Here is a 42,208-nt window from a genome sequence, read left to right as displayed (position 1 = left end):
GGTGCAGGGAGAGAGGAACTATTGATTATTGACCAATACCCAATGCCCAATGCCCAATGCCCCATGCCCAATGCCCAATGCCTAATGCCCAATGCCAATCTACCTTTCCACAGGAATATTCGATGCCTCTAGCTTCAATTGTTGAGCAGGATAATCAGTAAGAGCAAGTGATATTTTCTTGACATCATCAAGTAAAGCTGTGGGAATGCTCACTGTACCTGAAAATGCTGGGCCATTGACAGGCAATTCTGTTGGTAAACCCTCTGTACTAGCGCTTAGGGTTCGTCCTTTATCATCAGTAACATCTAAAAAACTATACAGGAAGCGCACAGAATCCTTACCTTTGTTCTGCATTTTCACTTTCAGTAGCAAGTCACCACCAGAGTAGCGAGCAGATTGCACAGTCATAGTTACACCCTGACTTTGGGCAGTAACTGGAAAGCCTGGTAGGGGTTTTTCTTCAACCACTTCTGGGGGTTTTTCCTCTGGCTTCTGCTTGCTGCTATTGGTTTCTTCGTCATCTTCCTCTAGCTTTTCCGATTTAGCAGCCTTGGTCTTACCATCAATTCGTGCCTTGACAACTTTCAGAATCTCTTCCTCTTTTAATAAGACTAGCCCCCCCTGTTGAGAGGCATTTGCCTTATTGCTGGCAAATTTGGTTGTGGGACGACCATCGGGTGCGGTAACGCCTTTAAGTGCTGAACTCCCCAGTTCAAACCCCAAAAACGCACTCACAGAACCTGCTCCCATCATCAGGATTAACAAAATCAAAGTAAGAAGTACAGTAGAATTTATTTTCATTGCTGATAAGCTATCACATAAAAATGCTGGGCTATTTAAGAATATTGAAGCTTTTGACCTCAATCCTTAAAGGAACTTAATCAATATTAGTCTGTACTATTTCATGATTAAATTATGTAGTATAAAAATTTGGTAAACTAGTGTCCAGTATTCACACGTGGTAAATTTATGCTATAATTACGGAATTGGCTAAAGTCAGTGAACGAAGTATTTTCCTCACTCTAAAATTAGCAAATAAGGCTGACTTAAAGAGTCAAAATAATTGGCTCGTAGGAATCCGAACAAAACAAGCGCCTTTGGCCGATTGGGGAGGCAACGAACTCATAATTCGTCTTCAGGCTGGTTCGATTCCAGCAGGGCGCACTGAATCATCAAAAAGTAGTAATAGAGGGTATGGGGCATTGGGTATGAGCAGTTGTACTGAGCATTGCTGAAGTGTTGGTGAGTAATTATTGTCCTTTGCTCCCCACTCCCCAGTCCCCACTCGCTAATCTTACCGAGGTGGTAAAGTTTCGAACCTGAATTCAGTTCCTACTTTGAGTTTGTTGCTATTCAAACGAGGGGACATGATCAGCGATGTGTCATAAGGATTTGGTAAATCAGGAGTGCGAAGATAAGGATCGTTACCAACTTGCTGAGTCAAGACATCATGATATAAAGTGTTAACCAACTCAGCATCGCGGGCAATTTCATTTTCTGGGAAGGAACCACCGAAACTAGAACCAGATCCTAGAAGTGAGTCTACCTGACGCTTGAGGCTGCCATTTTCGTAGAAATTGCGATCGTGACTAAAAAAAGCTCGTTCAAATACATCACTCGTAGTTTCAGTTCTGGGGGTTTCGGTTTGGGCAAATGCAACTGAGGGAAAAGCAATACCAGCAGCAAGCAGCACCAATAAACCACCAAGGGTTTTAAATTTTATACGCACGTTTCTGACTCCTCAATTTTCGTTTTGGGCGAATCTTAATTTATGCTTAAGTTCAGAACTCTGATGAGTTCAACCTTTGGTGTAGCACAACTTTTAATGTTTTGTAATGACGTATCCTACTGAAACTCTTACCCACTCAGATATTTGGGCAACCACTCCTGATTTGACAACCTTGCGCCACAAGCTACTAGATTTATTTTCTCAACGGGCTTATCAAGAGGGTGATTTTGTTCTAGCTTCTGGGCTACGTAGTTCTTATTATGTCAATAAGATGCAGGTAACACTCCACCCCCAAGGAGCTTTAGCTGTTGGACGATTGTTGTTTCCTTTACTACCCGTAGATACTCAGGCTGTAGCAGGTTTAACGATGGGGGCTGACCCAATGGTGACAGCAGTGAGTATAGTTTCTGTTTATGAAAACCGACCCATACCAGCGCTGATTATTCGCAAGGAAGCCAAGGGTTATGGGACGAAAGCTTATATAGAAGGCCCCACTTTACCAGAGGGTGCAAAAGTAGTAGTTTTGGAAGATGTGGTGACAACTGGGCAATCTGCTCTGAAAGCGGTTGAGCGTCTTAAAGATGCGGGTTATACCGTTAATCAAATAATTTCTCTGGTAGACCGACAACAAGGTGGAGGTGAGTTGTATCAGTCAGCCGGGTTAAAGTTTGAAACTTTGTTTTCGATTCAAGAAGTTCAGGAACGCTATCGACAACTGGCGAAATCATAAGTGTCGCTTGCCAAATTATTTGACAATTTGACAGATTTATGTAATTGAAAATATTACTCTTAAAGCCCTAATAAGGGTTTTATTATTTTAGGCTCAAAATAGCCTTTACTGCACTGACGATCGCAGAAGATGCTTTTTCGATTTCTTCTTTGGTTGTAAATTTCCCAATACCAATTCTTAACGCTCCCTCAATTATATTTTCTCCAAGATTCATAGCTTGCAGAACGTGAGATGGCGCGACAATACCTGATGAACAAGCCGCACCTGTAGAAATAGCTAATTGATGGCGAACTCTAGCAATAATGGCACTATTAGGGATGTCAGGGATAGAAATATGTAAGTTACCTGATAAACGGTTGTTTAAGTCCCCATTCACCAGTAAATTAGGAATTTCAGCCTGAAGTAAGTTTTGTAGCTGATCTCGTAAAAGTGCGATCGCATTTTCATCTGCTTCCATTTCTAATCGTCTCAATCTGCAAGCTTCCCCCAAACTAGCGATTCCGGGGACATTGAGTGTACCGGATCTGAGTCCTTGTTCATGTCCGCCACCATAAATAAGTGGTTCAAGAGGATGACCTTTTTTGACTACCAATGCACCAACGCCTTTGGGTGCATAAAGTTTATGCCCAGAAATAGCTAGATAGGTAATACCCCAGTCTTGGAAGTTGATGGGAATTTTACCGACTGCTTGGGAAGCATCACATAAAAAAGGGATATGGTATTTTTGAGCGATCGCTCCAATTTTTTCTACTGGGTAAATTGTCCCTACTTCATTATTAGCAGCCATCACACAGATTAAGGAAGCACCGCCAGAGCAGACTTTTTCTAGATGTTCTAAATCAATTTGAGCTTGTTGATTAACATTTAACCAAATAATTTCAGCAAGCCCTTTTTTGGCTAATACTTTGCAGGTGTCTAAAACTGCCTTGTGTTCAACTGGGGAAACAATTATTTTAGCGGGAGTATTTTGTTGATTAATATGTCCTTGAATTGCTAAATTAATACTTTCTGTTGCACCCGATGTAAAAATAATTTCCTTGGGGGAAGCGTTGATTAATTCTGCTATTTGTTGACGGGCTTGTTTAACTGCTTTTGCTGCTTCATCTCCATAACCATGATCTACACTATTAGCATTACCAAAAGCATTAGTCATATAGTACATGACTTTTTCTGCTACTCTGGGGTCAACGGGAGTAGTTGAATGGTAATCAAGGTAAATTATATTTTTTTGTGTAATCATTTTATTTCATAACTCATTCTCTAAAAATCTTCTAGCAACTCTCCCCCAATCAATGCGATTATCTTGAGCATTTTCTTTGCGTTTACCTTCTAGTTCATCTTCATACCTTGCCCACGCCATTAGTAGTAGTTTCAACCCATCTAAAGAGTTAATCAACCGAGAACGTAAAGTATCTATATCGGCTTTATCTACATCTTCCTCTAAGATTTCTACTAAATTTTGATAAGCAGGATGATTGGTGTTTAATGTAACAATAATTGCTCCCCCTCTGGATTTGACAGAGAAGAAAGCAGCAGTATCAAGAGGAGATTGTGCAAAAGTATATTTTAAGCCATCATCTACTGTAGTTGCTGCTAATAATTCTGCTTGAGCTTCAGTAACTCCCTCTTCTTTTAAAGTTTCTTTAATAACTTGTTTGCGTTCTTCTTTTGGTAATTCTTCATCTGCATCACTTTTACCTGTGTAACCCTGTAATTTACGTTCTTGAGTCACAGTAGTAGCTACTTTTTCAGGTTTATAGGGGTCGTGTCCGTGCCGTTTTTCACTGGTACGAGTGCCTTTTGTTTGGGCTTTGATTAAGCGACGAATCAAGCTTAATTGACTACTAATTTTATGAGCAAGTTCTAAAAGAGGAAGTTTTGGATCTTCATCTTGAAGTAATTCTTCTTTGAGTTGAGCAACGGTTTTTCCTTCTTCTAATAACGATTCAATATCTAGTTGTAAAATTTCTCCGAAATTACGGGCTGATTGCTTGTTATTTGTGACTCCAAAAATATCATCAAGAGATGGGGGAAATTCTACTTCAATACCCCACCAGCGTTCTGTAGGGTCATAATTATTAACTAAGTTTTGGTCTAATTCTAATTCTCGTCCAGCACGCACAACAGAAACTCCCACGTTTTTAGCTGCGTGTTGTCCATGTGGTAAACTGCCAGGATTCTTTCCAGGTTCGGCTAGACGTGCTTCTTCTTTGGCGTAGGAAAAACGCACTTTTACATCATGTTCTTTATCTTTAAAATTAATTTTATAGGTGGCTTCATAAGATGTATCGCCTTCCCAAGGACGGAACATTGCCTGATTATCAAATGGTTGAGGACAGGAGGTTTTTTCGATTAGATAGCTAGGGTCGTTAGGTAGAGCATATTTGTCTATAATGATGTCATATAAAGCATCTAAATCAAATGCTAACATCCGAATTTTTACTTTATCTCTATTGATAAATTTGCGATACATTCTCCCAATCACAAATTCAGAATTATCAATAATCGCTTTTCCTGTTCGCCACATACAACGGTCGATTTTTGACCACACTACTAATGTGCCACTGTCACCAAATTTATGACCGATTTTTGTCCAAGTAATTGGAATTGGTCTAGCAGTAGGTTCTGGTACTTCGGTCAGCCGCCGATTTTTGATTTCATCTAAATCCAGGTAAGTATGCAGTGCATTTTCTATGCCATTTTGCCATGACCACACATCAACCCGTTGGCATTGAGAAATTGAGGATGAGGGTAAACCCATGCCAAAACGTCCGATTCCAGTATGTTTATCTTGGTCTAAATATGTACCATTACCAAATTGCAGGGCTAGACGTAAAACATTAGCATCCATACCTCGACCATTATCTAATACTGCTATTTGTTCAATACGCGATCGCTTTCTCCCCTCTACTTGTTGTTTTCGTTCACCACACAGTAACTCTACTTGGGATGCACCCGCTTGAATGGCATTATCCATTAATTCGGCCATAGCATAAGCGGCGTTTTTATAACCGTTATCGCGCATTGCTTGAACAGCCAGGTGAGTCGGCACGATATCATGGGCGTTAGTATTCATGGGTTTTTCCTCCAAACATCTTCCCAATTGTGAAAAGCTGATGCAACTGAACCAAAACCGGGGAGTTGGCTATCGACAACGGTGACAATTTCGGCGGTAGCATTACCCCCAGCTTTGAGTCCGCGAATGGCGCGTCCTACCATTTGGCTGTAGAGGAGAAGGGATTTGGTGGGACGGGCGATAACGGCGGCGCTGGTTTTGGGTGAATCGAATCCAGTGGTTAAAACGCCGTAGTTACATAAAATCTTGGTTTGGGGCTGTTCGTCTTTAAAACTTTGAATCAGCCTTTCTCTCTCTGATTTGGGGGTATCACCTGTAACAGCATCAGTATTAAATCCTCTGAAACGCAAAATTCCGGCGATGAGTCGCGCGTGTTCAACGGAGGTATTAAAAACGATAATCCGTTGATGGTGTTGGGCTAGTGCTTCTAGTTCTAGGATGATGCGGAGGTTGCGTTGTTCTTCTGCTGCTAACCGATTGAGGATATATTGGGGTATGTCTAATTCTGTATTAATCCGATTCAGGTCTTGGGGAGTTAGTTCAATACCCGTTTCATAAAATAAGGAACGATAGTTAACTTTAGCTAGGTATTGTTGATCGACGAGATAATCAATGGGGTTGTCATAACCTGGGATTTCTAAAGTAACTTTCTGTTGGGCGAAGAATTTTGCTAGTTGTGCATCGGTGTTAATATCAGCCCAAGTCCGTCCGGGTGTAGCGGTTAAACCTAATAAGGCGGTTTTTTCGTAGGGGATGACTAAAGCATCTAAGACGAGTTTATAGGTTTCGGCGACTGCTTGATGAGCTTCATCGATAATTACCAATGAACAACGCACACCCAGTTGATTAATAAAGCGAATACTTTTTTTGCGGTGTGATAGACTTTCGCTAATCCTGCTACTACTAAGCCATCTTGCGCTTGTGCTAAGTCTAACTCATGGTTGCCCCAGAAGCGGTAAGTGGTGGTGGTGCGATGGCGTAACCGCCCAGCGTAGCTGTTTGCCTAAACAGTCCCAGGCTTTTTGAAATTCTGTAACTGCTTGTTCACAAAGTTCTTCACTATATGCCAACCAAATTACTAAAGTGGGTTCATTGTTTCTTAGGCATAAACCCAATTAGGGCTAAAACCTTGCAAAGTTGCTAAAGAAATTAAAGGTTTTATAGTTTTTGTATAAGCATTAAAGAGGATTTCTAAATTTAATAATTCGTCTGGTTGATCAACTTTCAATTCTGCAACAAAAGTCTCAATATCATTTGACCATTTTATTTGAGAAACACTTTGCTTATAAGTCGTTAAGCCTAAATGTTGTAATGTTACAAAGTCAAGAAAATATTCTTCTGATGGTAAACTATTAGATTTAGAAGAATTAACAGATTTTGTTGTTGGAATCAAATTCCATAATTGATTATTTAATTTAACTTTTGAATAAATACATTCAATATCTCGATATTCTAAAATAGTTTTCCAATATTTATTTTGATTTGCCAAAGAATCTCTTTCTTGTGGCATAAATAATTTGTTAACTACATTAGGAGTGCTAGGGTTTCTCTGTTGCATATAATTCAACCATTCCCAAGAAGCCCACCCCCTAACTATTGTGTAGTTTTCCTCTAAATATTCAATCCAATCTGGATGTAAAATAATGGCGTTACAATTTTTTGGTTCTTCAGCGTTAAAATAATATAAAGGCTTTTTAGTATCAAATTGATTGTTAGCCAAACTAATAATAATAGGGTCAACATCGTAATCTTTTAATCCTCTCATCTCTTGAGAAAAGAAAGGACGAATTAAACGATAAGATACATAGCGATTAATAGAAATAACAATATTATCAAGATTTTGATTATTAATAGAGGTACGCAAAAGTTTTTTATCTGTATCTCTAAACTTTAAAATTGGTTCTGTAATTTCCAGATCAAGAGCATCTAATTTATTAGCAATTTGGTCTTGCTTACCAAAAGATAGTTTAAAATAATTGTGAGGGTACCAAGCATTAGCTAACATTTCAACAATTATTTCCCGAAAGCTAATAGGCGATAAAGTATCAAAATTTCTTCTTTTTATAATGTCTAATATTGATAAAAAATAAAGATGTTTATAAGAGTTAGTTATATTGTTAAATATTTGAGCTAAAACCGTAACATTAACTTTGTCTGATAGTGGTAAGTCTTGATTCGTAAGTTGATTTTTAAATAATGCCAACTCTCCTAAATATGCTTGAATAAAATCATTTGCGGCTAATTTATTAATCTTATTTAATGCCTTAACAATGTCTGCAACAGTTTCAGCAGTAGGGTCAATTTTTTCGTGATACCAACGAAAGACAATCGGACGTTCAACACCTAAACCTATTGCCAGTTGGCTTTGGCTAATGTTGTAAGACTCTAAAACCTGTCTTAGTGCTTGTCCTGCTTTTCCCATGATTTCCATTATCACAGGGCAGGGAGTATAATTTTGTTAACTTTTATGTTAATTTATATTTTGGTTTTGTTATCATATATGATAACAAAACTAGAGAAAACATTGAATATATAAGTTATGGCAGAAGAATTCGTGACATTAGAAGATAACAGCAGCAATCAAGTCTACGTAAGTAGAGAAAAGATAAAACACCTGCTAGTCGATAGTCCTAATGTAGTCAAGAGTACTATCTATCGCTTGCATACTACAGGTTATGCAGAAATAGGCTCTTGGTCTAAACCTGTAAGAGCAGGTACTTTAGGTGAATCAGGCGATGTAGTGAGCGTATTAATTAGATAGCAAGTCTAGCAAATAAAAGGTGTAGGGAATTGGTGCGATGGCTACGCCCGCCAAAGGCATCGCGCATTGCACTAACTCTTGATAATTTAAATAACTAGAGAACTAATTGAATGACACGTTTCATACATGACAAATTTGCTAAAGACTATCTTGAGGAATTGCTAAAAGATTACGGAGAAGTCAAGTCATCAGAAAAAGTCTCAGGAGAGATTAAAGAAATAGATGTTTTCTTCACTCCTGACAAACAGCAAAGCTCTAATTTACAAATACTGGGTTTACTAGGAAGATTTGCTGAAAATCCTGCACTCATAGAACCATTCCGCAATCCAGCTTCTACTGATGAAATATGCGACTGTCTTCTCAAATTATTAGAAGTAAAGGCTCTCTTACGACGAGAAGCTAAAGCAAATAAAACTAAACTTCAGGACTCAGAAATTCCCAAATTGTGGGTTCTTACTCCAACGGTATCTGAAACTAGATTGTCTAGCTTTGGAACTATGCAAAAAGAAGGTTGGTTATCAGGAGTACATTTTCTTCCAGATGCCTTGCGGACAGCAATTGTAGCGATACATCAATTACCACAGATACCAGAAACATTATGGTTGAGGCTTTTAGGTAGGGGAAGCGTACAGTCGCAAGCGATTATCGAGTTGCAAGCGTTACCATTAAACCATCCATACCAAAAAGCAACCCTGGAATTAGTTTACAACTTGCGCGAAAACTTGAGAGTAAATCAAGAATTAGAATCAGATGATAGGGAGTTAGTTATGCGACTAGAACCACTTTATCAAAGAGATAGGGAACAAGCCAAACAAGAGGGAAGACAGGAAGGAAAACAGGAAGGAGAACAACATTTAATTATACGTCTGCTCAATCGCCGTGTTGGAGAAATTAATGAATCATTAATCGAGCGAATTAAAGGTTTATCGATTGAACAATTAGAAAATCTAGGAGAAGCATTACTAGACTTTTCTAATATTGCTGATTTAGAAGCTTGGTTAAACCAACAACAAGGATAAAAAGTGTAAGGAGTTGGTGCGATCGCGCCAATTCTTTATCATTTAAATAGCACGCACAGAGACTTCATTAATATATGATCTGTATCTAACACCCAAAGGCTCATACTATATCTAACTCGTGCTCAGTACGCAGTTCCTGAGCCAGATCCGCAAACTCTTCATCTCCCGCAAACATCCCAATAAAATCTGTCCAGGGATTATTTGCCACTTCTAGGGTCAGCACCTAAATATTTGCCAGTCTAGCTTTAATTTGCTCCTGTACGGCTGCGATCGCATCTGAACGGGTTTCAGCTTCAGCTGTACAATTAGGTAACTCTGGGACTGATGCGATAAAAAGTCCCGACTGAGCCTGTTCAACCAGAACATGAAGAGACAGCCTATTAAAACTTGTGACGGCTAGAAGATTCATAAATACTGGTACTAGGTTCTCCTTCCGCATCATAATGCTTCTTTTAACCGAAGAAATTTTTCCCCTTGATATTTTCAGAAGGTCGCAATACCTAATGATATAAAAAGGCAAAAAATGCGTGATATTTAGTATAGGCTCCATCTACACAAAAGATTCACTATTTTAATTTGTTTCAGTGTATATGGATAAAGATTAGGTTAATTTTGCATAACTTGAAGATATTCTGAAGGATGCTCCTTCAATTTGTCCTTTCGTTTCCTTCCAAAAGTTTTAGGATGTGATGTACTCCAGTAGATCGCCAATTTGCTGAATTACTGTACACAATTAACAACTCAAGTCTTTATGTATACTTAAAGCCAGCAGCGGGATTTGAACTCGCGACCTTCCGATTACAAGTCGGATGCACTACCACTGTGCTATGCTGGCAATTTTTTGATTACTCTTAAGTAGCAACCACAATTTATCATTGTACCATAATCAATTTATTTGTCTAGCTGTAATTGCTAAAAAATTTCTACTTCTCCAGAAACAAGGCTAAGAGATCAGAGTTTTTAGCGATCTCGCGGCTTTTTTATACCTAGATGGTTGTGCAATTGTGATGAAATAGAAACAAATCTGCGATCGCAATCACGGATAAAGTTGATAAATTAATATCCATACCAAAAGCTAACTTAAATCCTGGGCTGAACGCAAAAATATCTCGTCAGTTCCAAAACTGCATTTTCTTAGCACAGCTGAATAAAGGGACAGAAATATATAATTATTTTTTACAGATTATAAGCATGGCAGCATTGCTCGGACGAGATTTACTAAGTCTAGCGGACATCAGTCCTACGGAAGTTCAAGAACTCCTGCAATTGGCAACTGAACTTAAATCACAACAGCTGAAGTTACAATGTAATAAAGTCTTGGGGTTGTTGTTCTCCAAAGCTTCAACTCGTACACGGGTAAGTTTTACTGTGGCGATGTACCAACTGGGTGGACAGGTAATCGATCTCAACCCTAATGTCACTCAAGTTAGTCGCGGGGAACCTTTGCAGGATACGGCGCGGGTGTTAGATCGATATCTGGATATTTTGGCAATTCGCACTTTTGCCCAGCAAGATTTAGAAACTTTTGCTCACTATGCCAAGATTCCGGTAATTAATGCGCTTACTGATGCAGAACATCCTTGTCAGGTATTGGCTGATTTATTGACGATTCAAGAAAGCTTTAACAGCCTTGCTGGGTTAACTTTAACCTACGTGGGTGATGGGAATAATATGGCTAATTCTCTGATGTTGGGCTGTGCTTTGGTGGGGATGAATGTTAGAATTGCCACCCCTAGCGGATATGAGCCAGATTCTAAGATTGTAGAACAAGCAAGAGCGATCGCTAATAACAAAACAGAAGTCCTTGTCACTCACGATCCAGAATTAGCCGCCAAGGGTTCTACTGTACTTTATACTGATGTTTGGGCAAGTATGGGGCAAGAATCTGAAGCCGATAATCGGATGCCAATTTTCCAGCCTTACCAAATCTCGGAACAGCTATTGAGTCTTGCTGATCCAGAGGCGATTGTTTTACACTGCTTACCAGCCCATCGTGGTGAAGAAATTACTGAGGCAGTTATTGAAGGTTCTCAATCAAAAGTTTGGGAACAGGCAGAAAATCGCTTACACGCTCAAAAAGCTTTGCTTGCGAGTATCTTAGGGGCGGAATGAAAGGAGTTAGGAATTAGGAGTACAGACGCGATTAATCGCGTCTGTACAAGAGTTAGGAGTCGGAATAGCTAGTGTGCAATTGGCTCCTAACTACTTGCTGGTAAAAAATCCGAAATAAATGGGTCAAAGAAAAGAGAATATTCTTACTTTTGCCTTTCATAATTTTTACTTTTCTCTTGTTATGGGAAGTTTTTTGTAGTACTAATGTTCTAGAGACATTAATAATTACTTCCCGCAAATTTATGGAACGTCTAACGGAAGCTCAACAAGAACTTTACGAATGGTTGGCAGAATACATCAGATCGCACCAGCATTCGCCTTCTATTAGGCAAATGATGCAAGCGATGAACTTGAAGTCACCAGCCCCAATTCAAAGCCGCTTAGAACATTTACGCACAAAAGGATATATAGAATGGACTGAAGGACAAGCCCGAACGATTCGGATTTTGCGTCCTGTGAAGCAAGGTGTACCAATTTTGGGGACGATCGCTGCTGGTGGTTTAATAGAACCGTTTACTGATGCTGTAGATCATTTAGACTTTTCTAATTTCGATTTACCTCCCCAAACCTATGCTTTGCGGGTAGCTGGCGATAGCATGATTGAAGATTTAATTACTGATGGTGATGTGGTATTTCTGCGTCCAGTAGCAGAACCAAATCATTTAAAAAATGGTACTATCGTCGCCGCCAGAGTCGATGGATTTGGTACAACATTAAAACGTTTTTATCGCCAAGGCGATCGCGTCACCCTTAAACCAGCAAATCCCAAGTACAATCCCATAGAAGTCAGCGCTATGCAAGTGCAGGTACAAGGTTCACTCATTGGTGTTTGGCGTGGTTACAACTGAGTAATGGGGAGTGGGGGAGAGATAATCAATACCCAATGCCCATTAATTAGGGTTCATGACTACCTTTGTACTTAACATTTTATGTACCTGACAAAAAATCCAGTGCAGCAACTGCCCACTTTCCGGTTGAAATTACCGTTTGCAAGGGAAAGTAAGGGCAGTTATTACACTTTGCAACCATTACCAGGATGCCCAAGAATGCCTGTGTCTCTGCAATTACGGCAATATCAGCGACAAGCGATCGCTAGCTGGTTTACCAACAATGGTAGAGGGACGCTGAAAATGGCTACTGGTAGTGGTAAAACTATTACCGCACTAGCGATCGCTTGTGAATTATATCAGCAGATTAATTTACAAGTGCTGGTGGTGGTGTGTCCCTATCGCCATCTCGTCACCCAATGGGCGCGAGAGTGTGAAAAATTTAATTTGCAACCCATTTTAGCTTTTGAGAATTTACGCACTTGGCAAAGTCAACTTTCGACGCAAATTTATAATTTGCGTTCTGGTTCTCAAAGGTTTGTTACGGTGATTACTACGAACTCTACTTTAATTGGAGATGGGTTTCAGTCTCAACTCAAATATTTTCCTGCCAAAACTTTAATTATTGGGGATGAGGCGCATAATTTAGGCGCACCCAAGTTAGAAGAAAGTTTGCCGCGCAGTGTTGGATTGAGACTAGCTTTATCTGCCACACCGGAAAGATATTTTGATGATTTTGGTACGCAATCTTTATTTGATTATTTTGGCCCAGTTCTCCAACCAGAGTTCACTTTGAGGGATGCGATCGCTCAAGGTGCTTTGGTACATTATCTGTATTATCCAGTGTTGGTAGAGTTAACTGAAGCAGAAAGTATTGCCTATTTAAAGCTAACTAAAAGAATTGGGCGATCGCTACTTTACCGAGATAGAGAAAATGGACAAGCAGGAAGTTTTGAAGACAATGAAGATTTAAAGCCGTTATTGATGCAAAGAGCAAGATTGATTGGTGCGGCGGAAAATAAATTAAATGCTTTACGGGATTTAATGGCAACTCGCCGCGAAACTACTCACACTCTTTTTTATTGTAGTGATGGTTCCCAAGATGCGGGACAACGTTCATCTCTACGCCAACTTAAAGCTGTTGCTAAAATTCTGGGTGTGGATTTAGGTTACAAGGTAAGCACCTATACAGCCCAAACAACTTTACAAGAAAGGGAAATATTGCGCCATCAATTTGAAAGTGGAGAGTTGCAAGGTTTAGTCGCAATTCGTTGTTTAGATGAAGGTGTAGATATTCCAGCAATTCAAACTGCGGTGATTTTATCGAGTTCTGGTAATCCCCGTCAGTTTATCCAGCGACGGGGGCGAGTTTTACGCCCTCATCCTGGTAAAGAACGCGCCACTATATTTGACATGATTGTTTTGCCGCCAGATTTAGATAGAGAAACTATAGAAGTTGAGCGCAATCTGTTGAAAAAGGAATTGCGTCGCTTTGTGGAGTTTGCCGATTTAGCTGATAATGCAGGGGAAGCAAGAATGAAGTTACTTGATTTACAAAAGCGCTATGGTTTATTAGATATTTGATAATGAACTATATAGTTGTATTTTTTTGTAAAAATTTTCAAGTTTTGAAAAAACAAGCATTAAGTATGAAATAATAAAATTATAAATTAGATCATAATGGGATGTAAGTGACTTTAAAAATTTTACTTACATCCCATTATGATCTAGATTGTTAATATTAACAATAACAGAAGAGAATTCAATAATAAAGTCTTTTTTCAAAGAAAAGTATAAATTTAAAAAAATAGTTTTTACAAAATTAAAGATAACGCTAACAGTGGCTTTACGGTGGTGAGTACAGCACTAGACAAAGTTAAAATATAGAAAATCTATATTTCCAAACTGAAGATGTCACAAGATGCGAATATTGATGATGTGCAGGAGCCAATAAACAGCGCTCCGCCGGAGGTAAGGCGAATTATTGAGCGGGTATGGAAGCTGGAAAAAGGCAGGCTAGATAAGAAGATTAACAGCCATATAAATGATAATATTTTGGACATTATTAAGGAAGAGGTGCGATGAAGCTGACTTCAATCAAGCTATGCAACTTTCGCTCCTTTTATGGTACGACACCAGAGATGCTTCTGGCTGGTGGAGATGTTCAAAATACGACGATTATTCATGGCAATAATGGCTCTGGTAAAACTAGTTTACTAAATGCCTTTACGTGGGTATTGTATGATAAATTTAGTGCAGCGTTTGCATCAATAGAACAGTTAGTTAATAAGCGTGCGATCGCAGAGGCTCAAAAAGGTCAAGCTGTAGAATGTTGGGTAGAGATTGGCTGGGAACATGAAGGTAAACGCTATCGAGTTAAACGCGCCTGTCGGGGTTATAAAAACGAAGGTGATTTTGACGCTGGCAAAACTCAATTAACAATGTGGGTTGGTGCGGATGATGGCAAATGGAATATCCCAACTCAGCAACCAGATGATATAATTAATCAAATTTTACCCGCTACTTTACATCAATATTTTTTCTTTGACGGCGAACGAATTGAAGAAATAGTCCGTTCTGATAAAAAGGCTGAAATTGCTGAAGCTACAAAAATTTTCTTGGGTGTAGAGGTAATCAACCGTTCCATCAGACATTTGGGAGATGCTAAAAAAAGTCTAGAAAATGAATTAAAAGCGATTGGTGATTCTGAAACAAAGCAACTATTACGACAGCAAGAAAAAATAGAACGCGAACGCGAACGCATTACCAAACGGCAAACGGAAATTAAAGAAGAGTTAGAATATCAACAAACTTTTAAAAAAGAGACAAGTAACCGTTTACGAGAACTTAGTGCAGCTAAAGAATTGCAAGAAAGATGGCAAGATTTAGAATCGCAGAAGACGGCGAATCAAGAAGAATATAAAAAAACAAAGGAAGCGCTGAAAAAAGTTATCTCTGCGCGAGGTTATACAGTTTTATTGTCGGAAACTACATCCCAGTTTCGAGGAATTATTAATGATTTGAAGGCGCGAGGTGAGTTAACATCAGGAATATCGCGGGAATTTGTGAATGATTTACTCAATTCTCAGCGCTGTATTTGTGGTGCAGAATTACACGAGGGTAATCATTCTCATACTCATGTGAGTACTTGGTTAAATAAAGCCGGTTCCTCGGCGGTGGAAGAAACTGCAATTAGGATGATAGCTCAAGTAGATGAAATTGATAAGCAAGCGGTAGGATTTTGGGAAGAAGTTGATAGAGAACAAAGTAGAATTAATCAGTTAAGGCAAAGCATATCTCAAATTGAAGGAGACTTAGACAATATTCAAGAACGGTTGCGAAAAGATGCTAATGAAGAAATTAGCAGTTTACAAAAACGCTTAGATGAAATTGAAAGTAAAATTGATGAATTAAATCGAGAACAAGGTGCAAATCAACAGCAAATTGCTCAACTCACAACTGAGATTGAAGGTTTAAATAAACAAATTGCCAAGCAAAAGCTGAATGAAGATAAGCAAACTTTAGCACAGCGACGAATTAACGCTGCTCAAGATGCAATCGAACGATTAACGGAAGTTAGAAATCGTCAAGAACAACAATTTCGTCTGCAATTAGAAAAACGAGTGCAAGAAATATTTATGGAGATTTCTGTGACTCCATATATTCCTAAAATTAGTGAAAAATATGAACTGACATTAGTAGAAAATACTACAGGTATAGAAGCACCAGTTGCAGCATCCACCGGGGAAAATCAAGTTCTCAGTTTATCCTTTATTGCTAGCATCATTGACAAAGTAAGGGAATGGAGTGAGAAACGAAAAATGATGATGATTCCCGATAGCAGCACTTTCCCAATTGTGATGGATTCACCCTTCGGCAGTTTGGATGAGAATTCGCGGCGACACATTGCGAAGACAATTCCCCAATTAGCGAATCAGTTGATAGTTTTAGTTACTAAAACTCAGTGGCGGGGTGAAGTTGAAGCGGAAATGACAAATAGAATTGGTAGAGAATATGTGCTTACATATTATTCATCCAAGCCAGATTGCGAACAAGATTATATTGAGTTGGGTGGAGAAAGATATCCTTTGGTGAAACAAAGTCCGAATGAGTTTGAGTATACAGAAATTATGGAAGTTGAACGAGATAGATAATTACAGCTTGTCAACTTAAAACCAGGGCGATTACAAACCGTCCTTTTAACTTCTCAAGTCCCCGTGAAATGCTTTAATGGCTTTAGTTTATACTAAAGTTTACTAATGCTTCTCCGAAAAACTACAGCAGTTGTTGTCTCACTCTTAACTCTATCAACCCCCAACGCCCTAGCCTTTTCTGACACCCAAAGCTATTGGGCAAAAAATTGTGTCCAGCAACTAGGGGAGCGTAAACTGATTACAGGCTACCCTGATGGTAGTTTTCGCCCAGAAGCAACAGTGACACGCGCTGAAGCAGCAGTGTTGATGCTAAATGCGTTTCCTGATTCACCAGTGAAACGCACTGCTACGTTATTTAAAGATATACCCAGTAATTATTGGGCAAATAAAGCAATCTCTACCGCTTACCAAAAAGGATTTTTTTCTGGTTATCCCGGTGGGATTTTCCAGCCTAACCAGCCAATTCCTCGCGCCCAAATTATTGGTGTCGTAGCTGGTGGAAAAAATTACAGCCCTATATCCAACCCAACGCAGATATTACAACAATATTTTAACGATGCGGGACAAATTCCTAACTATGCCCAAAATGCGATCGCATCTGCGACTATTAATAGTATTGTTGTCAATTATCCCAATGTCAAACAGCTAAAACCACGGCAAAGCGCTACTAGAGGCGAAGTTGCAGCTTTGATATGTCGGGCGTTAAATATTTACACGGTTCCGCCACAATATATTGCCGGAGTTGAAGTACATCCGCAAGAAGTACGCCCCCTACCAGGAAAACTCGATATTATTCCCACCTTTAACAGCAATAGTCCCGAATTGGTAACAACTGAAGGAATTTTGCTATCAACTTTCCCCCCTGATGGGAAACAAGTACAGTCAGCACATTTAAATTATCCCTTTGAAGGCAGATTTGATATATTTGCTCATCATATCGTCAGGGCGGAAACATCAGCCCAAAGCCGCACTGTTTACCAAGGGATAATTGTACATAATCCAGGGAATGAACCTGTCACACTGCAAGTTTTACAAGCAGCTAGTTACCTCACCAGAGAAGCGCCATTTATCGCTTTACCTGATATGGTGGAAAATCCCCAAGGTACAGTTTACTCTGGGCCAGGCGATCGCACAATGAATGATGTATTGCGGGGAGTTCGCCAAGGGATTTTTCCCGAAAAGCTGGTGATAGAACCAAAAGAAACGCAAATCCTAGCGAATTTAGCCATTCCTGTACAGGCTCCTGCTTCTAACGGTCGCACTACGATGATGCGCTTGGCAAGTAGTAGCCCAGTTTATCTCGCAAATTTAGTCAAAAATAGTAATATTCCACCCACCTTAGCCGAGTGGCAAAAGCTTTTGGATACAGCCAGTTTAGCAGGAAAACGCGACCCCATTCCTACACCTCTCGACCCTCCCAGAGAACCAACAGTATTTAGTCGCGTCGCTGGTGTCTCCCAAGGAACGCAATGGCAAACACAGCTTACGGATAATTCCAATGTGTCTGAGTTAACGATACCCCAATCAGGAAAGGCGTTTTCTTATCCTTTGGGAACTGTACATCTAATTACTCTCAGCACTGGACAAATTCAAAGCGCACCAATGTTAAAACGCTATCCTGATACAGCGTACTTTGCTCACAGTAACTATGGTGTTGAATACAGTTTGACTTTACCCCTCAGAAATATTACTAACCAAACTCAGACGGTAACTGTATCAATCCAGACTCCTGTGAAGGATGAAGGGGGAACAGATAGACTTTTGTTTTTAAAGCCAGGTGTAGAACAAATATTCTTTCGCGGAACGGTGCGGGTGCGTTACATCGATGATAGTGGTGTGGAAAAAACGCGCTATGTCCATTTGGTACAGCGTCGGGGACAAAGGGGTGAACCGTTGGTGACGCTGAAAATGTTAGCGGGTGGGAAGCGAGAAGTACAGGTGGACTTTTTGTATCCTCCAGATTCTACGCCGCCGCAGGTTTTGACGGTGAGAACGGAGGGGTAATTTTTTCATGCAGAGGCGCGGAAGTTTTTAGTTAAAGTTGAGAAAAAGGAAGGAATGAGGTTATGGTTGCCAGTCCAGACAAAAACTATATGTCGCCTCGTGAATATTTGGAATGGGAAGAACGCCAAGAAATTAAATATGAATATATTGATGGTGAAGTATTTGCCATGACTGGGGGTACTCTTCCCCATAATGATATTGCTTTAAACCTAGCTTCAGCCTTAAAAAGTTACCTGCGAGGGAGTGGGTGTCGGGTGAATATGGCGGATGGGAAAGTAGGTGTATCTGAAAACGGGCCTTTTCATTATCCCGATGTTGTGGTGAGTTGCGATGAACGGGATAAACAAGCTATTCAATTTCTCCAATATCCTTGTTTAATTGTTGAAGTTCTTTCCCCAAGTACGGAAGCTTACGATAGAGGTACAAAATTTACGCGGTATCGTCGCATTCAGACTTTGCAAGAATACGTCCTTATCGATGCTGAAAAAATTGGTTTAGATTGCTTCCGGTTAAATGATAGAGGACTCTGGGAGTTACATCCTTATGAAGAAGGGGATGAGGTTTATTTAACTAGTGTTGATTTTCATTTTCCGATATCTTTGGTTTATGAGGATGTTCAGTTTGCAATATAAGTTTTGGAGAAACGAACCGCCGAGGCGCAGAGAACGCAGAGGGAAGAGAAGATTGTTAAATTGAGATTATCCCTAACTAATTAGAAGATGTTTTATGAGTATTAAAACTGAGGCAACTATTGAAGATTTGTACAACTTACCTGACAATTGTAAAGCAGAGATTGTCAAAGGAAAATTGGTGCTAATGTCTCCAACTGGATTTTTACCAGGACGTGCAGGCGGGGAAATTTATGCAAGTTTACGAGATTATGAACGTCTGAAAAAAAGTGGTTATGCTTTGCCTGCTAATGTCGGTTTTATTGTCAATCTTCCTAACCGTCGTTCTTTAAGTCCTGATGCTGCGTTTTATACTGGCAAACCTACAGGCGGAAAGTTTCTTAATGGTGCGCCTGTGTTTGCTGCTGAGGTGCGAAGTGAAAATGATTACGGTGATAAAGCTGAGGAAGAAATGGCTAATAAACGCCGTGATTATCTTGCGGCTGGTACGTTGGTAGTTTGGGATGTAGATGTACTCAAAGAGGAAGTTATCAGAGTATATCGCGCTAGTAATCCTGAAGAACCGCAAGTTTATCGCCGTGGTGAGGTGGCTGAAGCTGAACCCGCAGTGCCAGGATGGACTATGTTAGTGGATAATTTGTTTGTTTAGCGATCGCCCACATACTAGTATAAAATAATGTGGCTATTCAGTGCGTAGGCGTAGCCAGCCGTAGGCATCGCTTCTAACTTTCGGTTAAGATAGCTACACGTTAAATATTATAACAATGGCAGAAACTGGCAGAATCAGGGTTGCTAAAGATAAAGCTGAGTTAGTAAAGGATTTAACATTAACGTCTTCAGATGGTGGAACAGGGCCTTTTCAAACCTATGCTGATGTGATTGTGTTTGCAGCAGCTTTGGGTGTCAAGCATAAAAAGCGGGTGGCTTTGGGTGAAATTTCTAAAAGAGAACCGTCACCTATTGGACAAGAACATTTCTTAATTAAGGGATATGATTTGGTAATCAAGCTACTAGCAATTGTTGAAGCTAAAGAAATTAATATTTTATCTTATGAGAACGAAAAATATGAAAATCAACGCCTTCGTATGTTTGAAGAATATGCTAATGGTGGGCTTGAGATATTACAAAATGAGTTAAGAGGTGCAGTAGACTATTCAGAAAGGCTGCTTCTAATTTTGATGGCTGAAAGATTTAATGAAATGCTACAAGAAGAAACAAATTTTGACTTAAGTCGTTTTATATAACTAGGAAAAAATATGCATAATTTTAAATATAAAGCAGTTCGTATAAAACAAACGAGTTCTGGTGATTGGTTGGTACTTTTTGCAGCTTCTGCAATAGAGATTGATCTTTGGGCAGGAGTACCGCAGAAAAAGAAAATTGGGGCACAATCTAAGGAAACTACTGGTTTCCAAAGAGAAGAAAACAGTAAACGTATTAAAGAAATAAGTGAATTTTACCGTAATGAAAAAAATATAATTCAGAATCCTTTACTGTGTGCGTTGCGTCAACCTAATGAATCGCTTATTAAATTTGAAGCGACTGAAACACATGGTAATGATAGTGAGAGTATTCAGCAAGGATTTTTAACCATTAACGCTGAGTTACTAGAGAAATTGAGTTTGCTGGAATTACTTAAAAGAGTAAAAGCAGATTTAGAAGTGAGAGTGCCTGATCTTGCCAATCAACTAGTTCCCGAAAAAATGATACGAGAACTGAAACAACGTGCAAAAATTATACAAAGTGATCGTAATAATCAAGATACATTTGATGAAAATGAAGAAGAGACTATTGAGGAAACAGATGATGATAGTAATTTAGGACTTTCATTAAACGATGAGTCTCATATTTTAGATTTTTGGCAAGAAATCGCAGCTTATATCTCTGTACTAGAAGAGATAAAAGATACTTTTGATGGTGACAAATTTTTAGACTATTCCAAAGATTCAATGATTGCCTTCCTACGTCCTATAGTAGTTGTTGATGGACAACACAGACTTCGAGCAGCAATTGGATCAGCAAAAGAAATAGTTAACCAAGATATATATAAAGATGTACTAGAAAAATTGATTATAGATAAACAATTGGAACCAGAAGAAGCTCAAAGAAAGATAGAAGCTGATGTAGCACGTAAACTTCCAGTTTCACTCCTTATGAATAATGATCCAGCAGAGCAAGTTTTTCAATTTGTAGTAGTGAATCAAAAGGCAACACCCATAAAAAATTCTCTATTGGGAACTATTATATCGACTAGTCTTTCTAACGAAGAATTGACTAGAGTATCAGATAGACTTGAAGCTGCTGGTATTAAGCTTGAAGAGTCAAGAGCAGTAACATTTCTTACCAGATATCCAAAAAGTCCATTTTATGATTTGGTTGACAGAGGAATTAATAATAATAGGAAAGACTTGCTGAAATGGAATGTACTTTCATCTATAGTAAAAATTTTTCGTGATTTAAAAGGAGGTAAACTTTTTCACGAAAGTGTTGATTATGCTGACAAATGGAGACGTGATTTCTTACCTGATTCAAAAATTGTCGAGAATTGGGAAATTGAAGAATGTGAAAGTGCTTTTGATTATTGGCATAGACTTGATGGTTGTTGGAGAGATGTATTTATTTTGTTCTGGACTTCAGTACGTGATAAATTAGCAGTACAAAATAACGATGAAGCTTACCATTACTGGGGTTCTCCAACCCGATCTAATATTTTTAATCAAACATCTTTGACTATCCTTGCGGCAGATTTCTTCCAGTTTCTCGGTGATCGAGGTATTGGCATTGATAGTGCAAATGATATCCCCTCTCTTGTGGATCAATGGTTGAAAGGCGTTGATCCTAACTACTTTAATCGTGACTGGAATCTAAAAGGAGTTAAAAAAGATGTTCCTGGTATCAAAAAAAGATGGTCAAAGCTTTGGGTAGAGTATAGAAAAGACCCACAGAGATTACCAAGATCAAATCAATATCGCGATCCACTTGGTACTTAAACTTTTTATATATAACTATGGAATTTGCAGAAATTAGCTCTTTTCTAGACACTACAGCAGATAAACTGGAAGAGTTTTGGGATATTAAATGCTTAAGCAATATAGCCAATCAAAGAGTTCCTGACTTCGTAATGAGCGGTCGAGGAACTTTGTTGAGAGCTGATATCCATATACTCTGGACGCAGTGGTTTATTGAATCAATCTGTGACCCAGCTTTATTTGCTAATTCTAACCAGGGATATGCTCACATATTTACAACAGTTCAAAGAAGAGTACCTGTTATTTTCTCTGGGATTACTGAAGAAGAAAGAAATAAAATTTCAACATATATTGCAAGATTGGTTGATAAAGAAGTCCAGCGTAGAAAGACTAGAAAACGTATTTCTCCTAGCCTATATGATAGGAAATTATTATGGGATATCTACGGCCCTGAACAACGTTGTTGGATTTGTGGATATAAATTTACTAAGTGGGCTGAAAATAAGTTCTTAAGTTATATAAACTATAATGAAGCTCCTCTTCCTCTGTTCGTTGACTATATGACCTTACATGGTCTGAAAGAACGTCATATTTGTGTTGAAGTCGATCACGCTGTTCCCTTCTCAAAAGGTGGTGACGAAGAAGATAATCTCCGATTAGCTTGTGGATGGTGTAATTCTCATAAAAGTAATCGAGTATCTTTGTATGATGTCTCTCTTAAACCACATACATTAGTTCATCCAAAATTAGGAAAACAGAGTATTCCCCACCCGTTTTGGATTGTTCGACTATTGTCTGTACGTAGATCCTGTGAATATGAAGGTGGCTGCAATCAAACTGTAGAAAATGGGCAATTAACTGTATTTCCTAGACACCCTGAAGGTGCCATGAATCCAACCAACCTACGTGTTATATGTCCTGAGCATGATCCTTTAGGCTCAAATCGTTTTGTGAGTAGAACAATTGCAGAGCAATTTCGTTAATAGCTAGTATTTCTATTTTTAAAGCTCGGTTTTGGAAAATTTTATATGTTCTTAGTATCCATTAACTTCAGATTTAAAGAATAGGCGGAAGTCCTACAGCTTTTGGTTCAACCAAGTCGCCATCAAAACTTATAGTTTTATCTTCCACAGTCCTAGCATCTGCTAAAGCCTTACGAAGTTCAGCAGATTCCATGTGATCCTGAACTCCACCCAAAATGTAAATCAATAACTTCGCCGCCAAATCTCGTCCAGCAACCTGCACCCGCTTTTTATTTGGATCATACAAAACCCCATACCAGAGAGATTGGGGATATTCCATACCACTAAAACCACCTTGCTGGTCAAACTTCCGCAGTTTCTTAAAAATATCTGCCAGGGACAAACCTTTTTTAAAAACCAAAATTCCTAAAGCTTGCGCTAATGCAACTTGAGCAACTGGACGGAAAAGCATATTTCCTTCACCTCCATCCTTCTCAAAGCTGAAGCGCCGTAAAGCAGGTGTATCCTCGTGTTCTAAAATTTTATAACTAGAAAGACTAGCCAAAGAATCAAATAGCTTTTTAAATTCCTCAATTCCCTGCTCAATTTCTTCATCCTCTGGACGCATGGGGATTAAACCTTTCTCCAAGGGTTTCCAGTGAGGAAACTTATGAACTAAATATCGCTCAGACATATCTTGTAGAGCTTGCAAAGTCGTCAAAACTGTAGAATTGGAAGCCACCGTTGCACTATTCCAATTAACACGAGGATTGCGCTCTTGTCGTTGTTCTAATAGTGGATGTGTAACTGCAATTTTTCTAGCAACGATCGCAAAACCATCATCTTCATTCAACTGTGTTAGTTGCCCTTTAGTCAAGGGTGCAGCCATCAGGTTAACATGAACAAAAATCGATCTCACCCTCCGCCTCGCCTCGGTGCGAGTTTCCCCAGGCGCTACCGCACAGATGAACTCAATACCAATTTTTTCCTTGGGTAAATTTTGCAAGTAAGCAAGGTCTACTTGGTACTTTTCTATCAAATCATTGACTGTAATAAAACTGTCATCAGCACCTTTATCTTTTTTATATCGCTGGAGTTTGCGAGTTTTAATTAACTCCATCAACCCCTGTACACCCATTAATCGGTGTTGACCATCCAGTGCATAAATAGTCACATCATCCTCAGAAATATTTAGCAGACCTACTTTAGCGTCTTTATCTAAGGGGATAAAATCTGTAGTAGACTTGGTGGCGCGTCCTTCGCTATCCCACTCAGCAGCTTTGGGATTATCCACCCACGGTTGATTAATTACTACCAGCACTGGCGGAAACTTATGGTTGTGTCGAGCCGCCAAATACTGCACTAGTGGCGCTTGACGTGACCAATCAAGGGGACGCTGTTGAATTTCATCAATACTATCTGCGTCAATCTCGACATTATCAGTTTCAGGATTATACTTTTTTTGAAACAGAGGTAAGCCAGAGGCGAAGTGAACCCGGCCTGCAAACCATTCCAGTGTAACAGAGCTAACATAAGCCTCAGTACCACCCATCTCGGTTTTTTGAACGAGAATCTGATCTTTTCTCCCTAAAAACTTCTCTAGGAGTAAAGCTAGTACCTGTTTTTCCTTGTTTTCCCGTTCCAGGTATTCTCTAGCTATGTCAGCAGTTGGGTCAGATGCACTATCTTTCATGTTAAATTTTAAAAACAGAATTGTATTATGTAGTTTAATTTTCTAAAAAAGTATATATCACTTCTAAAGTTTTTAAAAACTTTTTTCAACCCACGGAAGTGGATTTTGTCTGTGTTACTGCAAATTCTATTTGTCCAGATATTAGACCAGTGTTTCTAGAGGTAGGGAGAAATGACTACAGCACAACAACCAGAAAATAAAAGTCAGCAAGCACGTACTGTAGCAGAGTTAGTGGACTATATCCAAGCTCTCACCACCGAAATTCAAGAATTGTATTGTTTAGACCAAGTACCTTGGGTTTTAGGCGTGTCTTGGGGAAAAGATTCGAGTGCTGTATTGCAACTTGTTTGGAATGCGATCGCTGCTCTTCCTCCAGAAAAAAGAACTAAAACAATTCATGTTATTACGACAGATACTCAGGTAGAAAATCCAATTGTTTCTGCTTGGGTTCGTACATCCATGCACCAGCTCGCATCTGCTGCAAAAGAAAGAGAGATGCCAATTGAAACTCATCTGCTTTATCCCGCAGTCAAAGATACCTTTTGGGTAAACTTAATTGGCAAAGGCTATCCTGCGCCGCGTATGCGGTTTCGCTGGTGTACTGAACGGCTGAAAATACAGCCTGCGAATACCTTTATCCGTAATATGGTTCGAGATAATGGTGAAGTAATTCTCGTTTTAGGTATGCGTAAGGCTGAAAGCAACAAACGTGCGACCGTTATGGAAAAGCACGAAAAAGGACGGGTGCGCGATCGCCTGAGTCCTAGATCGAGTTTGATTAACTCTCTCGTTTATACTCCTATCGAAGACTGGCGTAATGATGAAGTATGGCTTTACTTGATGCAGTGGCAGAATCCTTGGGGAGGAAACAACAAAGACTTATTTACTTTGTATCGAGGTGCAACAGCAGATAATGAGTGTCCTCTAGTTGTTGATACTTCTACTCCTAGTTGTGGTGATTCCCGATTTGGCTGTTGGGTTTGCACATTGGTGAGTCAGGATAAATCGATGGAAGCGATGATCCAGAATGATGAAGACAAAGAATGGATGCAACCTCTATTGGATATTCGTAATGAACTAGACATTAAAGAGGACTGGGATAAGAGAGACTTTAGAAGAATTTGGGGTGAAGTCCAACTTTTTGAGCGTAACAAAGATGGGGAAATATCTGTTGAACCAATACCTGGCCCCTATACCAAATATTGGCGGGAACATTGGCTTAGACGATTATTGGAAGCGCAAACAAAAACCCGTCGGACAGCGCCAGAAAATATGCGCGACATCACCCTAATTACTCTAGAAGAAATGAGCGAAATTCGCCGCATTTGGCTAGAAGAAAAACACGAATTTGATGATAGCTTACCTCGAATTTATCAAGAAGTGACTGGTGAAGAGTTCACAGACCCACGTCCTGGTGCTGATTATAGCCTGTTAGGTGTAGATGAATGGGCAGTACTAGAAGAAATTTGTGAAGGCGATACTATGCACTTTGAACTCATGGCAAAGCTATTAGACACAGAACACCAATATCGCAAAAAGACTCGTCGCACGGGAATATACAACACTTTAGAGAAATGTTTTGATACGAGTTCGCGCTCCCAAAAAGATGCAATTGATAATGCTCATTTAAAACGCGATTTAAGAGAAGCAATTAGTCAAGGCGATGTTGTAAAATTCAGGGAAAAGTTTAAGCAACTGACATTGGGTGATGCTGAGGTCGTGGATGAAATAAAAGATACAGCAAATGAAGTATTTGTAAATTCAAACAATAATGTATCCGCAACTCCTCCTACAGAGGAGACTGAAAAACCTCAAACTTGGGCAAGTATGAAATTTAAAAAGGAAAACTCAAAATAATAGAAGACGGGAGTCAACCAAACTACTTAAAGAACGCTTGACAAAGCTGGGTTATCTTAAAACAAGCGAGGTTCTATGATTCAAGCCATACACAAATTAGTAACTTTTGAAGATTTTGCAGCTTGGCGGCCGGAGGGTGGGAGATACGAACTACATGATGGCGTGATTGTTGAAATGGCACAACCAGTGGGAGATCATGAGGATGTTGTTGGTTTTTTGGCTCTAAATATATCTATCGAAATTGGGCGACAAAAACTTCCTTACTTCATTCCAAAAACTGTATTAGTTAAGCCATTTGAAGGTGAATCAGCTTATTCACCAGATATCTTAATAATCAATCGACCAAATTTAGTGAATGAGCCTTTATGGAAAAAAGAATCAACTGTATCTCAAGCTACATCTATTCCCTTAGTTATTGAGGTTGTTAGTACTAATTGGCGAGATGATTACTACAAAAAATTAGCTGATTATGAAGCTATAGGTATTCCCGAATATTGGATTATAGATTATGCGGCTATAGGTGCTAGGAAGTTTATTGGCAATCCTAAGCTGCCTACTATATCCATTTATCAATTAATTGATGGTGAGTACCAAGTTACTCAATTTAAAGGCGATACCCATATTATCTCGCCTACTTTCCCAGAATTGAATTTAACCGCCGAACAGATTTTTCAAGCTGGAGGTGTGCAAATCTAGCCACGCTTACCAACACCGAGACAGATACAATCGCATTTCTTAACAGTTAGTGATGGTATTATCTATATTTCATAGACAATATTTTTTCTCAATGCGTCAGACAAAACCATCTAATTAATTTTATCTGATTCCTTTCATCACAAACTTTCTGCTTCTGCGATCGCTGTCGAACTCATGTTAATCTTAAAAATCAATGATATTTCTTGAACTCGTTCTACAAAACTTTGGCCCCTACAGTGGAAAACAGGTAATCAATCTTAACCCAAAAATTGATGAGGAAATCTCACACCCAATTATCTTATTAGGTGGGATGAATGGCGGCGGAAAAACCACGCTTATGGATGCCATTCGTCTCGCCCTTTATGGCCCCCGTGCCCAATGTTCTACTCGTGGTAATTTAAGTTATAGCGATTTTCTCAATCAATGCGTTAACAATAAAATAGATCCAGTTGCAGACACGCGGATTGAATTACTTTTTGAACATATTGAAAACGATAAACCAATAAAATATCGTGTTGTGCGTAGTTGGACAAAAAATCCTAAAGATGGTAAGGATACATTAGGGATTTTAGGCGACAGTGATACATGGCCGGATGCTTTAGTTAATATCTGGGATGAATATATTGAAAATCTCCTGCCATTAGGGATTTCTAACTTATTTCTCTTTGATGGTGAACAAGTTAAAGAACTTGCAGAACAGGAAACACCACCACCAGTTGTAGTAGATGCAATTCGTGGACTTTTAGGGCTAGAGTTAGCAGATCGTTTAGCGGTTGATTTAGATATTTTAGTTAACCGTAAACTTAAAGAAGTTGGTAATAGTAAGGATTTAGCAAATCTAGAAGAAATTGAAACTAGGTTAACCCAACAGCAAGAAGATTATCAAACCACAGAAGAGAAAGTAGAAATTCTCAAAAATCAGGTAGAAGAATTAGAACAAAAACAGCAAGAAGCTTTTGATAAATTCATTTCTGAAGGTGGGAAGATTGCAGCAGAACGCAATCAACTAGAACTACAGCAAAATACAAAAACTGCGGAAATTGAACAAGTACGTCAGTCAATGTGTGAATTGGCGGCTGATGTTTTACCTCTAGCATTAATTCCCAATTTGCTTAATCAGGCGCAGACACAGGGAGAAAAGGAATTTCGCCATCAACAGGTACAAATCTCCAAGGATTTGTTAATTGAACGAGATCAGCGTTTACTCGCTTGGCTACATCAAGTAGAAATTTCTCCGATACAAGTTGAAAAAATTCAATCATTTTTAATCCAAGATGTAGATAGTTTATATACAAAGACTCTCCAGACGGAAGCACCTTGGTTATTAGCTGATGATGAAACTTTAAGTCAACTGGATAATCTTATATATCACTTACAAAATTCTAAACTTTCTGCAAAAGAGAAATTAGCTATTCTCAAAAATAAAGAAGAAGAAATTCATACTCTAGAAAGACAGGTGCAAACAGCAGCAGCACCAGAAGATTATACAAAGCTGCATCAAGCACTAGAAGCGGCACAAAATCAAGTTGTTGAAGCTAAAGCAAATTATGAAACTATTCGCCGCCGTTTAGCTGAATTAGAAACTATTATTGCTAAGTCAAAAAGAGAATTAAGTGATTATACTGTAGAAAATATTAAGCATAAAAATAGCGAACATATTATTACCTCTGCGGCTAAAGTTCAAAATACACTCAAGATTTTTCGTGAAAAATTAACTCTGCGAAAACTCAATAAATTAGAAGAAGAAGTGAAAAATTGCTTCCTTTATCTTCTCCATAAATCAGACTTAGTGCATCGCATCACTATTGATACTAAGACTTTCAGCCTTTTGCTTTACGATTTAAATGGTAAACCCGTCCCTAAACATCGTTTATCAGCAGGCGAAAAACAATTACTTGCGATCGCCTTTCTCTGGGGTTTAGCCAAAGTCTCTGGACACCGCCTACCAGTAGCAATCGATACGCCATTAGGTAGACTAGACTCCTCTCATCGCAGCAACTTAGTTGAACGTTACTTTCCATCCGCCAGTCATCAAGTAATTTTGTTGTCTACGGATACTGAGATTGGAAAGAAAGAAGTCGAAACACTGCGAGAAAATGAAGCGATCGCACGCGAATATCTCCTCAAATACGACTCCTCCACCCGCCAAACAACAGTGATAGAAAATCAATATTTTTGGTAATAGATATCGTTTAAAAAAGATATTTACAATATATATCACGACCTTTGGAAAGTAGATAAGCAATTATGAACTCGCCCCATCTATTAAAAATAGAGAATGACCTACGTGTTCTGTCATTAGAAGAATTAGAATGGTTATTAAAACGGATCGCAAAACAAGTGCAAGAAAAAAAGCAAATAGTAAATAAATTTACTGATGTTAAATATATGAATGAACAACTAGTTGCAATGGCTAGTGATTTAGATATAAAAACAGAAATTAACTCTATCAATCATGAATTTGGTGTTACAGAAATGGATGGTTTGGAAAAACTGTGAGCATTGAAAGAGGACAAATTTATTTTGTCAATCTTAATCCAGTGCTGGGCCGAAAACAGGCAGGAACAAGACCAGTTTTAGTTTTATCTATAGATGCTATAAATCAATCACCTTTAGTTGTGACTGTAATTGTCGGTACGAAAGGAACAAATATTAAGCGTGATTATCCAACTAATATCCGAGTCTCGCCTGGCGACAGTGGATTGCTTATAGAAACAGTGTTCTTATGTTTTCAAATTCGTTCTTTAGATCCAAATCGCTTTCCTGCTGATCCATCTGGCAAGATTTCTGACTCCAAGATGCTTGAAGTTGAAACTGCGGTTCGCTACTGTTTGGGTTTATGAACGAAAACTACCTCAATTTTTAGGAAGATAATGGAATCACCGATTGAAAGGATAAAACTCTCCCAAACAGCTAAAGACCAACTTACCAAACTTAAGCGCAGCACCAAAATTGACCAATGGAATATCCTATGCCGTTGGGCATTTTGTCGTTCCCTCGCAGAATCAACCACACCCTCCCCTGTCCCAATTCCCCAAGATAGCAACGTCGAAATGAGTTGGCGCGTTTTTGGTGGCGAAATGTCCGATATACTCCTCCTAGCCCTCAAGCAACGCTGTCACAATGACGGTTATCCCACCGATAAAGAAACCCTCGCCACCCAATTCCGCTTACATTTGCATCGAGGAATTGGCTACTTAGCAGGCGATCCAAATATCAAGAAAATTGAAGATTTAATTGAACTGGCGGTTAAAAATTGAAAGGATATTAGTTGACTGTTAACTGTTCACTGTTAACTGACAAATAATATTATGCCTGAAGCGCTAGAAATCGAGCGTCATAGAGCTGCGATCGCTCGCATTGATATATCTCGCCCTGTACGACTGGCTATAGAAGGGTCAATCCTCAATCAAGACACCACTTTTTTTGACTACGGCTGCGGCTACGGTGGCGATGTCCAGCGAGTAAAAAACTTAGGCTACACCAGCGCAGGCTGGGACCCTTACTACTATCCCGATGTCCCACACATCCCCGCCGATGTGGTCAACTTGGGCTATGTCCTCAACGTCATTGAAGACTCAGAGGAACGCCGTCAAAGCCTAATCCAAGCTTGGGAACTCACCGGTAAAGTTTTAATTGTCGCGGCTCAAATTCTGATTAACGCTCCCAGCAAAACCCAACTTGCTTACAATGATGGCATTGTGACGCGCCGCAATACTTTCCAGAAATATTACGAACAACAAGAACTCAAAACCTATATTGATGAAGTCCTAAATGTAGATGCAGTACCGATCGCACTAGGCGTTTACTTTGTTTTTCGAGACGAAGCTGAAAAAGAAAGTTACAAAGCTATCCGCTTCTTTTCTGCGACTTCTACACCGCGAGTCCGCATCCCTACTAAGCGATTTGAAGATTATCAAGAACAGTTGCAACCACTCATGGCTTTCTTTACCAAACGCGGTAGACTACCCGTAAAAGGCGAATTGGAGAATGAACAGGAATTACTGAGCGAATTTGGTAACTTCCGCCGCGCCTTTGGTGTAGTTTTGCAAGCTACTGATGAGGCTGAATGGGATGCGATCGCTTATCGTCGTTCTCTAGATATCCAAGTGTATCTCGCCCTCACCCACTTTGATAAACGCCCTGCATGGCAGAAACTAGCCCCAGAAATGCGCCACGATATCAAAGCCTTTTTTAGTAGTTATGAAGAAGCTTGTCAAGTAGCTGACCAAAAGCTTTTCAGCTTGGGTAAACCTGGGGTAATTCAAACTGCTTGCGAAAAAAGCAAAATTGGTAAACATACGCGCGGTGCGCTTTATGTACATGTTTCCGCATTAGCAGCACTTGACCCCATACTACGAATTTGTGAAGGTTGCGCTAGCCGTACCATTGGCCGTGTCGATGAAGCTACGTTAATCAAATATCACACTGATAAGCCGCAAATATCCTATCTGTCTTACCCCGAATTCGATACTGATCCTCACCCCGCGTTAAAAGCCAGCATCGGTATTGATTTAAAAACCCTATTCGTCACTCATCGAGACTACGAAACTAGGGCAAATCCGCCGATTTTGCATCGTAAGGAAACATTTGTTACCAGCAACTACCCACGCTACGAAGAATTTGCTAAACTCACCCAACAAGAACAGGAATTAGGGCTGCTTAACCAAAAAAGCGACATTGGTACGCGTGAAGGTTGGGAAAAATGCCTTGCCACACACAGAGTAGAAATCAGGGGGCATCAGGTTTATCCAATTCAAGAAAGTTAATAAAACGCTGACACTATAAGGTTATCCTGAATTTGTATTTAACCCAAGTAAATCTTGGTAGTTTGTCATGTTTGCGGAAATTCACACAGCAGCGATGACAGTTTCAATCCCCCATCGGGATTAATAAGGAACTGCCGCCACTCTGATAATTCAAACCTTTATAGGTACTAGTTACATGATATGCTTTTACATTTCCTCGTTGGATTTTATTGATATTTCCTCAAAAGAGGCTAAAAGTTGAAACTATGAGGAAAATTAAATCGCTACTGGGAGTTTTCGGTAGTCGCAAGATGGCGGCTTTATTATTTTTAGGTTTTTCATCGGGTTTACCGTTATTGTTAATCGGTAATACCTTAAAGGCTTGGATGACCGTAGAGAAGGTAGATTTAGCCGCTATTGGTTGGTTTAGCCTCGCTAGTTTGCCTTATTCCTTAAAATTTTTGTGGTCGCCGTTGGTAGACAGGTTCACCTTACCAATTTTGGGACGACGACGGGGTTGGTTAATTTTGACGCAGATTGCTTTGATTGTAGCGATCGCATTCATGGCTTTTCAACAACCAAAACAAGCATTACAACTACTAGCCATCAACGCCATAGTCATCGCTTTTATCAGTGCAACTCAAGATATCGCCGTTGACGCCTACCGTACCGATGTTCTAGAAAAACTAGAAATGGGGGCTGGTGCAGCAGTTTTTATCTTAGGTTATCGAATTGCCCTGTTAGTCGCAGGTGCTTTAGCCTTGATACTTGCTGACAAACTACCTTGGTCATCGGTTTACTTGTTTATGGCAGGGACGATGGTAATTGGTATTTTTGCGACCTTGTTCGCACCGGAACCCAAGGAAATTAGCCCTCCAGCTTCTCTTGTTGATGCTGTCATCTTGCCCTTTGGGGAATTTTTTCAGCGTCAAGGGGTTATCAAAGCTATTCTCATGCTTGCATTCATTACCCTATACAAGCTAGGTGATGCTTTGTTGAGCAATATGACCACGCCTTTTTTGCTGCAAACAGGTTTTACCAAAACCGACATTGGGGCAATTCAAGTGGGGATGGGGTTAATTGCGACAATTGTCGGTGCTTTAGCAGGTGGTTCAATTTTGAGTGCTATTGGTATCAATAGATCGCTTTGGGTTTTTGGTATCCTACAAGCAGTAAGTAATTTAGCTTACTTTTTTCTAGCATACATCGGTCAAAACTACCAAGCTATGGTATTTGCCATCAACGTAGAACAATTTTGTGGTGGATTGGGGACAGCAGCCTTTGTTGCCTTTTTGATGAGTCTTTGTAACCAGAGGTTTTCCGCAACCCAATATGCTTTGTTATCCAGCTTAATGGCTGTCAGCCGCGATATTCTGTCGGCCCCTGGAGGCGCGATCGCTCAAAGCACGGGTTGGCCTGTATTTTTCTTAATTACCATCGCCGCCGCCGTACCAGGACTACTCCTATTACCAGTATTTGCCCCCTGGAACCCTCAGCCAGTGGCAGTATCCAGACCAGGACTTGAGGACGAAGAAGAGGATATATGGGGAATCAAGTAGTTATTGCTGTCGGTACATTCATCCTCTTACTTACTGGTTTATTACTTGGCTATGTTCTCTCGCAGTTAGTTCTAGGATTTCTAGCATTTAACCTCTTAACTTTTTTCGGAACACTCAGCCTAATTTTAATTTTTGGGACACTTTATTACGTTTTATTTTGGCAGTTACGAAGAGATCAGTCCCGACCATCAACAAATCAAGAGATATCAAACCAGATAGACGATGATGTATCTGATAGCTATCTAAAAAACAGACTGATCGCTAAATTATCTGGTGACACTGCCGCAGCCGAACGGTTAATTGAACAGGCAAAGGAAACTTATCCTGGGATGCCGGAAAATTGGTATTGCGAAAGAGTGCTTGATGATTTGGAGCGCAGCTAATAGTGCTGCGGGAGCAGGGGGCAGGGGAAGCAGGGGAAGAAGAACTATTTATTGATTCTTGAGCCATGCCCAATGCCCAATGCCCTATTCCCTATTTCGATATACAGAAAATTGCTAAAATAAAGAATACTTCATAAATCTTGAGCTAAGTTCTCATAAGAGTTCCTAGCCTACTTTGCAATTAAAATATGGCTATTTTTCGTCAATACATCGCTCCACTGCTTGTAGTTTTGGTATTTGTCTTTGCCCTAGTCGCAGTTAGCGCCCGCATATTTTTACCCTCTGATATGGCAGCACCGGCACCAATTGAAGAGGTTGGGGTAAGTTCTCAACCCACTCCTGCTAATTTGCCACCAACAGTCCAAAACTCAGCTAGTTAACTCAATAAACGCCAGAAGTGTCTGAGCAACTACTACCGGGGTATATTATTCGCCGTGGTTCCTTATTGGAGCGATCGCTACTGCTTAAGTTCATGCACCGAACTTATCAGGATCTCTTTCCCAATGAGGATTTTTCTCACCTAGAGCAAACAGTTAAGCAATACTTTTCTAGCGATACGCCCTTGTGGTGGGTAGAAGAAGAGAGGGATCAGGGGGACAAGGGGACAAGGGGACAAGGGGACAAGGAGAATAATTATACTCAATTCCCAATTCCCAATTCCCCATGCCCCATTGCCTGCCTTTGGGTGGGCAATGCTATAGATCAAGTACAGGGTAATCGCCATGCTCACATCTTTATCCTCTACGTTGTACCAGAACATCGGCGGCAAGGTATTGGTAAAGCCTTAATGCAATATGTGGAAAATTGGGCTATTCAAAGAGGCGATCGCCAGATTGGATTACAAGTGTTTCAATCAAACAAACCCGCATTAAATCTTTACAATCAGTTAGGTTATCAAACCCAATCCCTGTGGATGGTAAAATTCCTGAGTGCAGAAAAATAAAATAGAGGATAGCCGTAATATACTTTAGTGTTTGAGTATGTAGCGGTTCTCGTTTGGATAAAATTCGACGAGGGGAAAAGAAAGTGTATAATTACGCAACTTATAAAGTTTTAACTTATTGGCACGGGGGATTATGTGTTAATCCCTTTTCGGGATTGAAATGAAATTATGTATGACGAAGACGATCTAAGCCTACTCGATATTGAGGAGGAACTAGAAAGCCCCCTAGATAAAATAGAGCCATTAACTGACGATTCAGTTGTGGCGAAGCCCGATCCTGAAGTGATGCTAGCCCTCCTGGAAAATCCCCAGCCCCAGCAAAGAATGTTAGCAGCGCGTGCTTTTTGTGATATAGAAGATGCGCGTGCTACCCCTCATCTGATTCGCCTGTTAACTGATATTTGTCCCTTAGTCCGGGTGAGCGCATCTTATGCTCTCGGACGCAATCCCAGTTCAGAAGCAGTGGCTCCATTAATTGCTCAACTAAACAGTGATTGGAATGGCTACGTGCGTAAAGGCGTTGTTTGGGCTTTAGGAAACTGTCGCGATCGCCGTTCTTTACCGCCCCTAGCAGATGCCTTAAGAACTGACATTTCCGCAGTGCGTTTGTGGGCTGCTAGCGCCTTAGCACAGATGGCAGAGGTTGGTTATGAAGCAGTTATAGGGGCAATACCACCATTAATTGAAGCCTTAGTCAAAGATCCCGTGGCAGCAGTGCGAAGCAACAGTGCTTGGGCAATTGGTCAACTGTGCCGCGAATTGCCTTCTAATGTAGTTTATGCCACAGCGATCGATGCTCTAATTCAAGCCTTTGCCGAAGACCAAGACCTAGGAGTCCGGGAAGACGCGAAAGCTTCACTGTTAGGAGTGGGCGATCCCCGTGGCTTGCAGCTGATTGAAACCCTCGAACAAGAAGGGTGGTTTTGATTTGGGCATTAATCACTTAAATCTGAAATCCTAACTCAGCATGGCCTAACCTTCAGCTCCAGATTTGACCAAATTTAAGTCATAAGGGCGCTCAGTATCATCTTCGCCCAAATACTCACCATTTTGAATTTCCAGAATGACTAGCGGTATGTGTCCAGGATTTTCTACCTTATGTAGGGTTGCTGCGGGAACATAAGTTGATTCGTTTCGATTCAGTAATATTTCCGCATCGCCACAAGTAACCTTGGCTACACCGGAAACTACAACCCAATGCTCATTGCGGTGATAATGAATTTGTGGTTTGATGCCGTGTCTGGGCTTGATTTCAACACGGCTAATTCTATAGGTATCTCCCTCCTCGATCACCTCCACCTCACCCCAGTATCGTGTGCCTGAATGTGGAGGCAATTCGTTCATATTTGACTGAGTATTATTTTCGTTGGGAGTCATAATGAATTTCTCAACCAGATAAGTATTAGTATTTTTCTGTAATTTACCGTAAACGGGATAAACCTGGATAGGGATATACAGTCACAACTGCTGTAACTTTACTCTAGGGAATTATTCATCCCCCCGTATACTGAATCCGATAAATCCGATTATTGGCTTCTTCTGTTAGCAGTAAACTGCCATCTGGCAGCACCAGTAAACCTACAGGTCGTCCCCAAGTGGTTGGTACAGAAGGATTTAGTAAAAAGCCTGTGAGAAAGTCTTCGTAGTAGCCAAGCGATCGCCCTTTACCATCGAAGGGAACAAATACAATTTTATAACCAGTACCGCGATCGCGGTTCCAAGAACCACGAAAAGCAACAAAAGTACCGTTTTGGTATTTTTCTGGAAATGTTTTCCCATCATAAAACTGCAAACCCAATGCTGCTGAATGCGCTTGGAATAGGACATCTGGCGTTTGAGTACGGGCTGCTAATTCGGGGCGTTTACTTTTGCCATCCGTTTTTTGACGCGGATCGAGGTTGTTTGGTGTCAGATAAGCATAAGGCCAGCCATAAAATGCCCCCTGTTTAACCCGTGTTAAATAGTCTGGAACCAAATCATCACCGATTCCATCGCGTTCGTTAATACTGGCGTAAAGTTCCTTAGTTTCAGGATGAAAGTCTAAACCAACAGGGTTACGCAAGCCGGAAGCGAAAGTTTGTTGCTGGGAACCATCTAAATTCATTATCTGTATTGAAGCCCGTGGTAGGGGTTCCTCATCTACATTAGTTCCCGATCCAACTGAGACATATAATTTATTGCGATCGGGTGAGACAACGACATTGCGCGTCCAATGGTTGTTATAACCTTGAGCGGGCAAGTCGGCGATTTTTTCTCCTTTACCTGTAATCTTGTTTTGACCTTGAGTATAGGGAAAACGCACCACAGCATCTGTATTCCCCAGAAAAAAGGAATTATCTGCAAAAGCCATACCAAAGGGTCTATTGAGTCCGTTGTCCCCACTAGCAAAGGTTTCTCGAACATCGGCTACGCCGTCACCGTTGCTGTCACGTAACAAACGAATTCTGTTTTGCCCGGTTTCAGTCACCAGAACATCACCACTGGGAGTTAAAGCTAGCCAGCGTGGGGCATCTAAACCTTCAGCAAAGACGTTAACTGTAAAGCCTCTTGGTACGCGCAGCACCGGATTTTGCGGAATAGGCACAACTTCAGGCCGCTTGGAAGCACTTTCTGTTGCAAAGGGTGCTGGTAAATTCTTCAGATTTATCCGAATGGGTGTAGGTGAAAGTGCTTCAGTACGAACAATATTTTTTGGCTGTGTAGGATTCTGTGTCCGTTGGGCAGAAGATACAGATATTTGGGGTATGGGATTATCTGAGGAAGCGCGTGTCTGGTTACAGGCTGCTGCCAAAATCATTAAAAAAACTGGTAGCAATAAACGCGCAAAAACTTTCATGACGGTGGACACTATGACACAATTTTCTTACTTTAGACTTGAGACTTAATAATTGTCGCCAGTCTAAAGTCCGATTTTGCTTACTTAGTCACCCCATTAAGTTACTGGGAAAATAATTTACTCTCTCATTCCCAATGCCCAATGCCCAATGCCCAATATTCATACATATAAGCATTTGTTAGTCAATAAAAAATTTTCAAACTCTGCTGCTGGTAATGGACGACTAAATAGAAAACCTTGCATAGAATTACAGTTTTGTTGGCGCAAAAAAGCAAGTTCTGCTTCCGTCTCTACACCTTCAGCGATTACATTTAGATTGAGATTGTGACCCATTTGAATTAATGCTTCAGTAATTGCTGATTTCTGTGGATCGTTAGCAACATTATGGATAAAATAACGGTCGATTTTTAATGTGTTAATTGGTAAGTTTTTCAGATAAATTAGAGAAGAATAGCCTGTACCAAAATCATCGATCGCAATTTTGATACCCAAGGATTGCAATTTGCTCATAGTAGCGATCGCACTATTTACATCTTGCATAATCATACTTTCAGTAAGTTCTAGCTCTAAGTCATCTGGTTGCAAATCATTGATAGTTATAAAATTGACTATTTTATTAATAAAATCTGGCTGATTAAATTCAATTACTGACAGATTGACAGCAACAATCAAGGAATTAATTCCGGCATCACGCCAGATTTTTATCTGTTTACATACACTTTTTAATACCCATTTACCGATTGGAACAATTAAACCTGTAGACTCTGCTAACGGGATAAATTCTGTTGGGTAAACTATCCCCAATTCTGGGCTTTGCCAGCGCAATAGACTTTCAGCAGCTACTATTTTCCCAGAAGCAATATCGACTATTGGTTGATAATAAATTTCAAATTCCTGGAATTTATGTTGTTTGATAGCTCGGTGCAAGCAAATTTCTAACAACTGCATTTTGGGAGACAAGTTGTTAATTCTAGTCTGAGTAGATAAATATCTTTTTAAAGTAGCGTGCTTTTCCAACCGATTCATGATGGCACTTAATAACTCAGCCCGACTAAAGGGCTTAGTTATATAGTCATCGGCCCCCATATCCATACCTTGACGAAAGTCAGATTTGGCAGATTTGGCAGTGAGAAAAATGAAGGGAATTGTTGCCGTTGATGGATCTTGGCGTAACGCGCTTAGAACGCCGTAACCATCAATTTCTGGCATCATCATATCACAGAGAATTAAGTCAGGAACTTCACAGATAGCCAAATGCACGCCGATCCTACCATTAGCGGCAGCAATGGTTTCAAAATCCTCAGCTTCTAGCAAATCTAAAATATTTTCACGGACTGCTTCCTCATCTTCTATTATTAAAATTTTGGGCATAAGTTACCTCAATTTATTTTTTATTATTTAATGATATAATGACAGTAAACTTTATACCAAATCACGATGTACTTGTGACAAAGATTTTATATTTGTAGATATCTATAATTTTTTTTACAAATAACATTTCTAATCGAATAGAAATGGCAAGTCCAAAAGCCAGAATGTTTAACTTTTTTCCACACTTGATAACCCATGATAGGAAAAACATTTTTGTTCATAAATTTACTAGCAAAATCTTCCCAATTATTGCAGATGTAAATTACTGCTGGGCTGGAGAAGAATAAATATTGCAGATGTTTAAAATTTTCAACTAGCGTCCACCATATTTCCCAATATGAACGCCTAACTAAATCTTGTGGTTGTAGTCTGCTAAAGTTGAGTTCTGTTTGGTTCGCTTTTAGCACGATGCCTTCTGTTATTAGCAATCCGATAAACTGGAAAGTGGCGTTGAATATAGTGCGAAATCGTCTTTTACCCTCACGCAATGCTACTTCTGCTACACGGGAGGTACTATTCACAGAAACTCCAATGAGATGATTCGATTTGTCGTATCTGTCAGTACTATAGCGCGTGCTAGTGACCATTTGTACTTGGGTAATTGTCTCTTAACGAGAATTTAATATCCTACCTCAAACGAACTAAAACTGGTGTCAATACTTGTCGGATTTTGGGGAAAACGGTAAGGGGAAAGGGGAATTAAAAAACTTTTAACCTTTTACCCAAACTCAGTTCCGAGTTAAAAATGCTTAACTGAGCAGTATTGATACTGGTGTTACCTCTAGTTTTATATATCAAAAAATAGTTATCTAAAGCTGCTTATATTAAGTATTCTCCAATATTTTGGCCCTAAATAAATAGGAATATTTGGGATATAAACACAGCAAAAATTATGTTAATAATTACAAAGTGGCTTATATCTTGGTAGTTCTGAATTGGGAAGATACAAAGAAGAAACTTGTTCAATGATTCTCCCTTGTCCCTTTTATCTCCCCCTACTCCCCTGCCTCTCAATACTTTTCGGTTAAGGGGGAAAGGGTTTAAATTTGCCTTTACCCCAAACCCAGTAAGCTTTCTCCAGACCACAAGAGAGATTGTTGGGTTTATCGGAAAAGTATTGGCATGCCTCTTCACTAGGGATGCAACTGCAACCGCCGTTCGCCGTAACGCAATAGTCTTTCTATAGTTACAAGTCGATTTTCCCAAACTTTGACTTGATAGGAATTCGACTTAATTTCTTGGCTCATCAATACTCGAAATTGAGACTGGAATCGAGTTAGAGAGGCTTTTGCCACTAGTAAATTACTAGGAGAAGGGGAAGCAGCAAGCTGATTTAAAGCACTGCGTAAAACTTCTGCCTGGTTGTTAAAATCTGATATTGTCTGGGCAGGTCTTTCTGGTGGGTCATTTTGGAAAACAAATTTCCATTCTCGTTGCAGCGCAGTGTAACGGATGGCGGCAGTTTGAAAAGGTTGGCGGTGGGGAATCGGTTCACTTTTTGTAGATTGAACTCTGCCTTGGGTACTAATAAAAAGCTTTTGTAGATCGTTATTAAAATTCTCTGCGGCAAAGAGTGCGTAACCACTAACTGGCAAGTCCCTTACCAACTGGAGTTGATCGAACGTCCCGATTGTTGGTAAAGAAAGTAAGCGAATTCCTGGCACTAACAATGTAGCTCCCAATTGTTTAGAGGCGATCCAGGGTTGGGCTAGTCGTTGAAAGCGAGAAGTATCTAGAGCATAAGTCATGGGAACGATTAAATCTACATCTCCCCGTCTTGCCCAAGTTTCCCAGTTTTGTTGAATTTTCTGAATTCGCTCTTGTTCTGGCAAAGGAAATACAGCAACCGACAAAATCAAATTCGGTCGTTTTTGTCGCAACTGCTCTGATACTTTCGCAACAAAGCTATCAACTTGCTCAGTGCGAAATGCTGTCCACTTTTGCCATAGTTCTGGTTGACTGGGGGAAATATTTATCGGATCTATGCCAGTAAGTTGCTGAAACTGCGCTCTTGCAGCTTTGCCATAACCATAAATTCGACCTGCTGATGGGTCTTGAAAGGGGTAGCGAATGTAGTCTAGTTGTAGACCATCCACGTCATAGTGAGTAACGATTTCCTCGTACAGCTTGAGTAAGTATTGCCGCACTTCGGGGTTGGCTGGGTCAAAGAATTGCTTAGTCTGACCAACGGGAATCATTTTGCCAAGATTATCGTAGTTTGCCCAATCAGGATGAGCCGCCAGCACTGGTCCTGGATAATTTGGATTAAGGTTGATAATCTCATTGTGCCGTTGATTGCCAGCAGCAAAAGTCCAAACCCAAGCGTGTAATTCCATGTCGCGCTCATGGGCTAATTTCACCGCATCTTTCAGTGGGTCCCACCCATGAATTAGGGGGTTTTGCTCTTTTGCAACTTGGCTGGGATAAATGGTATAGCCCGCATTAACAGTTTCAAAGAAGACAGTATTAATCCCAGTTTGGGCCAAGCGATCAAAAATCTGGGCTAATCCCGCCTTGCTACCAGCACGAACAATCGTCCCCCTATCTAACCAAACTGCCCGAATTTCTGGTTGAGCTAACCTCCGATCAATTGGGAACTGCTGCCACAAAATTGTCTTTGCTGCCAGCCACTGCTGACGAGCTAGAGCATAGTTTTTTTGGGCAATCAATTGGGGTAAGTTTTTGGAAATTACCCTTGCTTGTGCCAAGGCTTGGTCTTTGCTTGTGGCTAGCCCACCCAATTTAGTTGAGGCTAATTGTATTGGCTGCTCCTTGACAGATTGGGAGTTGTAGGTTTCCAAATGCCTAGAGGACTGTTTTCCCTCAGATATGCCAACGCCTTCTTTAACCGCATCGGCTGACACCGCTAAATGAGCGCTTTCCACCCGGCCAATGAGATTTTCTAGCTCTTGCTGGAGAGCGATCGCTTGATTGTTGTCAATCGGCTCATTGGAGTTGGGTGCAACATCTAGACGCACCGCCTGTTCCAGCTGGTCAATGGCCTCTTGCGAACTTGGTGGTTTAACTATAGGAAGCGCTCTCGGTATGGGAGCAGTAGCAGTTTTAGGAGGAAGAGATGAGGGAGATGAACTACTCCTCTGTCCCTCTGCCCCTCTGCTCCCCTGCTCCCCTGCTCCCCTGCTCCCTGCC

40 protein-coding genes and 2 tRNA genes are annotated in these 42,208 nt (G+C 40.1%); 27 read left to right on the top strand and 15 right to left on the bottom strand.

From position 1 onward, the window contains the following. Nucleotides 1–99: 99 nt before the first annotated feature. Nucleotides 100–801: a hypothetical protein gene (locus G1O98_RS15055; RefSeq protein WP_163929540.1), complete on the bottom strand. Its 702-nt coding sequence runs from the start codon at nt 799–801 to the stop codon at nt 100–102. A 290-nt stretch (nt 802–1,091) separates the two neighbouring features. On the opposite strand from G1O98_RS15055, the gene G1O98_RS15050 reads away from it, so the two are divergent. Continuing rightward, nucleotides 1,092–1,164 (top strand) — tRNA-Ile (locus G1O98_RS15050). 130 nt (nt 1,165–1,294) lie between these two features. Here the strand turns inward: G1O98_RS15050 and G1O98_RS15045 are convergent. After that, nucleotides 1,295–1,729: a hypothetical protein gene (locus G1O98_RS15045; protein ID WP_163929539.1), complete on the bottom strand. Its 435-nt coding sequence runs from the start codon at nt 1,727–1,729 to the stop codon at nt 1,295–1,297. 106 nt (nt 1,730–1,835) lie between these two features. On the opposite strand from G1O98_RS15045, the gene pyrE reads away from it, so the two are divergent. Continuing rightward, complete coding sequence (pyrE, locus tag G1O98_RS15040) at nt 1,836–2,459, top strand: orotate phosphoribosyltransferase (RefSeq protein WP_114084965.1); 624 nt, start codon at nt 1,836–1,838, stop codon at nt 2,457–2,459. Nucleotides 2,460–2,541: 82 nt separating this feature from the next. Here the strand turns inward: pyrE and G1O98_RS15035 are convergent, their stop codons facing one another. The 5 genes from G1O98_RS15035 to G1O98_RS15020 all read right to left on the bottom strand — a co-directional run bounded on the left by G1O98_RS15035 (nt 2,542) and on the right by G1O98_RS15020 (nt 7,957). Further along, nucleotides 2,542–3,699 carry a cysteine desulfurase family protein gene (locus tag G1O98_RS15035; RefSeq protein WP_163929538.1) on the bottom strand — a complete coding sequence of 386 codons (1,158 nt, stop codon included), beginning with the start codon at nt 3,697–3,699 and terminating at the stop codon, nt 2,542–2,544. 6 nt (nt 3,700–3,705) lie between these two features. Beyond that, nucleotides 3,706–5,535, bottom strand: coding sequence for an ATP-binding protein (locus G1O98_RS15030; protein ID WP_163929537.1), 1,830 nt, complete (start codon nt 5,533–5,535; stop codon nt 3,706–3,708). Beyond that, on the bottom strand, nt 5,532–6,371 hold the full coding sequence (locus G1O98_RS15025; RefSeq protein WP_345940557.1) for a helicase-related protein: 840 nt from the start codon (nt 6,369–6,371) through the stop codon (nt 5,532–5,534). Before G1O98_RS15025 ends, G1O98_RS15030 begins: the two co-directional genes overlap by 4 nt. Nucleotides 6,372–6,470: 99 nt before the next feature. Further along, on the bottom strand, nt 6,471–6,605 hold the full coding sequence (locus G1O98_RS40715) for a hypothetical protein (protein ID WP_265578558.1): 135 nt from the start codon (nt 6,603–6,605) through the stop codon (nt 6,471–6,473). A gap of 29 nt (nt 6,606–6,634) precedes the next feature. Further along, entirely contained in the window at nt 6,635–7,957 is a 1,323-nt protein-coding gene (locus tag G1O98_RS15020; protein WP_175586684.1) for a helix-turn-helix transcriptional regulator, read from the bottom strand. A gap of 117 nt (nt 7,958–8,074) precedes the next feature. Between G1O98_RS15020 and G1O98_RS15015 the strand changes: the two genes are divergently transcribed. Both G1O98_RS15015 and G1O98_RS15010 read left to right on the top strand, forming a co-directional pair. Then, nucleotides 8,075–8,296 (top strand): hypothetical protein, encoded by a 222-nt coding sequence (locus G1O98_RS15015; RefSeq protein ID WP_163929536.1) that lies wholly within the window; start codon nt 8,075–8,077, stop codon nt 8,294–8,296. A 110-nt stretch (nt 8,297–8,406) separates the two neighbouring features. Then, a complete protein-coding gene (locus tag G1O98_RS15010) occupies nt 8,407–9,315 on the top strand; it encodes a DUF4351 domain-containing protein (protein ID WP_163929535.1) in 909 nt (302 codons plus the stop codon). A gap of 223 nt (nt 9,316–9,538) precedes the next feature. On the opposite strand, the gene G1O98_RS39995 is transcribed toward G1O98_RS15010, so the two are convergent. Continuing rightward, a complete protein-coding gene (locus G1O98_RS39995) occupies nt 9,539–9,757 on the bottom strand; it encodes a type II toxin-antitoxin system HicB family antitoxin (RefSeq protein ID WP_243458446.1) in 219 nt (72 codons plus the stop codon). A 321-nt stretch (nt 9,758–10,078) separates the two neighbouring features. Further along, nucleotides 10,079–10,150, bottom strand: a tRNA-Thr gene (locus G1O98_RS15000). A 356-nt stretch (nt 10,151–10,506) separates the two neighbouring features. Here G1O98_RS15000 and argF point away from each other — a divergent pair. The 11 genes from argF to G1O98_RS14950 all read left to right on the top strand — a co-directional run bounded on the left by argF (nt 10,507) and on the right by G1O98_RS14950 (nt 22,993). Continuing rightward, nucleotides 10,507–11,427 carry an ornithine carbamoyltransferase gene (argF, locus tag G1O98_RS14995; protein ID WP_163929534.1) on the top strand — a complete coding sequence of 307 codons (921 nt, stop codon included), beginning with the start codon at nt 10,507–10,509 and terminating at the stop codon, nt 11,425–11,427. Between the two features lie 242 nt (nt 11,428–11,669). Continuing rightward, nucleotides 11,670–12,275, top strand: a complete 606-nt coding sequence (lexA, locus tag G1O98_RS14990; protein WP_163929533.1) for a transcriptional repressor LexA — start codon at nt 11,670–11,672, stop codon at nt 12,273–12,275. A gap of 81 nt (nt 12,276–12,356) precedes the next feature. After that, entirely contained in the window at nt 12,357–13,838 is a 1,482-nt protein-coding gene (locus tag G1O98_RS14985; protein WP_163929532.1) for a DNA phosphorothioation system restriction enzyme, read from the top strand. A 327-nt stretch (nt 13,839–14,165) separates the two neighbouring features. Beyond that, entirely contained in the window at nt 14,166–14,339 is a 174-nt protein-coding gene (locus tag G1O98_RS38760; protein WP_167306198.1) for a hypothetical protein, read from the top strand. Beyond that, nucleotides 14,336–16,408: an AAA family ATPase gene (locus tag G1O98_RS14980; RefSeq protein WP_163929531.1), complete on the top strand. Its 2,073-nt coding sequence runs from the start codon at nt 14,336–14,338 to the stop codon at nt 16,406–16,408. The genes G1O98_RS38760 and G1O98_RS14980 overlap by 4 nt, the downstream gene beginning before the upstream one ends. A gap of 105 nt (nt 16,409–16,513) precedes the next feature. Further along, nucleotides 16,514–18,412, top strand: a complete 1,899-nt coding sequence (locus G1O98_RS14975) for a DUF3370 family protein (RefSeq protein WP_163929530.1) — start codon at nt 16,514–16,516, stop codon at nt 18,410–18,412. 62 nt (nt 18,413–18,474) lie between these two features. Continuing rightward, nucleotides 18,475–19,044: a Uma2 family endonuclease gene (locus G1O98_RS14970; protein WP_163929529.1), complete on the top strand. Its 570-nt coding sequence runs from the start codon at nt 18,475–18,477 to the stop codon at nt 19,042–19,044. Between the two features lie 94 nt (nt 19,045–19,138). Next, nucleotides 19,139–19,690, top strand: a complete 552-nt coding sequence (locus G1O98_RS14965; RefSeq protein ID WP_163929528.1) for a Uma2 family endonuclease — start codon at nt 19,139–19,141, stop codon at nt 19,688–19,690. Nucleotides 19,691–19,805: 115 nt separating this feature from the next. Further along, the gene (locus G1O98_RS14960) at nt 19,806–20,285 is read left to right on the top strand and encodes a DNA phosphorothioation-associated protein 4 (RefSeq protein ID WP_163929527.1); all 480 of its coding nucleotides are present in this window, start codon (nt 19,806–19,808) and stop codon (nt 20,283–20,285) included. Between the two features lie 12 nt (nt 20,286–20,297). Beyond that, nucleotides 20,298–22,031 carry a hypothetical protein gene (locus tag G1O98_RS14955; RefSeq protein WP_163929526.1) on the top strand — a complete coding sequence of 578 codons (1,734 nt, stop codon included), beginning with the start codon at nt 20,298–20,300 and terminating at the stop codon, nt 22,029–22,031. A 17-nt stretch (nt 22,032–22,048) separates the two neighbouring features. Then, nucleotides 22,049–22,993, top strand: coding sequence for an HNH endonuclease signature motif containing protein (locus G1O98_RS14950; RefSeq protein ID WP_163929525.1), 945 nt, complete (start codon nt 22,049–22,051; stop codon nt 22,991–22,993). A 73-nt stretch (nt 22,994–23,066) separates the two neighbouring features. On the opposite strand, the gene G1O98_RS14945 is transcribed toward G1O98_RS14950, so the two are convergent. Continuing rightward, nucleotides 23,067–24,665 (bottom strand): DGQHR domain-containing protein, encoded by a 1,599-nt coding sequence (locus G1O98_RS14945; protein WP_163929524.1) that lies wholly within the window; start codon nt 24,663–24,665, stop codon nt 23,067–23,069. 171 nt (nt 24,666–24,836) lie between these two features. Here G1O98_RS14945 and dndC point away from each other — a divergent pair, with 171 nt between their 5' ends. The 12 genes from dndC to G1O98_RS14885 all read left to right on the top strand — a co-directional run bounded on the left by dndC (nt 24,837) and on the right by G1O98_RS14885 (nt 35,778). After that, nucleotides 24,837–26,522, top strand: coding sequence for a DNA phosphorothioation system sulfurtransferase DndC (gene dndC / locus G1O98_RS14940; protein ID WP_163929523.1), 1,686 nt, complete (start codon nt 24,837–24,839; stop codon nt 26,520–26,522). A gap of 75 nt (nt 26,523–26,597) precedes the next feature. Beyond that, on the top strand, nt 26,598–27,218 hold the full coding sequence (locus G1O98_RS14935) for a Uma2 family endonuclease (RefSeq protein ID WP_163929522.1): 621 nt from the start codon (nt 26,598–26,600) through the stop codon (nt 27,216–27,218). A gap of 193 nt (nt 27,219–27,411) precedes the next feature. Then, nucleotides 27,412–29,400 (top strand): DNA sulfur modification protein DndD, encoded by a 1,989-nt coding sequence (dndD, locus tag G1O98_RS14930; RefSeq protein ID WP_163929521.1) that lies wholly within the window; start codon nt 27,412–27,414, stop codon nt 29,398–29,400. 65 nt (nt 29,401–29,465) lie between these two features. Then, nucleotides 29,466–29,717 carry a hypothetical protein gene (locus G1O98_RS14925; RefSeq protein WP_163929520.1) on the top strand — a complete coding sequence of 84 codons (252 nt, stop codon included), beginning with the start codon at nt 29,466–29,468 and terminating at the stop codon, nt 29,715–29,717. Continuing rightward, nucleotides 29,714–30,061 carry a type II toxin-antitoxin system PemK/MazF family toxin gene (locus G1O98_RS14920; RefSeq protein WP_163929519.1) on the top strand — a complete coding sequence of 116 codons (348 nt, stop codon included), beginning with the start codon at nt 29,714–29,716 and terminating at the stop codon, nt 30,059–30,061. Before G1O98_RS14925 ends, G1O98_RS14920 begins: the two co-directional genes overlap by 4 nt. A 30-nt stretch (nt 30,062–30,091) precedes the next feature. Continuing rightward, nucleotides 30,092–30,478 carry a DNA sulfur modification protein DndE gene (dndE, locus tag G1O98_RS14915; RefSeq protein WP_094345020.1) on the top strand — a complete coding sequence of 129 codons (387 nt, stop codon included), beginning with the start codon at nt 30,092–30,094 and terminating at the stop codon, nt 30,476–30,478. 51 nt (nt 30,479–30,529) lie between these two features. After that, nucleotides 30,530–31,987 (top strand): DNA phosphorothioation-associated putative methyltransferase, encoded by a 1,458-nt coding sequence (locus G1O98_RS14910; protein WP_163929518.1) that lies wholly within the window; start codon nt 30,530–30,532, stop codon nt 31,985–31,987. A 245-nt stretch (nt 31,988–32,232) separates the two neighbouring features. Then, on the top strand, nt 32,233–33,525 hold the full coding sequence (locus G1O98_RS14905) for an AmpG family muropeptide MFS transporter (protein ID WP_175586683.1): 1,293 nt from the start codon (nt 32,233–32,235) through the stop codon (nt 33,523–33,525). Further along, nucleotides 33,510–33,908: an ABC transporter permease gene (locus tag G1O98_RS14900; protein ID WP_163929517.1), complete on the top strand. Its 399-nt coding sequence runs from the start codon at nt 33,510–33,512 to the stop codon at nt 33,906–33,908. The genes G1O98_RS14905 and G1O98_RS14900 overlap by 16 nt, the downstream gene beginning before the upstream one ends. 188 nt (nt 33,909–34,096) lie before the next feature. After that, nucleotides 34,097–34,288 (top strand): hypothetical protein, encoded by a 192-nt coding sequence (locus G1O98_RS14895; protein WP_163929516.1) that lies wholly within the window; start codon nt 34,097–34,099, stop codon nt 34,286–34,288. Nucleotides 34,289–34,305: 17 nt separating this feature from the next. Continuing rightward, nucleotides 34,306–34,851 carry a GNAT family N-acetyltransferase gene (locus G1O98_RS14890; protein WP_163929515.1) on the top strand — a complete coding sequence of 182 codons (546 nt, stop codon included), beginning with the start codon at nt 34,306–34,308 and terminating at the stop codon, nt 34,849–34,851. Between the two features lie 168 nt (nt 34,852–35,019). Further along, the gene (locus G1O98_RS14885) at nt 35,020–35,778 is read left to right on the top strand and encodes a HEAT repeat domain-containing protein (protein WP_163929514.1); all 759 of its coding nucleotides are present in this window, start codon (nt 35,020–35,022) and stop codon (nt 35,776–35,778) included. Between the two features lie 45 nt (nt 35,779–35,823). Here G1O98_RS14885 and G1O98_RS14880 read toward each other — a convergent pair whose 3' ends face one another. The 5 genes from G1O98_RS14880 to G1O98_RS14860 all read right to left on the bottom strand — a co-directional run. After that, nucleotides 35,824–36,228 carry a phosphomannose isomerase type II C-terminal cupin domain gene (locus G1O98_RS14880; RefSeq protein ID WP_163929513.1) on the bottom strand — a complete coding sequence of 135 codons (405 nt, stop codon included), beginning with the start codon at nt 36,226–36,228 and terminating at the stop codon, nt 35,824–35,826. A 115-nt stretch (nt 36,229–36,343) separates the two neighbouring features. Next, entirely contained in the window at nt 36,344–37,687 is a 1,344-nt protein-coding gene (locus G1O98_RS14875) for a sorbosone dehydrogenase family protein (protein WP_163929512.1), read from the bottom strand. 159 nt (nt 37,688–37,846) lie between these two features. Further along, nucleotides 37,847–39,058, bottom strand: a complete 1,212-nt coding sequence (locus G1O98_RS14870; RefSeq protein WP_163929511.1) for an EAL domain-containing response regulator — start codon at nt 39,056–39,058, stop codon at nt 37,847–37,849. 86 nt (nt 39,059–39,144) lie between these two features. Then, nucleotides 39,145–39,645 (bottom strand): hypothetical protein, encoded by a 501-nt coding sequence (locus tag G1O98_RS14865; RefSeq protein WP_163929510.1) that lies wholly within the window; start codon nt 39,643–39,645, stop codon nt 39,145–39,147. 546 nt (nt 39,646–40,191) lie between these two features. Next, a partial coding sequence (locus tag G1O98_RS14860) for a family 10 glycosylhydrolase (protein WP_163929509.1) occupies nt 40,192–42,208 on the bottom strand: 2,017 nt, incomplete at its 5' end.

Source organism: Nostoc sp. UIC 10630 (genome assembly GCF_010747425.1).
In the GTDB taxonomy this organism is placed as follows: Bacteria; Cyanobacteriota; Cyanobacteriia; order Cyanobacteriales; family Nostocaceae; genus Nostoc.
The sequence above is the reverse complement of the archived record's forward strand: the minus strand, read 5'-3'. Positions and strand labels throughout refer to the sequence as shown.

What these genes read in the sequence shown, in the direction of transcription:
- G1O98_RS39995 (WP_243458446.1), bottom strand. Translation starts at nt 9,757, where the DNA reads ATGATGCGGAAGGAGAACCTAGTACCAGTATTTATGAATCTTCTAGCC.
- argF (WP_163929534.1), top strand. Translation starts at nt 10,507, where the DNA reads ATGGCAGCATTGCTCGGACGAGATTTACTAAGTCTAGCGGACATCAGT.
- G1O98_RS14895 (WP_163929516.1), top strand. Translation starts at nt 34,097, where the DNA reads ATGGCTATTTTTCGTCAATACATCGCTCCACTGCTTGTAGTTTTGGTA.
- dndC (WP_163929523.1), top strand. Translation starts at nt 24,837, where the DNA reads ATGACTACAGCACAACAACCAGAAAATAAAAGTCAGCAAGCACGTACT.
- G1O98_RS14870 (WP_163929511.1), bottom strand. Translation starts at nt 39,058, where the DNA reads ATGCCCAAAATTTTAATAATAGAAGATGAGGAAGCAGTCCGTGAAAAT.
- pyrE (WP_114084965.1), top strand. Translation starts at nt 1,836, where the DNA reads ATGACGTATCCTACTGAAACTCTTACCCACTCAGATATTTGGGCAACC.
- G1O98_RS14950 (WP_163929525.1), top strand. Translation starts at nt 22,049, where the DNA reads ATGGAATTTGCAGAAATTAGCTCTTTTCTAGACACTACAGCAGATAAA.
- G1O98_RS15035 (WP_163929538.1), bottom strand. Translation starts at nt 3,699, where the DNA reads ATGATTACACAAAAAAATATAATTTACCTTGATTACCATTCAACTACT.
- G1O98_RS15030 (WP_163929537.1), bottom strand. Translation starts at nt 5,535, where the DNA reads ATGAATACTAACGCCCATGATATCGTGCCGACTCACCTGGCTGTTCAA.
- lexA (WP_163929533.1), top strand. Translation starts at nt 11,670, where the DNA reads ATGGAACGTCTAACGGAAGCTCAACAAGAACTTTACGAATGGTTGGCA.
- dndE (WP_094345020.1), top strand. Translation starts at nt 30,092, where the DNA reads ATGGAATCACCGATTGAAAGGATAAAACTCTCCCAAACAGCTAAAGAC.
- G1O98_RS14960 (WP_163929527.1), top strand. Translation starts at nt 19,806, where the DNA reads ATGGCAGAAACTGGCAGAATCAGGGTTGCTAAAGATAAAGCTGAGTTA.
- G1O98_RS14955 (WP_163929526.1), top strand. Translation starts at nt 20,298, where the DNA reads ATGCATAATTTTAAATATAAAGCAGTTCGTATAAAACAAACGAGTTCT.
- G1O98_RS14900 (WP_163929517.1), top strand. Translation starts at nt 33,510, where the DNA reads ATGGGGAATCAAGTAGTTATTGCTGTCGGTACATTCATCCTCTTACTT.
- G1O98_RS14935 (WP_163929522.1), top strand. Translation starts at nt 26,598, where the DNA reads ATGATTCAAGCCATACACAAATTAGTAACTTTTGAAGATTTTGCAGCT.
- G1O98_RS14910 (WP_163929518.1), top strand. Translation starts at nt 30,530, where the DNA reads ATGCCTGAAGCGCTAGAAATCGAGCGTCATAGAGCTGCGATCGCTCGC.
- G1O98_RS14925 (WP_163929520.1), top strand. Translation starts at nt 29,466, where the DNA reads ATGAACTCGCCCCATCTATTAAAAATAGAGAATGACCTACGTGTTCTG.
- G1O98_RS14880 (WP_163929513.1), bottom strand. Translation starts at nt 36,228, where the DNA reads ATGACTCCCAACGAAAATAATACTCAGTCAAATATGAACGAATTGCCT.
- G1O98_RS14970 (WP_163929529.1), top strand. Translation starts at nt 18,475, where the DNA reads ATGGTTGCCAGTCCAGACAAAAACTATATGTCGCCTCGTGAATATTTG.
- G1O98_RS38760 (WP_167306198.1), top strand. Translation starts at nt 14,166, where the DNA reads ATGTCACAAGATGCGAATATTGATGATGTGCAGGAGCCAATAAACAGC.
- G1O98_RS14875 (WP_163929512.1), bottom strand. Translation starts at nt 37,687, where the DNA reads ATGAAAGTTTTTGCGCGTTTATTGCTACCAGTTTTTTTAATGATTTTG.
- G1O98_RS14905 (WP_175586683.1), top strand. Translation starts at nt 32,233, where the DNA reads ATGAGGAAAATTAAATCGCTACTGGGAGTTTTCGGTAGTCGCAAGATG.
- G1O98_RS15010 (WP_163929535.1), top strand. Translation starts at nt 8,407, where the DNA reads ATGACACGTTTCATACATGACAAATTTGCTAAAGACTATCTTGAGGAA.
- G1O98_RS14885 (WP_163929514.1), top strand. Translation starts at nt 35,020, where the DNA reads ATGTATGACGAAGACGATCTAAGCCTACTCGATATTGAGGAGGAACTA.
- G1O98_RS14980 (WP_163929531.1), top strand. Translation starts at nt 14,336, where the DNA reads ATGAAGCTGACTTCAATCAAGCTATGCAACTTTCGCTCCTTTTATGGT.
- G1O98_RS14985 (WP_163929532.1), top strand. Translation starts at nt 12,357, where the DNA reads ATGTACCTGACAAAAAATCCAGTGCAGCAACTGCCCACTTTCCGGTTG.
- G1O98_RS14975 (WP_163929530.1), top strand. Translation starts at nt 16,514, where the DNA reads ATGCTTCTCCGAAAAACTACAGCAGTTGTTGTCTCACTCTTAACTCTA.
- G1O98_RS15055 (WP_163929540.1), bottom strand. Translation starts at nt 801, where the DNA reads ATGAAAATAAATTCTACTGTACTTCTTACTTTGATTTTGTTAATCCTG.
- dndD (WP_163929521.1), top strand. Translation starts at nt 27,412, where the DNA reads ATGATATTTCTTGAACTCGTTCTACAAAACTTTGGCCCCTACAGTGGA.
- G1O98_RS14865 (WP_163929510.1), bottom strand. Translation starts at nt 39,645, where the DNA reads ATGGTCACTAGCACGCGCTATAGTACTGACAGATACGACAAATCGAAT.
- G1O98_RS15015 (WP_163929536.1), top strand. Translation starts at nt 8,075, where the DNA reads ATGGCAGAAGAATTCGTGACATTAGAAGATAACAGCAGCAATCAAGTC.
- G1O98_RS15020 (WP_175586684.1), bottom strand. Translation starts at nt 7,957, where the DNA reads ATGGGAAAAGCAGGACAAGCACTAAGACAGGTTTTAGAGTCTTACAAC.
- G1O98_RS14945 (WP_163929524.1), bottom strand. Translation starts at nt 24,665, where the DNA reads ATGAAAGATAGTGCATCTGACCCAACTGCTGACATAGCTAGAGAATAC.
- G1O98_RS14965 (WP_163929528.1), top strand. Translation starts at nt 19,139, where the DNA reads ATGAGTATTAAAACTGAGGCAACTATTGAAGATTTGTACAACTTACCT.